This window comes from Nostoc sp. (assembly GCF_036916975.1).
In the GTDB taxonomy this organism is placed as follows: domain Bacteria; phylum Cyanobacteriota; class Cyanobacteriia; order Cyanobacteriales; family Nostocaceae; genus Nostoc.
On the sequence record NZ_JBALFF010000007.1, the window covers coordinates 1 to 48,840 of the forward strand.

At 41.4% G+C, this 48,840-nt stretch carries 45 protein-coding genes, 1 tRNA gene and 2 pseudogenes; 17 read left to right on the plus strand and 31 right to left on the minus strand.

All coding sequences use genetic code 11. The annotated features are described in order from the left end of the window. Nucleotides 1–272: 272 nt before the first annotated feature. A complete protein-coding gene (locus V7K73_RS01065) occupies nucleotides 273–593 on the plus strand; it encodes a protealysin inhibitor emfourin (RefSeq protein WP_334876330.1) in 321 nt (106 codons plus the stop codon). A 48-nt stretch (nucleotides 594–641) separates the two neighbouring features. Here the strand turns inward: V7K73_RS01065 and V7K73_RS01070 are convergent, their stop codons facing one another. Continuing rightward, entirely contained in the window at nucleotides 642–2,015 is a 1,374-nt protein-coding gene (locus tag V7K73_RS01070; RefSeq protein WP_334876332.1) for an amidohydrolase family protein, read from the minus strand. A 177-nt stretch (nucleotides 2,016–2,192) separates the two neighbouring features. After that, nucleotides 2,193–3,107: a DUF4437 domain-containing protein gene (locus V7K73_RS01075; RefSeq protein WP_334876334.1), complete on the minus strand. Its 915-nt coding sequence runs from the start codon at nucleotides 3,105–3,107 to the stop codon at nucleotides 2,193–2,195. A 60-nt stretch (nucleotides 3,108–3,167) separates the two neighbouring features. On the opposite strand from V7K73_RS01075, the pseudogene V7K73_RS01080 reads away from it, so the two are divergent. Both V7K73_RS01080 and V7K73_RS01085 read left to right on the plus strand, forming a co-directional pair. Further along, nucleotides 3,168–3,335, plus strand: a pseudogene (locus tag V7K73_RS01080) (alcohol dehydrogenase); the annotation flags it as partial. Between the two features lie 38 nt (nucleotides 3,336–3,373). After that, the gene (locus V7K73_RS01085) at nucleotides 3,374–3,772 is read left to right on the plus strand and encodes a nuclear transport factor 2 family protein (RefSeq protein WP_334876335.1); all 399 of its coding nucleotides are present in this window, start codon (nucleotides 3,374–3,376) and stop codon (nucleotides 3,770–3,772) included. Nucleotides 3,773–3,836: 64 nt separating this feature from the next. Here the strand turns inward: V7K73_RS01085 and V7K73_RS01090 are convergent, their stop codons facing one another. The 7 genes from V7K73_RS01090 to V7K73_RS01120 all read right to left on the minus strand — a co-directional run bounded on the left by V7K73_RS01090 (nucleotide 3,837) and on the right by V7K73_RS01120 (nucleotide 9,839). Then, entirely contained in the window at nucleotides 3,837–4,313 is a 477-nt protein-coding gene (locus V7K73_RS01090; protein WP_334876337.1) for a hypothetical protein, read from the minus strand. 450 nt (nucleotides 4,314–4,763) lie between these two features. Further along, a complete protein-coding gene (locus V7K73_RS29745) occupies nucleotides 4,764–5,399 on the minus strand; it encodes a substrate-binding domain-containing protein (RefSeq protein WP_442936720.1) in 636 nt (211 codons plus the stop codon). After that, on the minus strand, nucleotides 5,360–5,587 hold the full coding sequence (locus V7K73_RS01100) for a hypothetical protein (RefSeq protein WP_334876341.1): 228 nt from the start codon (nucleotides 5,585–5,587) through the stop codon (nucleotides 5,360–5,362). The genes V7K73_RS29745 and V7K73_RS01100 overlap by 40 nt, the downstream gene beginning before the upstream one ends. 564 nt (nucleotides 5,588–6,151) lie before the next feature. Beyond that, complete coding sequence (hpsU, locus tag V7K73_RS01105; RefSeq protein WP_334876343.1) at nucleotides 6,152–6,745, minus strand: hormogonium polysaccharide biosynthesis acetyltransferase HpsU; 594 nt, start codon at nucleotides 6,743–6,745, stop codon at nucleotides 6,152–6,154. Nucleotides 6,746–6,882: 137 nt separating this feature from the next. Continuing rightward, the gene (locus tag V7K73_RS01110) at nucleotides 6,883–7,839 is read right to left on the minus strand and encodes a glycosyltransferase family 2 protein (RefSeq protein ID WP_334876345.1); all 957 of its coding nucleotides are present in this window, start codon (nucleotides 7,837–7,839) and stop codon (nucleotides 6,883–6,885) included. 103 nt (nucleotides 7,840–7,942) lie between these two features. Next, the gene (locus V7K73_RS01115) at nucleotides 7,943–8,875 is read right to left on the minus strand and encodes a glycosyltransferase (protein WP_334876347.1); all 933 of its coding nucleotides are present in this window, start codon (nucleotides 8,873–8,875) and stop codon (nucleotides 7,943–7,945) included. 169 nt (nucleotides 8,876–9,044) lie between these two features. Then, on the minus strand, nucleotides 9,045–9,839 hold the full coding sequence (locus tag V7K73_RS01120; RefSeq protein ID WP_334876349.1) for a hypothetical protein: 795 nt from the start codon (nucleotides 9,837–9,839) through the stop codon (nucleotides 9,045–9,047). A gap of 182 nt (nucleotides 9,840–10,021) precedes the next feature. Here V7K73_RS01120 and V7K73_RS29750 point away from each other — a divergent pair. The 4 genes and pseudogenes from V7K73_RS29750 to V7K73_RS01135 all read left to right on the plus strand — a co-directional run. Next, nucleotides 10,022–10,152: pseudogene (locus V7K73_RS29750) on the plus strand (IS5/IS1182 family transposase); the annotation flags it as partial. A gap of 175 nt (nucleotides 10,153–10,327) precedes the next feature. Beyond that, nucleotides 10,328–10,762: a CVNH domain-containing protein gene (locus V7K73_RS01125; protein ID WP_334876351.1), complete on the plus strand. Its 435-nt coding sequence runs from the start codon at nucleotides 10,328–10,330 to the stop codon at nucleotides 10,760–10,762. Between the two features lie 232 nt (nucleotides 10,763–10,994). Continuing rightward, on the plus strand, nucleotides 10,995–11,567 hold the full coding sequence (gene cobU, locus V7K73_RS01130) for a bifunctional adenosylcobinamide kinase/adenosylcobinamide-phosphate guanylyltransferase (protein ID WP_334876353.1): 573 nt from the start codon (nucleotides 10,995–10,997) through the stop codon (nucleotides 11,565–11,567). A 52-nt stretch (nucleotides 11,568–11,619) separates the two neighbouring features. Further along, on the plus strand, nucleotides 11,620–12,024 hold the full coding sequence (locus tag V7K73_RS01135) for a hypothetical protein (protein ID WP_334876355.1): 405 nt from the start codon (nucleotides 11,620–11,622) through the stop codon (nucleotides 12,022–12,024). 465 nt (nucleotides 12,025–12,489) lie between these two features. Here the strand turns inward: V7K73_RS01135 and V7K73_RS01140 are convergent, their stop codons facing one another. From V7K73_RS01140 to V7K73_RS01200, 13 genes are all read right to left on the minus strand, one after another. Next, on the minus strand, nucleotides 12,490–14,151 hold the full coding sequence (locus V7K73_RS01140; RefSeq protein WP_334876357.1) for a glycosyltransferase family 39 protein: 1,662 nt from the start codon (nucleotides 14,149–14,151) through the stop codon (nucleotides 12,490–12,492). A gap of 740 nt (nucleotides 14,152–14,891) precedes the next feature. Continuing rightward, complete coding sequence (locus V7K73_RS01145) at nucleotides 14,892–15,674, minus strand: GNAT family N-acetyltransferase (RefSeq protein WP_334876359.1); 783 nt, start codon at nucleotides 15,672–15,674, stop codon at nucleotides 14,892–14,894. Between the two features lie 370 nt (nucleotides 15,675–16,044). After that, nucleotides 16,045–16,965, minus strand: coding sequence for an NAD(+) kinase (locus V7K73_RS01150; protein ID WP_334876361.1), 921 nt, complete (start codon nucleotides 16,963–16,965; stop codon nucleotides 16,045–16,047). 6 nt (nucleotides 16,966–16,971) lie between these two features. Then, entirely contained in the window at nucleotides 16,972–17,277 is a 306-nt protein-coding gene (gene nuoK / locus V7K73_RS01155) for an NADH-quinone oxidoreductase subunit NuoK (RefSeq protein WP_006199065.1), read from the minus strand. A gap of 60 nt (nucleotides 17,278–17,337) precedes the next feature. Next, nucleotides 17,338–17,952 (minus strand): NADH-quinone oxidoreductase subunit J, encoded by a 615-nt coding sequence (locus V7K73_RS01160; protein WP_334876363.1) that lies wholly within the window; start codon nucleotides 17,950–17,952, stop codon nucleotides 17,338–17,340. Nucleotides 17,953–18,070: 118 nt separating this feature from the next. Then, nucleotides 18,071–18,655 (minus strand): NAD(P)H-quinone oxidoreductase subunit I, encoded by a 585-nt coding sequence (gene ndhI, locus V7K73_RS01165; RefSeq protein ID WP_100898808.1) that lies wholly within the window; start codon nucleotides 18,653–18,655, stop codon nucleotides 18,071–18,073. 104 nt (nucleotides 18,656–18,759) lie between these two features. Then, complete coding sequence (gene nuoH, locus V7K73_RS01170) at nucleotides 18,760–19,878, minus strand: NADH-quinone oxidoreductase subunit NuoH (protein WP_334876366.1); 1,119 nt, start codon at nucleotides 19,876–19,878, stop codon at nucleotides 18,760–18,762. A gap of 305 nt (nucleotides 19,879–20,183) precedes the next feature. Next, nucleotides 20,184–21,320, minus strand: a complete 1,137-nt coding sequence (locus V7K73_RS01175) for a citrate synthase (protein ID WP_334876367.1) — start codon at nucleotides 21,318–21,320, stop codon at nucleotides 20,184–20,186. Between the two features lie 107 nt (nucleotides 21,321–21,427). Then, nucleotides 21,428–21,922 (minus strand): phosphohistidine phosphatase SixA, encoded by a 495-nt coding sequence (sixA, locus tag V7K73_RS01180; RefSeq protein ID WP_334876369.1) that lies wholly within the window; start codon nucleotides 21,920–21,922, stop codon nucleotides 21,428–21,430. 248 nt (nucleotides 21,923–22,170) lie between these two features. After that, nucleotides 22,171–22,788, minus strand: a complete 618-nt coding sequence (locus tag V7K73_RS01185) for a DUF29 family protein (protein WP_334876371.1) — start codon at nucleotides 22,786–22,788, stop codon at nucleotides 22,171–22,173. Between the two features lie 170 nt (nucleotides 22,789–22,958). Continuing rightward, entirely contained in the window at nucleotides 22,959–24,242 is a 1,284-nt protein-coding gene (locus tag V7K73_RS01190; RefSeq protein WP_334876373.1) for a DHH family phosphoesterase, read from the minus strand. A 545-nt stretch (nucleotides 24,243–24,787) separates the two neighbouring features. Then, a complete protein-coding gene (locus V7K73_RS01195) occupies nucleotides 24,788–24,982 on the minus strand; it encodes a hypothetical protein (RefSeq protein ID WP_334876375.1) in 195 nt (64 codons plus the stop codon). Nucleotides 24,983–25,061: 79 nt separating this feature from the next. Then, complete coding sequence (locus V7K73_RS01200) at nucleotides 25,062–25,559, minus strand: HNH endonuclease (RefSeq protein ID WP_334876376.1); 498 nt, start codon at nucleotides 25,557–25,559, stop codon at nucleotides 25,062–25,064. 398 nt (nucleotides 25,560–25,957) lie between these two features. Between V7K73_RS01200 and alr the strand changes: the two genes are divergently transcribed. From alr to V7K73_RS01245, 8 genes are all read left to right on the plus strand, one after another. Next, nucleotides 25,958–27,145, plus strand: a complete 1,188-nt coding sequence (gene alr / locus V7K73_RS01205; protein ID WP_334876378.1) for an alanine racemase — start codon at nucleotides 25,958–25,960, stop codon at nucleotides 27,143–27,145. A 105-nt stretch (nucleotides 27,146–27,250) separates the two neighbouring features. Further along, a tRNA-Leu gene (locus tag V7K73_RS01210) sits at nucleotides 27,251–27,332 on the plus strand. Between the two features lie 993 nt (nucleotides 27,333–28,325). Further along, nucleotides 28,326–29,393 carry a response regulator gene (locus V7K73_RS01215; RefSeq protein WP_334876380.1) on the plus strand — a complete coding sequence of 356 codons (1,068 nt, stop codon included), beginning with the start codon at nucleotides 28,326–28,328 and terminating at the stop codon, nucleotides 29,391–29,393. A 132-nt stretch (nucleotides 29,394–29,525) separates the two neighbouring features. Next, nucleotides 29,526–29,903, plus strand: a complete 378-nt coding sequence (locus V7K73_RS01220; RefSeq protein WP_190890190.1) for a response regulator transcription factor — start codon at nucleotides 29,526–29,528, stop codon at nucleotides 29,901–29,903. A gap of 4 nt (nucleotides 29,904–29,907) precedes the next feature. Next, nucleotides 29,908–30,405, plus strand: a complete 498-nt coding sequence (locus tag V7K73_RS01225) for a chemotaxis protein CheW (protein WP_334876383.1) — start codon at nucleotides 29,908–29,910, stop codon at nucleotides 30,403–30,405. 60 nt (nucleotides 30,406–30,465) lie between these two features. Beyond that, nucleotides 30,466–33,291 (plus strand): methyl-accepting chemotaxis protein, encoded by a 2,826-nt coding sequence (locus V7K73_RS01230; protein ID WP_334876385.1) that lies wholly within the window; start codon nucleotides 30,466–30,468, stop codon nucleotides 33,289–33,291. 185 nt (nucleotides 33,292–33,476) lie between these two features. Next, entirely contained in the window at nucleotides 33,477–36,488 is a 3,012-nt protein-coding gene (locus V7K73_RS01235) for a hybrid sensor histidine kinase/response regulator (protein ID WP_334876387.1), read from the plus strand. A gap of 904 nt (nucleotides 36,489–37,392) precedes the next feature. Continuing rightward, entirely contained in the window at nucleotides 37,393–38,592 is a 1,200-nt protein-coding gene (locus V7K73_RS01245) for a hypothetical protein (RefSeq protein ID WP_334876389.1), read from the plus strand. A gap of 120 nt (nucleotides 38,593–38,712) precedes the next feature. Here the strand turns inward: V7K73_RS01245 and V7K73_RS01250 are convergent, their stop codons facing one another. From V7K73_RS01250 to V7K73_RS01260, 3 genes are all read right to left on the minus strand, one after another. After that, nucleotides 38,713–38,997, minus strand: coding sequence for a DUF427 domain-containing protein (locus tag V7K73_RS01250; protein ID WP_334876391.1), 285 nt, complete (start codon nucleotides 38,995–38,997; stop codon nucleotides 38,713–38,715). Nucleotides 38,998–39,529: 532 nt separating this feature from the next. Next, nucleotides 39,530–41,725, minus strand: coding sequence for a lytic transglycosylase domain-containing protein (locus V7K73_RS01255; protein ID WP_334876393.1), 2,196 nt, complete (start codon nucleotides 41,723–41,725; stop codon nucleotides 39,530–39,532). Between the two features lie 213 nt (nucleotides 41,726–41,938). Further along, nucleotides 41,939–42,103, minus strand: a complete 165-nt coding sequence (locus tag V7K73_RS01260) for a hypothetical protein (RefSeq protein ID WP_334876395.1) — start codon at nucleotides 42,101–42,103, stop codon at nucleotides 41,939–41,941. A 451-nt stretch (nucleotides 42,104–42,554) separates the two neighbouring features. Here V7K73_RS01260 and V7K73_RS01265 point away from each other — a divergent pair, with 451 nt between their 5' ends. Further along, entirely contained in the window at nucleotides 42,555–43,175 is a 621-nt protein-coding gene (locus V7K73_RS01265; RefSeq protein ID WP_334876397.1) for a Uma2 family endonuclease, read from the plus strand. On the opposite strand, the gene V7K73_RS01270 is transcribed toward V7K73_RS01265, so the two are convergent. The 6 genes from V7K73_RS01270 to V7K73_RS01295 form a co-directional block, all read right to left on the minus strand. After that, nucleotides 43,138–44,439 carry an FAD-dependent hydroxylase gene (locus tag V7K73_RS01270; RefSeq protein ID WP_334876399.1) on the minus strand — a complete coding sequence of 434 codons (1,302 nt, stop codon included), beginning with the start codon at nucleotides 44,437–44,439 and terminating at the stop codon, nucleotides 43,138–43,140. The two genes, V7K73_RS01265 and V7K73_RS01270, sit on opposite strands and share 38 nt — an antisense overlap. A 186-nt stretch (nucleotides 44,440–44,625) precedes the next feature. After that, nucleotides 44,626–44,799 carry a hypothetical protein gene (locus V7K73_RS01275; protein ID WP_334876400.1) on the minus strand — a complete coding sequence of 58 codons (174 nt, stop codon included), beginning with the start codon at nucleotides 44,797–44,799 and terminating at the stop codon, nucleotides 44,626–44,628. Nucleotides 44,800–45,009: 210 nt separating this feature from the next. After that, nucleotides 45,010–45,768 (minus strand): YebC/PmpR family DNA-binding transcriptional regulator, encoded by a 759-nt coding sequence (locus V7K73_RS01280; RefSeq protein ID WP_334876402.1) that lies wholly within the window; start codon nucleotides 45,766–45,768, stop codon nucleotides 45,010–45,012. 327 nt (nucleotides 45,769–46,095) lie between these two features. Further along, nucleotides 46,096–47,664 (minus strand): metallophosphoesterase family protein, encoded by a 1,569-nt coding sequence (locus V7K73_RS01285; RefSeq protein WP_334876404.1) that lies wholly within the window; start codon nucleotides 47,662–47,664, stop codon nucleotides 46,096–46,098. Between the two features lie 113 nt (nucleotides 47,665–47,777). After that, entirely contained in the window at nucleotides 47,778–48,203 is a 426-nt protein-coding gene (locus tag V7K73_RS01290) for a type II toxin-antitoxin system VapC family toxin (RefSeq protein ID WP_334876406.1), read from the minus strand. A gap of 7 nt (nucleotides 48,204–48,210) precedes the next feature. Next, nucleotides 48,211–48,426, minus strand: coding sequence for a hypothetical protein (locus tag V7K73_RS01295; RefSeq protein ID WP_334876407.1), 216 nt, complete (start codon nucleotides 48,424–48,426; stop codon nucleotides 48,211–48,213). 192 nt (nucleotides 48,427–48,618) lie between these two features. Between V7K73_RS01295 and V7K73_RS01300 the strand changes: the two genes are divergently transcribed. After that, the coding region (locus V7K73_RS01300) for a hypothetical protein (RefSeq protein ID WP_334876409.1) at nucleotides 48,619–48,840 on the plus strand (222 nt) is incomplete at its 3' end.

A 48,840-nucleotide genomic window follows, 5' to 3' on the forward strand; every position in this document is an offset into this window, starting at 1 on the left:
AGGAGTTAGGAGTTTGGAGTTTGGAATTTGGAGTTAGGAGTTAGGAGTTAGGAGTTAGGAGTTAGGAGTTAGGAGTTAGGAGTTTGGAGTTTGGAGTTTGGAGTTTGGAATTTGGAGTTAGGAGTTAGGAGTTAGGAGTTTGGAGTTTGGAGTTTGGAGTTTGGAGTTTGGAGTTTGGAGTTTGGAGTTTGGAGTTAAACTGGGATGTGAGAATTATCATCTCTGAGTCTTTGTATTTCTCCTAACTAAATAGGGCAACGGAGAGCAAAAAAATGCAGATATCCTTTGAACGCACGGGCGGCTTTGCTGGGATTACCAAGAAAACAACCATTGATACAGACACTCTCTCGCCAAACGAAGCCAGCACACTTGCCCAACTGGTAGAAGTTGCTGATTTATTTAGGCTACCTGAACACATTACTTCACCAAATCAAGAGAGCGATCGCTTTCAGTATAAGTTAATAGTAGAAGATAACGGTAAGCAGCATACGGTGACTGTTAGTGAAGCATCATTGCCAGAAACCTTAAAACCCCTGGTTGAATGGTTACAAACCCTTGGCACAAAAAAGGTGAAGAATAAAAAAAAGAAATAATCTTATCTCTACTTTAAATCGGTCAATATTTTATTTAGAGGGAGTAATTCAATAACGTGAGCGTTTCAAATAACGTCCAGTGGGTGAAGCTAAAACCTGTCCGTTATTAAAAATCAAATTTCCACGTAAAAAGGTACTTTTTACCCTTCCAGTTAACTCCACTCCTTCAAAAGGTGTATAACCTTGCTGTGACTCCGACTCAGCCGCACTAACCACAAAAGTTTCATTTGGATTTACCAGCACCAAGTCAGCATCATAGCCAATAGCAATATCGCCTTTTTCTAACAAACCAAAGCGCCGCGATGGGTTCCAACACAACAAATTAGCGATATGGTTGTAAGACATCCCCCGCTTGCTACCTTCACTAAATAGACCAGAAAGTAAATATTCTGTACCGCCAAAACCAGACTTTGCTAACCAAATATTATCCGAGTCTTTAGCACTTCTTTTTTGTTCAGCAGAACAGCAAGCGTGGTCGCTAACTATCCAATCTACTTGATTATTGAGTACTGCTTGCCACAAGTATTCCACATCAGCACGGGGACGAATAGGAGGGTTGACTTTTGCCCAAATTGTACTAGGAGTATCGACATCTAATAACAAATGTCCGATAGTAACTTCTCGCCGAAAATTGATATGAGGAAAAGCAGTTTGCATAGTCAAAGCTGCTTCCATTGCTTTACGCGAACTCAGGTGCAACAAATTAATATTTGCACAGTTAGTCTCATGCGCCAAATAAGCAGCAATGCAAATTGCTAAACCTTCAGAATGAGGAGGACGTGCTGCACTATAGGCGTGTAATCCGCTAAGACTAGAATCGTTTTCAACTATTTTGGTATAAGCGTTGAGAATTTCTGCAACTTCGCAGTGCAAACTCAAGCTGATAGTATCTCGCGCTTCTGGATGTTTTTCCATCAAGCGAGTTAGACCACGCATAATAAATTCAAAATGGGCAAAGTCATACCGTTCTTCTTTATTAATCATCAAGAAGAGGTTTTGCTGGTCTGACAAACCATGCAACCCATATCCGCCAGAAAACATGAAGATTTTAAACGAAGAGACACCGTATTCTTCAAACAATAAAGGTATTTCGTCGATATGCTGGCAATCCTCAAGCCGTTTCACGAAGGCTCTGTTCCCTTTAAGCCCTTCCCAAAAAGTCTCGGCACTCATTGCCATGATCAAGTAGTCGATACCAGCTGTGATCACGCGATCGACCGCGAAGAGAATTTCGTCGTCGATCTGCTCCAGAATCCGCACCATCTTTTCGTCACTACTCAAGTCTTGATCGCGAATATGAATCCGGGATATGTGGGATGTAACACCCCGTACCGCCATCGCGTGAAAATCTGGTTCGACGATCGTGTTTGTGCTGGGCGCAAGCACGCCAAATTTTTTGCGCCACCCTAACGCATCTGTCATTGTGGAGTACCCGTGGATATCGCTTATGTCAAGGTATACCGACTATACATGAACTTGTCCCCAGATCATGAAAAATTCTGATGGAATCGTAGTAAATTCTTTGTTGTCTAAAGGTTGTTTTGCTTGTGGGATGAGTATATTGCGATCGCCTAATTACCCTGCTTGCTGGTTGTATTTTCAAGAGTGGGATTTGTTGCGATCGAGTGCAGCCTCAAGACGTGCCTGGTCTTGTTGAGTAATATCTGGGTTATGCAGTATCCAATAACAGTCTAGGCGGTCATTAGTGCGAAACAAAAGTAATGCTCCACTTTCTGTCCAGAATGGGCCGTGTGGAATGTGTGCAGGTCGCCAGTAATAGCCATCTTTGCACATTGCTGTATAGCGTCTATTAAAAGGATCATCGCTCATAGACCAGTGTCCAAGCACATCTCCACAGATGACATAAGCCTCCTCAGTAGTAGGATGACCAGCATAGAAATTACCTTCAGTCCACATAGGTACTAAGCCTAAAATCCATGTGGCGCGTCCGGTTTTTTTATTGGTATACAGGCTTTTACGTGCTGAACCAGGAGGTAAAAAGGTTGTGCTTTCCCATTTCATAGCGTGGAGTTCTTGCAAAGGAACATACTCAGTCATCCGTTCATGGGTCTGCATATTCAGATGATATACAGAAGTTTCGGGGATTTGCTCAAGGCTTGCATAGTCTTCTGTGATGTAAGTGGGGGTAGCATTTGGCATCCACAAGATAATCGTGTCTTCTTCCGTTTTCCAAGGGCCAGTAGGTATGCCAGCTGGGATGAAAGAGTAACTGAGATTGCGTAGTCTAAACCCACCCTGGCAAAGTGTGCCAGTTAATACAAAAATTTCTACATCAGTAGTGAAATGACCGATCGCTGCATTCCAACCCTTTTTCAGGACGATTCGCTGTGTAGACTCACCTTTACTTTCGTTGACAGATAGAACCTGGGCAGTACCGTGTTGACTAATAAAAAAGTTTTCTACATTCAAAGGCACTTGTGGAAAATTAAGAACTGAGTTCAGTGATTCTTCAGTTTCTACATGTTTGCGCCCTGTATAGATGTTATTGTTCATTTTAATACTTATGCCTATGTGCGTAACTCCTATTAAGATTATTATCGAGTAAATATGAGATTTTATGAATATATAGCAGCAGGCGATCGCCTTTTAAACCTGTTCTACACAGATAAACTTAAAGTTGCCGTTGACCCAACACAGTTTCAAGGCATAGAATCTATACCCGACGCTGTAGAATATCTCCTCAGTGGCCAGAATTGTGGCAAAGTGGTGGTGAGGTTTTAAGTAACACGGTATTAATTTATGTCCGGTAGGGGGTGAAAATGACGCAAGATTCAGAAAATACTTTAAAAGTTGCTCAACAGGCATTTAATAATCTGACGCATGGGATGGCAATAGGAGAGTGGGAACCGTTCTTAGATATGCTCACAGAAGATTTTACCTTTTGGTTTCCAATGGGAAAATTCCACGGTTTGAATGTGGGAAAAGAACGAGCTAGAGAATTTTTCGAGTACGTTTCTGAATCCTTCAGTCCTGGTTTGAACCTAACTAGTCTAGACCGTGTTACGAGCAATGAAACGACGGCTGTTTTTGAGTTTCGGGATGAGGGGCTTTTGTTCGGACAGCCTTACAAAAATCGGGTAGCAGTTTCTTTTGATGTGCGTGGAGACAAAATTTGTAGCTATAGGGAATACTTTGGCAGTGATGGTAAATCATATTAAATAATTCGTAATTCGTAATTCGTAATTCGTAATTCGTAATTCCGAATTATTTAATACACTCTTCTTAGTTACTCTCAGGGTTGAGTTCGCTGATTTCTCTGCACTTAGCCTCTGCGGCTTGATATGCTGCTAAGTAGTCTTGACCACCTAACATAACATCACCGTAATATTCATAAGGTGGATCGCCATAGATTGGTAATGGATCATCTTCTGGATAATCTTCTTTCGATTCTTCAATGATGGCTTTCAGTTTTTTAACGGTCAGCCTTTGTGCTGCAAAATACCAGAGTTCTTGGGGATTTTTGTTTAGGTGCGGTAATGTGGGATCGATAATGCGGACATCGGAAGCGTCGCCTATCTCAATCCAACCGTGTTCAACCGGTCTGTATGGTTTCCCCGCAAAAGTTAAAAATCCCTGAATATATTTTGCTCCCTCAGTGGATAATGCTGCTTTGTAAGCATTATCAAACGGAGTGCTAGCTCTGCTGTTTATCTGTTCAGCAATTTTGATTGACAGCGTTTCATCCAATAGTTTGTTCATCAATAGCAAGGATTAGAGCAGCCGTAAAAATATACTATCATTGCTGCTTACCGTCTTGCTTGAGGAAACTTTGATTTTATGTTTATCTATAAAATTACGGGTTTTTCGGGGAATCAAGTTTTATCGGAGTCATCTTTAGACGACAGGGACTTCCCCAACAAACCTGGCCAGAAAGCATATTAGTAAAAACAGTACTGCGATCGCCAAAATGACGCTTTAGAGTTCCGCCATTTTTATTAAAAGGGATCTAGGTTTTCAGGCTTGAGTGCATAAGTCCTATTTACAGCGCTTTTCAAGTAATTGAACTACACCACTTCCTACTCCCCGTCTCATCTGTAGTCTAAATACCTGAAAAAATCCTGTAAATTCAGCAACGCCGCCGATAGCTGTTAAAGTCTGCAAACAGAATTAACAGCTATTGTCCGACAGGCTGCTAGGTCAATTTCTAACCTAATTGCAAGGAGAAGGGCCTAAAACAGTATTTACGCAAGTATTCACAACACCTTTAGACACAGTTTTAATGGAAGCGGGAAGAGGAGCATATCCAAGAGATCCAATGAAAGTATCCGCAAGTGGTAATCCCAAAACCAAGGTACTGAAGGTTTTAATACCATTTATTATCGTAGCATCTGAGTATATGTCATAAAACAGGAAATAAGTTGCTGTGGAAATGGGATAAGCATTTGGACGGGTTGGATCGCTCAAATTATCGATTCTAATCAGCCTGTTAGCGGGACTAGTACCATATTTTACGAGAGTCCCACCTAAAACAGCGTCTGTAATTGAAGCTGATGTGGGAGCAGTGTAATTACCTGCCTTATTACGTAAAAGTGCCGCAGGTAGCTTGTTAGCTAAACGGGTAGAACTATCTACATAACCAATTGCACCAGGAGTAGTGGCGATCGCCTTGGCTACACCACTACCACCAGTAGCGCCAATGAAAGTGCTTGGCCAGGTAACAGTTGTACCGGCTCCTTTATTCCATACATTAGCTGCTGGAATACCTGGAGTTACAGCAGGCTTACATGCAGTATTGAGATGACTGCTTACAACAAAAGTGCTACCACTTGAGTCACTACGACCAATGTGAAGCCGGGAGCAACTGTTTTTAGACTTGTAAACAAAGCATTTACACTACTTGCACCTACACCATTAACTACTGTTTGAGCTAAAGATTTCTGAGTAGCCGATTGACCTACTATTAAACCCATTGTAATGGCAAGTACAGAAATTGAACTTGTCAAATTATTCAAGCGAACGGGATATAAACCCATGTCTTGCTCCTTAAAATTAATCTTCGGTTCAACACCATATCAAATCCAAATCAAGTGTCAAACTGGTGATTATAAATAACCTTCTTTAAGCTCAAGAAACTGGCATGAATAAAGGTTATTGATAAATCAAAAGTTTGCACAAAACGCTGAAGAATGTAGAGTTATAGCAAATTTAAGGCAAAACTTTAAACATCTAAAAAGGCGTCAAGAGCGGTAAAGAGTCATGATAATTCTCTGCTTATTAAAACTTCTAAAGCTCTTAAAACATTCCCTATATATAAACTGCCCTAAAAATGCCACTATTAGCATCAGTTGCTATAACAGGAAACTACAGTATTCTTGGTAAGAAATTTAAAACTGCAATTCTACCTACGCTCTACAGTTCATCATAAAATTCAACAACTGTGAGTTATATTATTATTAAATTTTGGTTATGAATTAATTAAATTTATCTAGAGTTATTTCAACCCATAAATAAGCATTTATTGTGTCTTAAAAAATTAATTATTATTTAGTTTAGTAAAGTTTTCAGCCAAGCGCGGAACTTTATGTACGATCGCTCATTTACGCACTCAAATCAGGGTTTGTGGGGGAATCAAATTTTATCCTAACCGTCTTGGGACGACAGGGGCTTCCCCAACAAACTTGCCCAGAAGGCATATTAGTAAAAACACTACTACGAGCGCCAATCACAGCATTAGCGCCGATTTGCACTCCTGGGCCAATGAAACAATCTGCTGCTACCCATGCACCATTGTCAACGGTGATACTCGCTGTTTTCAACCCAAAGGCAGGGTCTTGGATATCATGACTACCAGTACATAGGTAGCTTTTTTGCGAAATTACGCAGTGTTCACCGATGTGGATCTGATCGAGGCTATATAAAACTACGTTATCTCCAATCCAACTGTAGTTGCCAATGGTAACTTTCCAAGGGTAGGTAAAGCGGGCGGTGGGTCGAATTAATACGCCTTCGCCGATACGAGCGCCAAATAGTCGTAGCAAAGCACAACGCAGAATATTTAACGGTTGAGGAGTCAGGGGAAAGGCGATCGCTTGTACAAGCCACCATAATAAAATATACCAAGCTGGACGCCCCCGATCAAACCAAGATTGGTCGTATTTGCGTAAATCTACGAAAGGTTGCTCATTACTCATTTAGTTAGGAGTTAGGAGTTTGGAGTTAGGAGTTTGGAGTTTGGAGTTAGGAGTTAAGAGTTAGGAGTTTGGAGTTTGGAGTTTGGAGTTAGGAGTTTGGAGTTTGGAGTTTGGAGTTTGGAGTTTGGAGTTTGGAGTTAGGAGTCAATGGTCAATAGCTCTCCCTCTGCTCCCCTAGTTCCCTGCTCAAGAGTTCCTTCTTTCGGGGTAGTTGCAGTATTTAAGTGACCACCACAGTTGCGTAATTCGTAGAGTTTAACGCCAATTTGATATTCATATTGACTCAGCAAGCGTGCATAGATATATCCGGCTTTGCCATCCAAAAAACCGCGTTGAATAATATAAAATAAAACAAACCGTAAAATCGGTTTAAATGGCAGGCGTACCCACACTTTTTTCAAAAAGCGCTTGCGTTGGACTGCATCACCAAATAAATTCGCCCCGATAGTGCCGCTATCATCTTTACCTGTGAGAATATTAAAATAAACGCTGGCTTCCCAGTTGGAATAACGGTTGTGTCGTTCTAACCAGTGATAAAGGTCGCGGAAGTCCTCGTGGAGCATATCATTTTTGAGATACCCAACTTTGCCCTCCAAAATCACATGTTCGTGAACTTCGTTATCACCAGTATTGGGAATATCTTCTGTATTTAGATTTTCGTAACGACCTTTTTTATGTTGAAATAAACGTAGATTCCAATCAGGATATTTGCCACCATAACGAATCCATTTTCCTAAGAAAAATACGCGGCGATTGAGATAATAACCTGTATATTCATTGTTTTGAATTGCTTGCTGAATTTCTTCCCAAAGTTCGGGGGGAATGCGCTCATCGCAATCTACAATTAATACCCATTCGTTACGAAAAGGGAGATTATCTAAAGACCAATTTTTCTTTTTGGGCCAGCGACCATTGAAGTTGAATTGTACAACATTTACACCGTGACTGTTAGCAATTTCAATGCTATTATCAGTACTTTGAGAATCTACTACAAATATTTCATCTGCTCTGCTGAGGCTAGCAAGGCAAGCAGGCAAGTTTGCTTGTTCGTTTTTTGCCGGAATTAATACAGAAACTGGGATTTTAGATGACATATATTTAGGAGTTAGGAGTTAGGAGTTAAGAGTTAGAATGGACTTGAATATGATTGCGGATTGTAGATTTAAGAGAAAAGCATTGGGAATTTTCCATGCTTCTTTATTTATTATTTGATCTGAATAAAAGACCTTGAATAGCAGCATTTAAGTAACCAATCTGACCGTAAGCATATACAAGTTTGTCAAACCGTTCTGCTGGATCAGAAAAATATTGGAATGCCTTATATAAGCCGCGCAGAAACCGTTCGCTACCTCGCTGTAATTGAGCGATTCCAGCTTTACCAGCGAGTTGTTCTCGATAGCATTCACTGATACCTTGCCACCAGCCCCGGTTTAAAAACCAAGAGCGTTGGAGGCGTTCTGGAGCAATATTGTGAGCAACCAACGCTTTGGGAAGATAAGCGACTTGCCAATTACGCTGTAGGGCAAATTCGGTCATTTGCAGTTCTTCGTTTGATAGTAGGTTTTTTCCCACTCGACCGAGATGAGGATCAAAACCGCCTATTTCTTCTAGGAAACTGCGGCGGATGGAGTAATTTAAGCCTCTGGGTGTTAACCCAGGTTGCTCGATATAGATGATATTGTCACCCAAATCGTATGCACCCAGATTTGCAGCTAGCCCTGGAGATAGCCACCGTGGTTGTTGAATTCCTGGAGGCCAGATGAGAGTGACTTTGCCACCTGCGATCGCAAGTTTAGAATTATTGTAATAGGCAAAATATAAAACTTGTAGCCAGCCAGGGCTAGCAACGGCATCGTCATCTAAATAAGCAAGAATATCACCACTAGCTACTTTTGCACCCGTGTTGCGGGCGACAGATAAACCAATGGTGGGTTCAAATACATACTTCAGGCGCGGATTGTGGACTCTTTGTTCTACAACCTCACGGGTGCGATCGCTAGATCCATTATCAACTACTACAATTTCAAAGTCAGCAGCAAAATCCTGCCCTAAAAGACTATCAATTGCAGGTCCTAAATAGGTATCTCGATTGTGGGTACAGATAATGGCAGAGATTTGGGTGTCTGGCATAGATTTTATTTTGGATTTTAGATTTGGGACTTTCCTGCGCGAACGGCTACGCTCAGTCGAACGATTTTAGATTAAAATCTTAAATCCAACGCACACCTGCTGAGAGTTAATCTAAACTAAAAATTACCGACCCACCAACCGAGTTTCTTCGGAAATAATTTTTAAAACTTTACGTTTGTTGAATATGACCGTGTAAAACTACAAGTGTTTGAGCCAGTTGACTCAGGCGGGTTTCCAAAGATTGCTTGCGTCCTAAGAGTTGACGTAACTTTTGGTAACGTGCGATCGCCATGCTAACATTCGGAATCTGATCTGCTGGACATGGGCGCGACCAGACTTTACCAGTATCGTCTATACCACACAGCCGATAGCCAGTAATAGATGATTGATAAGATACTTTCCCACCAGTGGCACAAATTTCTTCTACGTAGTTCATCAGGCGGTCAACTTCTGCATGGCGCAGTGTTGCAGTTCCTCCTGCTTCTGGTTCCTTGGGATTGGATTCTAACCAGCCATTGACAATTGGCCCTTCTAAGTAAATATCCTGAATTTGCTTTAAAATATTTTGCAGTTCTATTTGCCAACCTGCGACGGTTTCCTGAATTTCTTGCAATAGATTCATCGCCAATCCTGGATTTGCTCCGTGGCGATGGCTACTAAAGGTCGGAGTTTTCAACTTGGGTAGGCTGGGTGTTTTGCTACCATCCTCTTCTGCTTGAAAGGTCTGCACAGAGTCATGGTGAGGAAAGAAATTTTGTTCAGTTGGATAATCACTCTCAGTATCAACTGTTTGTTCTTCCTGAGAGGATGGAGTTTGTGTACTTTCTGTGGGTTCGTTGGCTCCGACACTGATTCTAAAAGAAAAAGGCCGTTTTGTCGTCGAATCACCAGCTTCGGCGGCAGAGGCAGTGCCGCGCCCTAAATCATGTAGAGTTGCTTCTATGCGTTTTAAGCCTGCGTTCATAAAGACATCCTAAAGTTTGCTGTCCCCGATGGTGTTGAATAATTAAGAATGGGGTTGTTGGGATTTTCGGCTTTTGCCTGTTGTGACATCAATGATGCTGGTGCTAATTTTATCCCTTAAAAGTTATTTAAAACTAAAAATTTTGCTGATAAAGTAAAAAACTGCGGTTGGTCACTGCGGCCTGGGTGGTTGAGCGCACTTACGAGAAAGCTGATGGGGTGTCGGCGCTTGCTCAACAGACGTTGAGTTATTGCCAGAAACATCGGAGACATTTATCTATCTTGCTATGATCCGGATCATGGTGAGGCGACTGGCATAAAATTTCACCTTTCAAAACTTTTCAAACATCCTGATTAAACAAAAATTAAGTTTAAGTCCCACTAATTCGCTTGAATAAATTTATTCCCATCAAACCAATATAAAAAAAGAGGGCTTATGTCCTCCAAAGAAAGTTTTGCTGTCATAGCCACAAGTAAGGAGTTTCTCAGATGTTTAAATTCAGCAAGTACATTTGTATTGTTTCACTAATCGCTACACCAATCCTTTTCAAACAAAATATAGCGTTAGCAGGTGGTGGATTTACAGGATCATGTCATAACATTCAGTTGAATTTTTTTACTGGCAATGGGGGTTTTTCTCCTTTAACAGCAGACTGCTATACCACCACAGGACAGATTCACAACGGTTCGACAAATTTCGTAGATTTAAATGCTCATATAACCAATAACCATGGAACTTTAGCATGGCAACAAAACGGTGGTTTTGCAAATTCTGTTAGAAATTGTGGTATAAATGTTACAAATGTTACGGTTTTGCATTGCGAGGCAGGAGATGGCGCAGGTTCTTGGCCATATTCTTCTATAACATTGGATGACGAAATAGCAAATTACGACGGTAATTTAACAGTAATTGACGGCTTCTAAGAGGATGTTTAAAAAGGTATTTTGCTCTCATATTTAGCACACTGAACCATCTCAGTACATGGCTAAAACCTTAATTTTCCCTTGCACTTAACCCAGTGCAGAACAGCAAATTATACCTTATATAACTTTTAAAACATCCTCTTAAACCACAAGCTCACTTGCAATAATAGTCGCAGGAGGGAAAAGGCAATATTCCTCCTGCCTCTCTTGTTAAAATATTCATAAAACAACTTTGGGTAAAATCATTTTAGTAACAGGTCCAGCACGATCTGGTAAAAGTGAATGGGCGGAAACTCTGGCCATGCAGTCAAAAAAAGCAGTTGTTTACGTAGCAACAGCCACCGATAACCCAGATGACCAAGAATGGCATCAACGCATTTTAGAACATCAACAACGTCGTCCCCAAGACTGGGTAACTTTATCTGTACCTGTGGAACTGTCGGCTACCCTCGCCGATGCTAAACCCTATACCTGTCTTTTAGTTGATTCTTTAGGAACTTGGGTTGCTAATCTCTTAGAAGAGGACGAATCTACCTGGGAAAATATCGTTGCAGAGTTATTAGAGACGGTGGATCTGGTGGCTGCTGATATGCTGTTTGTAGCAGAAGAGGTGGGTTGGGGTGTGATACCAGCTTATCCCGTTGGGAGGGCATTCCGCGATCGCCTGGGTTCATTAGTGCGTCGGCTAGGTGTACTCAGCAATACTGTTTATTTAGTTACTGGTGGTCATGTTCTCAATCTCAGCATCCTTGGTTACCCATTGCCAAATAGAGGGGCTGGAACATTCAGGAGTCAAGATTCTTAACTATTGATTCAAATTAATCCAAAATCTAAAATCTAAAATCTAAAATTGTAATATGGCAACCAAACAAGAAGTTAGAGGGTACCTTGCCTACTGGTTTCAGTTGGGTAAGAAAGTGATTACGAGCAACGGTAAGGCAAGCTTTTTGCCCCAATCGGTGATAAAAGGCGATCGCTATAGTGAAGAATTTGAAGAGTGCTGGCAAAAAATTCTCTCACCGGAATCGGGTGATTGTTACCTAGAGGGTACACACGAAACCATTGCTGAACTTTTGACACCAGCCTGGGAGATGCTACCTTGCAGCCGTTGCAGTATGCCAGTAGCAGCGCGAAACGTGGGGATGCCGGCGTTGTTATGCCCCTGCAATGATTTACCTAACTGGCCTAATACTGAATTACCAGCACCGCGAGAGCCAATTAAGACTTTAGATCAACTCAAAAGAATTTGCGATCGCTTGTAGATAATCTTGCATTATTCGCTTTGCAAACGCGTCTACGTTCCTCAAACCAACCTACATTGGAGTTATTTTTTAGGCTTAAGGGACTTCCAAGAAATAAATTATCCAATCTTGTGGGGTGGGTTAAGCAAAGCAATTTTTCACAAAGCCAAGCGTATTAGTCCATAACCTTTTCTCAGTCGTCTTTAGACGACTTTCGCTATTAGACTCAGAATTAATTCTGAGGCGGGCTAGATGAAAATGAAATAGCCCTGCTATAACAGGACTTACGCAAAATACCTCTCAAACTCTTATTTCTCCGTGTTCTCTGCGTCCTCTGTGGTTCGATTTTCCGTTATCTGTGCGGTAAGTCCTATATAAACCAATACGCTTGGGTTAAGCCCCAAATTCAACGCAAGAGAGGTTGCAATTGCTAGTCTCTACAAACCTAAAATCAATACCAAAAATCCTTAACCCAAGCTTATTACGCTATAAACTGCTAGATAACTTATTATTAGGTGGGATATTACGTCGGTGCAACTTAGGAGATTTAGCCAATTTCCAGACCGAATAATATTGATCGCTGTAAACAATATCTGTCTTTACTTTATACTTTTTTTCGATTGTTTCGCGCCAAGTGTCTGAAGGATTGAGTAAAAATACATCAGCAAACCCATCAGGGATATTGGGAATTTTTTGGTTATTCACCAACAAAAATCGCACTTTTGGTTTCAAAACATAGCTTAGAGAAAAAACATTCCCATAATTATTGCCCAAAGCATCACTAACCAAAAGTGGACTACTCGTCTGATTGATGATTTGGGCAACTTGGGGATTGCCATAACTCATACCCTTATTCCACCAAGTTTCTGCCTGGGAACTCACCTTAGAAGAAATCAGTCCACAAATAATCACTAATGCTATAATTATCTGCCAAATGCTCCGGCGCGATCCGCTCCCATTATATATTTGCGTAGCTAGTAGGTAAGCAACAGTTATTTGGATTCCTAAATAAGATGGTATGAAATATGGTTCGGTAGATAATTGTATGCTACTAGCACTTGATAGTATTATAGGTAGGGCTGGGACTACAATCAATGCAATCAGAAAAAACCAGACTTTATAGTTAGTTGTTAGACAAAGAAAACAAATTGAATATCCTACGACAATTAAAAATATGGGTGTAATTAAAGAGTTGAGAGGATTATCTTGGCTAAGGTTTATATCAAAAAAAATCCGGCTTAAGTGCATCAGCAAAAACGGAAATATAGGCATCGGAAATGCCTGGACTTTAGTTTTATCTGCTGAAATCAAAAATTGAAAAAAGTCACCTATCACAATTGTTATCCAAGGCATGAAAGCTAAAAAACCTACCAGTGATACTAATAGATAAGTTCTGACAGTTTCATTCAACTTAAATTTGGCAGCGCTCGTTACATAAATTCCGTGAGCAAGTGCTACAAATGCACTCCAAAGACATGTATAAAGGCTGATAGTTAAAGTTATTGCATAAATGCTCCAAATAGCAAATAAATCTGGTCGTTGTCGTTCTTCTACTGGCTCATCTTTATCTTGTGATTCTAGCCGTATTGCTCGTAATAGAGACGCACTAGATAGTAATATGGTGACTAACCAGAGAATATATTCTTGTGCTTCTTGGGCATAAACTAGTTGAATTGGAGAAATTGCCATAAGTGCGATCGCTACACCAGGAACTGATAATGGTACATTAAATAATTCTCGGCATAGCCAATAAACACAAGGAAAAACTAGCAAACTGATGCAAGCAGATAAACTTCTAATTGCCGTCACCGAATTACCAAAGACTTGCATCCACAATCTGGCTATTATGTAATAAAGCGGTGGATGGTAAGGATCTTCTTTTGCCAAATTCATGATTGTGTCATTTAAGCTTTTTTGTTGATTTGCACCTTTAAACTGGGCAAAGCTTTCGTAAGCAATGACACGATTATTAAAAATTTGTTGTTTTACTTCAGTTGTTCTGTAACCAGAAATCCGCAATGAAGTATAAGTTTCATCATGCGAGTAAATTTTACTATCAAGGTTAAAAAAGCGAAACAATACACCCATCGATAATAAGAAAATAATTAAAAATCGCAACCAACTCGGAGCAAATTTGAGATGGCGCATAAGCAATTTTCCCAATAATTTGTCTAAAATAATTCAGTTAGTCAGGCGCACTGGATGAAGTGCCACAGCTACGCCTGTTGTAAACATAGCTAAGTAGGTAGACAAGATAAAACCAAACTATGTAACGAAAAGTAAAATCTCTGTATTTGGTTCGTAGTTGCGCTTTAGCGCTAAAGTGCAACTACGAACCAGTGATGATTATTTGCACCCGCTTACTTAGTTATTATAAGTAGGTAGGCGTAATTAAACATAAGGCATCATGTAAAAATAAGTTGTACAAAATTTATTTGGAATAGCTTACTAAATCTAGCTTTCACACAAAAATTGTTCAGGTTATTTTTACACAAATCATAAGATAAGACCTCACCCTCAATCCCTCTCCGATACTTTGGAGAGGGAAGCCGGAGGCAGGGTGAGGTTTTATATTTAATTTGACCCACTTATTTATCTGAACCTGCTCATCTTTCTGGTCAACATACTTTGAGCGATCGTGTGATTTGAAATATTCACAATAAATATCTCTCTTCTATTAACTCTGAAAACAATAGCACAAGGTTGTATCCAATACGGCAAAACTGACTTTCGTTTTACAGCCGAGATGCAGATGAGAAATAAAATATCATAAATATTCCTATTTTTACAGCCCGTGTGGTGCGCTATAAATAGCGCAATAGACTAGTTTTATCGCTGTAGTTGCGACTGAGTGTCGTTAAGACAAAAGAAAATTTTTACAACATTTCCTAACGCCATCTACCAAAGTCGTTGGTATTAGATATAGTTAAAAAATCAATAGTCTTAAAGTGTCGGTCAATAGCTGGAATACTGCATATTTTAGCTCCAATATTTAAATATGCTTGCACAATTTTAGGTATTTCAACCTTGGATGAATCTAGGCATCTATGAGGCGTTTTTAGACAAAATTGTGAATTTGGATAAACCAAAATACTTGGATGCATCAAGCCATTCTGCTGAAAATAATCATAAGTACAAGTAGCTTTTGAAGGGCATTGTGTTAGTAATGATGCACAGCCAAAGAAATATTGATTTTTACTCCAGATGAGATAATTTGCTAGTCCTTTCCATAATAGTAAAAGTGCTTGAATATTGCGGTATTCTTTAGCTATACATGCACGTCCAACTTCAACTGATGCCTGAAGCACAGAATTGGGAATTGCATTAAGATTAAATATATCGGCAGCATCAAAGCCTAATTTTTGAGAAGCCATTGCATAGGTTTGCATCCGATAAGTTCCAATAGTTTTACCCGTTTTTTTGGAGAGCATGATTAAATGATGGCAAACCGGATCAAACTTATCTATATCCATCTGGGTAAAGTTAGAAGCAGAAAATCCCAAGCCTAGTTCAAGATTAAAAACTTCAAAGCGCAACCGAAAAATTGATTCTAATTCTTCTTCAGTTGACGCTAGCCGTAGGGTATATTTTTCAGTTTGAAGGACGGGAAAATCTTCAATATGGGGAGGAGGATTCAGTGGGTAATTGATGTTGCGTCCAGAAACTTCCATCTATCTTCCTACTTAGATTTGCGAAAACATACTACTACGATTTTGCACTATACAAATAGCTCATATTATGCATTATTAAAGTGAAATGGTATTAGTCTCTTAGATTAGAGGTAGAGTGCTTTTATTATGGAGATTAATTCCTAAAAAATCTGGTAATAAGATACAAAATTTTCCTTTGGTATAGGCTATAAATCAATACGGTTCAGTAATGTATCGAACTTACGTTAAATTAAAATGAAACAGGATCAGTAAAAGTCAAAATCAAGGCAGAAAGCCCCCGGATGAATCCAGGGGCTTGGTTAATTCTGGTTGCGATGTCTACGACGGGCTATTCGGCGTCGCAATCTGCGGTAAATGCACTCTAAAATACTTAATTACGGTGATTATTGCTGTAGTGAACCCTTGTACCAGCCCAAAGCAACTTCTCCCGCAGCGTTTGATAGTAGGAATTGTTCTCGCGCAAAATAATAAATTTAGCCCGACAATCTGCCATCCGCACATCAACGCGGTTTCCCGGCCAAATTGAAGTCCCCAAAACCCCATCTGTCCACAACTTGGTACTCAAATCGTAATCCCCCAAAGGCCAAATACTCACCACAGAACCAGGCGGTAAAACCAGGGGGCGACTAGAAAGGCTCATTGCACAAATAGGAGTGATGGTAATCGCCTCCATACCATCATGCATAATTGGCCCATTAGCAGAAACAGTATAACCAGTGGAACCTGTGGGGGTGGAAATAATCAACCCGTCCCCGACATACTGATCGACTACCTCACCGTCAATTTCCATTTCCAGAATTGAGGTAATCATTCGATCAGCAGAGGCGGGTTTGACACAAAACTCATTCAAAGCCAGGTAACGTTCACTCACTGGTTCTAAATTAGATCCATGACCCTCATACACCGCAGCTTGTAACATCATCCGTCGTTGGATAGCATAGCGATCCTCAAACAGCCGATCCCAAACTTTCTCAGTATCCTGAAACTCTTCCACCGACTCAGTTAAAAACCCCAGATGGCCTCCCACATTCACTCCCAGAATTGGGATGCCAGCTGGGGCTAAATGTCTGGCACCAGTTAAAACAGTACCATCGCCACCGAGTACCAAGGCGAGATCGATTGGTTGAGCCGCCGAAGCCAAAAAGACAGGATAGGGGTTGTCTTTCGGCCCGCTTGGCCCCATCAACACTTGGCACTGGCGACTTTCTAGTTGTTTAGCACAGATTTCTGCCCATTCTTTACTCCGGGCATCCCGCGCTTTATAAGCAATGATTACCTGCTTGAGTTGCACGCACAATTACCACTTCAGGAGATTAAACTGCTCCATATCGACGGTATCACGGTTGCGATAAATGGCCAGCACGATCGCTAAACCCACCGCCGCCTCGGCTGCGGCCACGGTAATCACAAATACTGTGAAAACCTGACCCTTAATTAATGTTGAGTCGAGGAAGTTAGAAAATGCCATTAAATTCAGATTAACAGCATTGAGCAGTAACTCAATTGACATTAGCACCCGTACAGCGTTGCGGCTGGTAATTAAACCGTAGATGCCGATGCAAAATAAAGCTGCTGCTAGTAATAAAAAGTACTGGAGTTGCATGAATCTGAGTATCCCTCCTGAAAAAATCTGGCTATTTATCTGCGAATGAAGTCACAAATATTACTCTTTTGTTTCGCTGGTTGTTGATACTAATTCTCTGGGGCGTTCTTGCAAAGTAAAAACAGTTTGCCCCAGTTTGGATGGTGTCAATAGGTCTGGCAAATACTCGCGGCGGGCCAAAATAATTGCTCCTACCATTGCTATCAGCAGCAAAATCGAAGCCAGTTCAAAAGGCAGTAAAAAGTCAGTGAAGAAATGTTCTCCAATTAAAACTATAGAACTTTCACCACCCGCCACAGGAGCAGCTGAGTAAGCCCAAGGAGTAGCCAGCACCATCGTACTTAAAAGACCGAACAATCCTACACTGACTATACCTGTTAGTACTTTCCGCACCCAAGAGTTGGGAAATGCGACAAAATCCTCGCGCTTGTTCACCAACATAATGGCAAACAAAATCAACACGTTAACCGCCCCAACGTAAATCAGTATTTGTGCAGCTGCAACAAAATCAGCATTTAGCAACAGGTAGATTCCCGCTATGCTGATGAACACACCCCCCAGCAAAAAGGCAGAATAGACGATGTTGGAGAACAGCACTACACCAATGGCCGCCCCAATCATCATCACGCCTAGTATGCCAAGCGATACAAACTGTACTCCTTCTGCTAGATTCACTGTTTTTTGTCCTTAGTCATTGGTCATTGGTCATTGGTCATTGGTCATTGGTCATTGGTCATTGGTCATTGGTCAAATAACAAAGGACAAATGACTAATGACAATGGACAAATGACATTTATTTTTCTGTTTGTTCAACGAGGTCTTCTGGACGCGCACCAGGACGCGGTGCATCTGCGGGCAGTCCATGCGGTTCGAGAACGCCTTTGGGTAGGTAAACTAGTTCGCGTAGTGGTGTAACCATTGGGTCATCTGTTACCTTGTAGGGCAGACGACCTAGTGCTACGCTGTCATAGTTCAATTCATGGCGATCGTAAGTGGAAAGCTCATACTCTTCTGTCATAGATAGACAGTTAGTGGGGCAAAATTCCACACAATTACCGCAAAAGATACAAACTCCAAAGTCAATGCTGTAGTGGTTGAGTTTTTTCTTTTTGCTGGCTTTGTCGTATTCCCAATCTACTACAGGCAGGTTAATTGGACAAACGCGAACACAGACTTCGCAAGCGATACACTTATCAAATTCAAAGTGAATTCTACCGCGAAACCGTTCGCCAGGAATCAGTTTTTCGTAAGGGTACTGTACGGTAATCGGACGCCGCCGCATGTGGTCGAAGGTGACAGAAAGCCCCTGACCAATGTAACGCGCAGCTTGTACTGTTTCTTTGGCGTAATCACCAACTTGTTTCAGGAACTTTAGCATTGTGTGTGTCTCTTTTAAGGGGATAAAAGTTAAGAGTGAGAAGTTAGGAGTGAGGAGTTAATTAAAAACTCATAACTCATAACTCATAACTCCTAACTCTTTCATTACCCGCCGAAGGCGAAGGGAAAGGCTAGTTTGAGGGCGGCGGTTAATAGGAGATTAACCAAGCCAACTGGCAACAAAAACTTCCATCCTAAATCTAACAGTTGGTCAATCCGTACCCGTGGCACTGTCCAGCGCAACAGGATGGCGACAAATACTAGTAAATAGGCTTTGAACACGGTCATCGTAATCCCCAAAGCAGCAGTTACTATCTGGAACACAGGATTTAGTTCACTGACTCCCAGCCAACCAGCGATGAGGTTGAGGGGAATGGGAAAATCCCAACCGCCCAGGTAGAGAATTGCTACTAGTAAGGAAGAAAGGATCAAGTTAACGTAAGAACCCAGGTAGAAAAGACCGAATTTCATACCTGAGTATTCAGTCTGATAGCCTGCGACGATTTCTTCTTCCGCTTCGGGTAAGTCAAAGGGTAATCGTTCGCATTCAGCTAGGGCGGCTATCCAAAAGATTAAAAAACCGATTGGTTGTCGCCAAATGTTCCAGCCCAGAATGCCGTAGCCAGACTGTTGATTGACAATATCAACGGTGTCGAGGCTATTAGACATCATAGCGATCGCTAACACCGCCAGCGACAAAGGAATTTCATAACTAATAGATTGCGCTGCTGCCCGCAACCCCCCTAAGAGGGAGTATTTATTATTAGATGCGTAGCCAGCCATTAACAAACCAATGGGTTGAATGCTTGACAAGGCAATCCACAAGAATACGCCCATGCCGACATTGCTAATTACGATGTTCTGCCCAAAGGGGACAATCAGGAATGACAGAAACACCGGAATCACAACAATAATTGGGCCAAGGGTAAACAGCCAAGGGTCAGATTTGGCTGGTACTATATCTTCTTTAAATACCAACTTCAAACCATCCGCTACAGGTACCAGTAACCCAAAAGGCCCCTGGAATTCTGGCCCAATTCGCTGCTGTGCGGCGGCGGAAATTTTTCGTTCTAGCCAAGTAGCAACTAATACCCCCACTGTTGCCCCAATCAGCATCAGTATCATTGGCAGTGGCATCCAAATCGCTTTGGCTGTTCCTGCTGGTAAACCTAAATCCCGGAGGGATTCAATAAAAGTTCCTTGGAGGTCAATTCCTGAGTTCATGTTTCCACTCTTTAAGACATCGAGTCATAGTGAATTACAACTATTAGTTGAATTAATACCTGTAAATTCACGCATTTTTAATTTTTGCCCAGATGACGCTTGATTGAAGATTTGTTGCTAATTCCCATGCCTAGTATATCCTTGGATGGTTTTAGCCCTCTGAAGCGAGATGAGAACTTCTACTTATGGTTGGCATTGAGATTGCTATTGAGGGGATGAGGGGGATGAGGGAGATGAGGGGGATGAGGGAAGCACCGGAAGATAAGGGAGAAGAGTTTTCCCCCTGCCCCCTGCCCCCTGCCCATTTACCGATGCTCAATGGGGGTATAAGTAACTTCGTGCCTACCGTTGTAAACCTGGGTAGGTCGGAAAATCCGGTTTTCTGCTAGCTGTTCTTTCCAGTGGGCTAACCAACCGGCAACGCGGGCGATCGCAAATATTGGCGTAAACAAGTCTGTGGGAATCCCCATCTTTCTATACACCAAACCGGAGTAAAAGTCAATATTGGGATAAATCCCTTTGGTACCGAGTTTTTCCTCTACCACGCGTTCCATCTCTAGGGCAATGTCATAGAACTTGTCATGGCCAAACTTTTCAAACAGCTGTTCTGCTAGACCTTGTAAAATTATGGCTCGTGGGTCTTTCACTTTGTAGACACGATGTCCAAAGCCCATAATCTTAGATTTAGTTTCCAGACAATGCTCTATGTAGGGACGGACATTTTCCACAGAGCCAATTTTTTCCAACATCTGAATTACTTCTTCATTGGCTCCACCATGCAGAGGCCCTCCCAAAGTTCCCACAGCACTAGCAACCACCGCGTAAGGATCAGTCAAGGTGGAAGCTGTCACCCTAGCACTGAAAGTGGAAGCATTCATTGTATGCTCGACTTGAAGTATCAAGCAGATATCAAAAACTCGCGCCATCAGAGGATCGGGTTCTTTCTCATCGAGCATGTATAGAAAGTTGGCAGAGTAGTCTAAGTCATCACGGGGACGTATCGGGTCATTGCCTTTTCGCATCAGTTGGAATGCTGCTACCATCGTGGGAATCGTAGCTATCAGGCGCACCACTGAATCCCGAATGTAGGCAGGATTATGTAAATCCCGGAGCGAATAAAACAAGCCTAAAGCAGCAGCTGAGGCTTGCAGCGCATCCATTGGGTGACCGCTTTCTGGAAAGCATTTCATCATGTCCCGAATGCGGTATTTTATCCGCCGGTGGTAACGAACTTCATGCTCAAATGCTTTCAATTCTTCGTTGCTTGGCAGTTCGCCCCAGATTAAGAGATAAGCAGTTTCTATGAATGTACTTTTTTCTGCTAATTCTTCAATCCGAATGCCACGATATTCTAATATTCCCTTTTGCCCATCAACATAGCTGATACTTGATTGAGCGGCGGGAATGCCTTCTAAACCAGGCTTGTATTCGCACACCATCATGGCACCACCATTCGCTTTGTGAAATATCTGATCAAGCTAACTTACCAGAAATTATTGTCGCTATAACAGTAGCCCTTCTAACAACAATTGGGAATGTTGAAAAACTGTTATAGCAGGTACTTGGGTGGTGTCAACCAAAACATCTGACTCCGACCCAGAGGAGAACCTGTTTCTGGTAGTTTTATCCCAATCATACCTGCTTTTTTCAAGACTAAGCTTCCTTTGACTTCCCCCCATAGAAGAATTTCTGCCCAATTGGTCAAATCAGGTTCGTGTCCAACCACCGCCAGTTGGGTATTTTGGGAATAATTTCTTGGCTCTAACCAGTCTTTTAACCAACTAGAAATTTGACCATCGTGGGCGAGGTAGCTAGATTCCTCTAATTTGGAGCTTAGTTTTTCTGCTATCAGAATATCAGCTGTTTGCCGGGCCCGCACTAAGGGGCTGGTGAGAATCAAATCAAAGTTTAATCCCAATTTAACAAGTTTCTGGGCAACTTTCTCAGTTTTTTGCCGTCCTTCTTTGGTAAGGCTGCGCTCCTCATCCTTGATGCCTAATCCCTTGTCTTCGGCGATGCCATGACGAATTAAATATAGTTCCATACTTTGAGTTCTGTTAGCATAGCGGGGCGTAGCCCGTGCTTAGTTAGGATTTACGTTTGGTGTGAATTAACTTATCCTAATCTTAATCAATATTACGTATTCGTTGATTTGCCATCTGTTCGGTGCAACGCGTGGAACGTGTTATGGATATGGCAATAGGTTTAAACCTTGAATAAATCTGTAATCCCGTTGGTTGATTCAGAAATCAGGAATCCTCATCTGCAAGTTTTAAGACAAATCGCTGTGTTTCAGAATCTATCTATACGAAAACCAAGAGAGTTTAACTGGTTAAGCAAAGGGGAGAGCATATTCAGATATCCTGCTTGTTTTGCTTTGAGAAAAATACCCAGAGTACCTGTGAATGCAACATTTAATTCCTTCGCATAAGCCCTAGCTAGTCCATCGTCTAAAACTTCCTCAACAGAAAACGGACAAGCGATCGCAAACTTCTCTTCTGATAAACCCCTTTCCACCATCGCCTCTCGCCGCGCTCTTTGATAAGTACTATTAATCCACTCGGCATCATTTAAAAAACGCCGTAAGCTAGGACTTTCTTGCAGCAATTCGTCTATATTCAGTCGCTCACGGGTAATGGTCACTTGCCAACTGTGACTGCGATGTTCTGGTTGATACTTGCACTTGAGCAAATGCGATAAGACTGACCGTAACGCACTTTGCAACGCTCGCTGTAGACCCTTACCCAAGTCCACTACTTCCTCAATTAAGTGTTCTAAATCCAGCGTGTCCCAGTGGTGCGTAGGCGAAGCCCGTCGTAGACATCGCAAAATCTCTGCTGTCTGCTCTACCCAAGCATAAAAATCTTGCTCATACAGAGTTTGTAAGATTTGGAGTTTTATCGACTTCATGGCGCTCCTTTTGGCAACAAAATAGGTAGGCGCAAGTTAACTTTGATTTAGTTCAGCCTTCGTCATAAAACCCAAATTCCCGACTTTGATAAAAGTCGGGAAGGGATGCTATTTGACCAAACACTTTGACTGCTGCATGAGTTAGGAGTTCTCTCCATCTCCTTTTCCCTCTACTCTGACTGAATCGGGTTGTCTCTGGGATTAACTAACCTCAGCAGTTTTTGCTTAATTTGAGCCTCGAATACTTCCCATTTCATTTTCGCATAGGCGGAATTTTCGTTACTGCCAGATAAGAAGCCCATTGGGATTTCAAAGCCGCCTGCGCTTGTCCTTCCACCACCAAAAAAGCGCCCTGCACTATCTTGTCCAAAGGCTTCTTTGATGAATTCATCGGGGTCAAGGGTAAGTTTGCTGGTTCTCAGGGAACCGATGACTATTTCTAGTTCTTCGTCTTCATCGTGAACAATGCCATAAACTACGGCGGTGTGGACGTTTTCTTCAGTAACGAGAAAATCAGCCGCTTGGGGGATGGCGTCACGGTCTTCGTAGCGTAAGTAACCAACACCAGCGATGGAAAAGTTATTTTGGACGATGCGATTTTTTAGCGATCGCTCGATCACATCCATTACCCGTTTGGAACGGTTCGCCTGTAAAATGGCGTTTAGCAGTTGTGCGTCATAAAATCGGCTTAAATACGCAGCTGCCATAAAGTCTTCTTCTTGGGCTTGCATTAACCGATTTGTATCCGATCGCAAGCCGTGCATCAAGGCAGTAGCGCATTTTACGTGTTGATTTATGCTGCTATCTAATGCCAATAATCCCGTTTGGAGGTATTGGGTAAAAATTGTTGCCGTCGCTCTTACATACGGACGGATATCCTCAAACTCTGATTGCAGATCGCCTTGGATACTGTGATGGTCGATCAAGACTACTAGGGGAATTCTAGCCTGCTGCACTGCTGACAGTAGCTGTGAAGTGGTTCCCTGGTTATCAATTAATACAAAACCTTGATAACATGACAAATCCTTGCTTTTCAAGGTTTGCGGCGTCCATCGTTGGATAGGTAAATTAGTCAACCTTACTAAAGCAATATTTTCTTGATGGCTTAATGCACCAGCATAAATGATTTCACATTTGATATCATATTGCTGGGCAATTAACTGATAAGCCCAGGCACAGGAAAGGGCATCAGGATCGGGAAAATCTTGTAGAATTACGAGTTGGCGATCGTGTCGGTGTGCCAGAAGGCTTCTTTGCAGTTCTTCTGACTTTTGTTGTGCCAGGGAATTACCACGCTGATTAAGATATATAGCTCCTTCACCTACCGATGGCGGTAATGACGAACTTTTAAATGAAACTTCCACTGGCGTTTTCTCTATTTCAGGTTCCTCTGGGTTTGGCTCTGCGGTCAATGACAAACTCTCAAACTGAGTAACGGGAGAATTCAAGTACATAGGGAACTTTTTTTTAAGTGTGAGGCTCCTTTAATTCAGAAATACTATAATCAGAAATTCACTGAATTTAGCCACATTATTTTGATCTTCGCAAAAATATCAGCACATTGCACTATACATCTGAGTATATTTTTGTCAGTCACAGCAGGACTCAGCAGCACTCAACAATGGTCAACAATTAACTAAATTCCACTAAACCGCGTATAAGTGCTGGAAGCAAGAAAGTGTAGTATGCAGGGCTGTATCTGACAGCATAAATCTGTTTGATGAGCTTTTTTTGTCTGTCCTAAATTCAATTAGGGGGATTTTAATCTGACTTAGGGTACACTTTCTATCTTATACTTTAGGGTTAGTCCTTGATATTTGAAATATTCTTATGCTTAATAATCTCATTATTGGGACTATTGAGCAATTAACAATTATTTTTTTTGAACAATGCGGGTTTTTTGTCCCCTTTGAAAATTATCATAATTTAGAGTGAAGCCTAGTACCGCAAGGCACAAGTCACGCATTCACGCATTCAAAAGTATTATGGAATAAGCTCTTTAGGGCTTTTCAATGGTCTGCTTATTTACACCGTGCTGTACTAGTGCAATTCGGCAAATCGCTTTTAGCGTCTCCCAAGCAAAGAAGCCAGGGAGCAAAGGGCAAGCCCCATACACAAATGTAGAGGCTTGAGCTTTGAGGCATTGCGCCTGTTTCCGAGAGGCGATCGCATTTGTTCTAACCAATATAGCCACCAATTTTTCAACAATTGATAACTTTAGTTATTGGCACTGTTTTAAAGCAAAAATGTATTTTTTTCCTTTGCTCCTTTGCTCAAAGACCTATAACATACTTTTGCCACTCTGTATGCAGTCCACTCTTAAGATGTTTGCTGACCTCAAAATATAGGCTGCTATAAGGTTGGCGAGGAGGATGACGTAAAGGCATGTGAGCTTCATGGGGAGTGCGACTGCCTTTTTTTACATTGCAACGCACACAAGCGGTCACAATGTTCTCCCAGCTATCGCCTCCGCCGCGCGATCGCGGTATTACATGGTCTAAGGTCAACTCATCCCCTGTATAATTACAGTATTGACACGCATGACCGTCACGATGCAAGATATTTCGGCGAGTCAGAGGAATTTCTTTATAAGGAACACGCACGTAATGACGCAACCGGATCACGGTCGGCAACGGAAAATCCGAGTATAGGAATTTACCGTTGTGTTCCACGCGTTCTGCTTTGCCTTTGATTAACAGAACGACAGCGCGACGCCAACTCGTTATATTGAGAGGTTCGTAAGAGGCGTTTAAGACTAAAACCTTCCCCATTTATCTTGCGCTCAGGGTATTAGCTTTACATAAATGTTAACACAAATACACCCGGCTAAGAGATGAGAATAAATTATACTTTCAAGAGAATTCGGCAATTAAGTTATGATTTAGAACTTTAAAAGTGAGAAGTGCCTCTGGTGCTGCCAACTCATAATTCTTAACTTTTAGTTTACTACCGTAATATCTTGTATCAATTCTAAGATGAAGGTTACACTTTCTATTTAACAAACTTTGGGGGTTTAAGTCCCCAGCAAGACAGGCAGCGCGTTTTGTGACGGGGATTTAGATTTAGGCATTCAATTCGTAATTGCGAATTGATTTAATCTGATCTGGCTTTAGTAAGCGTGGATAGATAACTTGGAATTTTAGCCGTGGTGGGATAGGAGTCAGTACAAATGTTAAGTCGCAAACAAACCCCTGGTGTAGTTTCTAATCAGCAGTGCGACACCTATGAGTGGTTTTCGCAACGAGCTTGGGTAGAAATTGACTTAGGGGCGTTGTCGGACAATGTACAACAATTGGTGGAGTTTTTATCGCCGCATACTGAGTTGATGGCAGTAGTAAAAGCTGATGCCTATGGACATGGAGCGGTAACAGTCGCCGAAACTGCAATCGAATCGGGAGCTAGTTGGCTGGGAGTCGCTACAGTTCCAGAAGCGATTCAATTGCGAGAAGGGGGGATTGAAGCGCCCATTTTGATTTTAGGAGCAACTCATACACCAGAGCAGATTCATGCGATCGCACATTGGAAACTTCAGCCCACACTCTGTAGCCCTAAACAAGCTTTAGTATTTTCCGACACTCTAGAATCGATGAATTATGGTTCTCCAATCCCCGTACACATCAAATTAGACACGGGAATGTCTAGGCTGGGTACTAATTGGCAGCAAGCTGGTGAATTTGTGCAATTAGTGCAGCGCTTACCACATCTATCTATTGCCAGTATTTATTCTCATTTGGCAACCGCAGATGATCCTGATACTACGGCAATGGAAGAACAGCATAGACGATTTGAAGAAGCGATCGCTCAAATAAAAGCAATGGGAATTGAGCCACCCTGCTTACATTTGGCAAACTCAGCTGCTGCACTGACAAATCCGGCATTGCACTACGACATTGTGCGAGTAGGTTTAGCAGTTTACGGACTCTACCCAGCAACCCATTTACAAAATGCGATCGATCTCAAGCCGGTTTTGCAACTTAAAGCAAGAGTCACCCAAGTTAAAACAATTGCCGCAGGAACAGCTGTTAGTTACGGGCATAAATTTATTGCCCCGCGTGAACTTTGCCTCGCCGTCGTCGGAATTGGCTATGCTGACGGTGTGCCTCGTAATCTTTCCAACAAAATGCAAGTGTTAATTCGCGGTCAGCGAGTTTCGCAAATCGGGACAATTACAATGGATCAATTGATGCTGGATGTAAGTGCTATACCCAATATCCAAGAAGGGGAAGTAGTCACCTTACTAGGGGAACAGGGAAAAGAAAAAATTTCAGCAGACGATTGGGCAGAACAACTAAACACTATTTCCTGGGAAATTCTCTGTGGGTTTAAGCATCGTCTGCCTCGTGTTGCAGTTATGTAATTGGGCATTGGACATTGAAAAGAGGCAGAGGGGAAAACTTTTCTTTCTTGCTCCCCATTCCCTGTTCCCAAAAAATAATTTCTTATGGTATGATAGTAAACTGATGCGGATGTGGCGGAATTGGCAGACGCGCTAGATTTAGGTTCTAGTTCCGAAAGGAGTGAAGGTTCAAGTCCTTTCATCCGCACTTTTTATAAATTGAATTGCCTTATCTAGGCTGGTAGTGATACTTGAGTTAAAAGTTCAGGTATCCCTACCAGCCTATTTAAATATTGCCTAAATAGGACTTACGCATAAGAGATCCTGCCAATATCTTGATAAATCTTGGCTTCGTTTCTATCCCGCCTTGGAATTTATTCCAAGGCTTATAGCTAAAGTCGTCTCAAGAGGACTAAATATAAGATTTTAAGCGATGTAAATAGCTATACTCAATAACAGTGAAAATTTTAGTCCACTTGAGTGGACTTTAGCTATTAGCCCAGAACTTCAGTTCTGGGCGGGATGGCGATAAAAATATCTTCAGCCAGCATCCGTTTCAAATATAAAAAACGTGGATTTAATAACCTACTACTTTCTTTCGTAGGTAGAGTGCGTTACGTTCTTAACGCACCGCACCATTCCGAGTAGTTTCGGTGCGTTACGCTGTCGCTACAAAAGATAAGTTTTGTATTCTGTTTTATCTAGGTTTTTAAGTATAAATATTAAAAAATAAATTTATTATTATCAATAAATCAGTATTATTACTGTGGTCAAGTTGAAATTACTCCAAGCAAAGTGGCTTCATATAGCCTTTACTTGCTTAAAAACTAGATTTAACTTCAGTGTAAATACATAAATCCAAATATATCACTATCTACAAAATCAGTATTATTCCTGTGGTCAGATTGGGGTTACTCAATGGAAAGTGGCTTCATCTAGTCTTGACATTTTTATGTCTTATTCTCCAAAAATGCCTGTAAATCTCAGTAACAGAAAGTAAATTAATCATAATTTACCGATTTACTGAGATTTGATCGTTTAAAAATAACGCTGTTTTCGTTGAGTTTCACCACAAAGTCGAGAATTAAGCTGATGTACTTAAAAATACAAAACCTTGATGTTTTTTACTCAATGTCAATTGTGGAATAACTCTATACGAATTTAGTTTACACGTATCGAATTTAGCTGAAGTAAAAGCAAAATGAGTACAACTCCTATAGGTAGCTACAAGTTGTTCCAGAAACTACATCCGCTATCTCTGTTGGCACAATTAACCAGTCGGCGTGCTACAGGGTGCTTAAATATATTTACTGGAATAGTTTCTTGGTCAATTTATCTAGAGGACGGCAAACTTACTTATGCCTCCTATTCAGATAAACTGTTTGAGCGGCTTGACAGTCACTTGCGACGCTTGAGCCAGCAAATTCCTGCTCTCAACAGCGCCACTCGTGTGCAGATGCGGCTGATGTTTGAGACGAAGAATGAACAGCAATCAATACCCAATGCAGATTACCAAGCTATTTGTTGGTTGGTAAATCAGGATTATATTACTTCTGTGCAAGCAGCAAGCTTGATAGACGAATTAGCAAAAGAAGTACTGGAATCATTTCTGTGTTTAAAAGAAGGTAGCTATGAATTCAGCCCAGAAAGCTCTTTAGATGAACTACCAAAGTTCTGTCGCCTAGATTTGCGGTTACTTGTTGAACACTGTCAAAAGCAGTTACGAAATCGGCAAAATATCCAGTCATCAATTCCGGCTGGTGGGGGTTCCCAAGTTTTGTCTAGAGTACAACCGTCTCAAACTCAGCCACAACTGCAAATAAAACTTGGGCAGAAGTTATCGATTCCAATCAATTTTGATATTGCTGAAAATAATAAAACTACTCAGCTACCTGTTGGCAAAAAACTATATACAATTGCCTGCATTGATGACAGCCAAACAGTTTTGAATTCCATCAAACAGTTTTTGGATGAAAACACATTTTCAGTTGTGATGGTCAACGATCCTGTGAAGGCTTTAATGCAAATTATTCGGAGTAAACCCGATCTGATTTTGCTAGATGTTGAAATGCCAAGTCTAGATGGCTATGAGCTATGTTCTTTATTACGAAAACATTCAAGTTTTAAACATACACCTATTATTATGGTGACTGGTAGAACAGGATTTATCGACAGGGCTAAGGCGAAGCTGGTTAGGTCATCAGGATATTTGACTAAGCCTTTTACACAATCAGAATTGCTAAAAATGGTTTTTAAACATCTTGGTTAATTTAGGAGTTATGAATTAGGAAGCTATTAAGAAGCTATGCTAATTAAATTTTTAATTCTGACTCCTGACTCCTGAATTCTATCTAATAAAAAATGCTAACATCTTTAATTTATTTTTTTAGGAGATTTAATAGTGAGTCTGACTTTACTTGGCACAATTCTGATTGTAGAAGATTCTCCCAGTGAATTGGAATTGATGAGCCATTATCTGAAAGAAAGTGGTTACAACGTAATTAAAGCAAGTGGTGCAAAAGAAGGTTTAGAAAAAGCTGTGTTAGAAAAACCAGATGCGATCGTTACTGATGTAGTAATGCCAGAAATGAGCGGATTTGAATTGTGTCGTTATCTCAGAAGAAATCCGATTACTGCAAAAGTGCCAATTGTAGTTTGTAGTTCCAAAAATCAAGAAATTGACCGTTTATGGGCGATGAGACAAGGTGCAGATGCCTACATAACTAAGCCTTACACCCGCGAACATCTGCTACGTACTATTAAATCAGTGGTAATTTGAATCAATGACTAGTATAAACATTACACTTCCTTCAAAAGAAACCCAAAATAATTTAGCAGACGGTTATCTGAAGTTTCAGCTAAATCAACAGACTGCTGCTGTTTTATCAATGAAACATACGCAAGAAGCAATTCTTGTACCGATTGAATCTGTAACCTCAATACCTAATATGCCCTCCTGTATATTAGGATTAATGAATTGGCGGAGTCGAATAATTTGGGTTGTTGATTTGCCAAGAATGCTCAATTTAGAATCCTTAGATTATCGACTGCGACAATATAGTGCGATCGTTATCCAAGCGGAATCATTGGTGTTAAGTTTAGTTGTGCAAGAAATAAAAGGTACGATTAAGTTTATCTCTGATGATATTCATTCTCCTATAGGACAAGTGGCATCTAGTTTAGTTCCTTATTTATCTGGGTGCGTTGTGCAACAAGAAGAAATCTTACTAGTATTAGATGCTCAGGCAATTGTGCAGTCTTCTATTCTCCGCAGTGATTAGGGTGTATTACTAAAAAAGATTTTTAGTGTTCTTATTCACATAGTTAGGAGAATTACTTTTATGTTTAATAAAACCAATGCGAATCAAGGTAGTGGCGCTCAAAATAGAGGATCACTGATTTCATCCCAAAAAATAAGTGGTAGTGCCATAAAGCTACCAGCTAAGACTACTAGTGAAACGGCTAATAATTCTTTGCAAAATCAGGCTATTACCTCTTTTACAAAACTCGGATTGGCTAAAAAAGCGACTATTTTAGCGATCGCAATCGGTATAATACCAGTATTGGGCATCGGCGCGCTCGCTTTTAGCTTTGCCAACAAATCGATTACTAAGCAAATTACCCAATCTCAACAAGCTGAAGCCATTGGCTTAAGTGATAAAGTTAACCGTTTTATGTTGGGGCGATACGGGGATATTCAGATCATATCAAGTTTACTTTTTTTGACAAGTCCCCAAGCTAGTGTAAGTATTACTACTCAAGATAAACAAGCAGTCCTAGATCGAGTTGTCGAAGCCTACAAAGTTTACGACAGCGTTGCTGTTTTTAATCGCCAAGGTAACTTGATTGTCCAATCCACAGGCGAACCCCTAGAGAACCAAAAAGACCGCACTTACTTTCAAGAGGCTTTACAAAAAGATACTCCTGTCATCAGTAAACCTGAAGCAGCAAAGAATACTGGTGTAGTAAGTATTTATATAGCTGCACCTGTGAAAGAGACAAGTACAGGCCAAACCATTGGTGTGGTAAGGGCGCGGATGCCCGTAAAATCTTTAGAGGAAGTCATCAAAAACTACGGAGCAAATGGACAACAATACCATTTGCTCGATGCTTCAGGAAAAGTTTTCTTGAGTCCAGAAAAGGAATTATTAGGGAAAGAGGCAAAGGGAGAGTATTCTAGTTTACCTAAACTGGTAGCAGCCAATAAGGTAGATAGTTTTATAGAAGTTCCTAAAACTGACAAAAAAGAAGAACTAGTCAGCTACGTACCAGCCAGTAAGTTAGATGGCTTATCAGATTTAAACTGGCAAGTACTTTTATCTACAGACACAGCAATTGTATTTGAGCCGCAAAGACAATTGTTGTGGATTATAACTATTGGCACAGCAGTTACAGCATTAATTGTAGGTGCGATCGCATCTCGGTTAGCTAAACTTACTACACAGCCAATTTTAAATGCGACTACGGCCTTAGCAAAGCTTGGTCAAGGTAAATTTAATACCCGTCTGGAAATCGAAAGAGAAGACGAATTAGGGCTATTGAGTGCAAATATCAACCAGATGGCCGAACAATTGCAGGTCTTAGTTAAGGAACAAGAACTGGACGTTGAAGGGGCAAAATTACTAACAGATATTACCCTACGAATTCGGAGAAGCCTCAAAACTGAAGATATTTATCACGTAGCAGTAAAAGAAGTTCAGCGATCGCTAAAAACAGACAGGGTAATCATTTATAGTCTAAATCAAAATACTGGCAATGGCGTTGTCGTTGCTGAATCGGTAACTGATAATTGGCCGGAAATGCTCGGAGTGAAAATTGACAATCCCTATTTTCGGGAACGTTATCTAGAAACCGATCAGTATGGACAGGTGCAAGCAATTGCAAACATTCATCAAGACCAAAGCTTGAAAAATGCCACCAGTTACATGCAACTTTTAGAAAAATTTGCTGTCAAAGGTAATTTAATCGTACCAATTCTTGCCCAAGGCCAGCTTTTATCATTATTAATTGCTCATCAGTGCGAAACTCCTCGTGTTTGGCAACAGCCGGAAATTGACTTGTTTCAACAGATAGCAACTCAAATCGGCTATGCCTTAGAACAAGCCAAGTTATTAGAAGAGATACAATCTAGGAATGTTATAGTAATCGGTTCTGACGAAGAACGGCATCAAAAAGAAACACTGCAACAGCAACTTTTAGAACTACTCAACAACGTAGAAGGTGCAGCCAGAGGCGACTTGACAGTACGTGCAGACGTAACGGCTGGGGAAATAGGCACTGTTGCCGACTTTTTCAACTCCATTGTAGAAAGCCTCCGGGATATTGTTACCCAAGTTCAAGAAGCTGCCACCCACGTTAATACTGCCATTGGCTCTAACGAAGGAGCCATCCGCCACCTAGCAGAAGAAGCACTCACCCAAGCTGCCGAAATCAACCACACCCTCGATGCTGTTGACCAAATGACCCACTCTATGCAAGCGGTAGCCGAAAGCGCCGAAAAAGCTGCTTTCGTTGCCAATCATGCGGCTCACACTGCTACTAAGAGTGGACACGCGATGGATTTAACAGTACAAAACATCCTGTCTTTGCGGAAAACTGTGGGTGAAACTGCTAAGAAAGTGAAACGTTTGGGAGAATCTTCGCAACAAATTTCTCGCGTGGTTTCCTTAATTAACCAAATCGCTATTCAAACTAACTTACTAGCCATTAACGCAGGTATTGAAGCAGCGCGTGCGGGTGAAGAAGGTCAAGGTTTTGCCGTAGTGGCTGAAGAAGTCGGCGAACTAGCAGTTAGAAGTGCCGCAGCAACCCAAGAAATTGAACAAATTGTTGAAAATATTCAACGAGAAACCAGTGAAGTGGTACAAGCGATGGAAATAGGCACTACTCAAGTGGTAGAAGGAACTCGAATTGTGGAGGAGGCTAAACAAAGTCTGAGTGAAATTTTGGATGTATCGCGTGAAATTGACTCCTTAGTGCAGTCGATTTCCACTGCAACTGCATCTCAGGTTGAAACATCGCAAAGTGTTAGCCAATTGATGAAAAATATCGCTGCTGTATCACAACGCACTAGCGATTCTTCTCGCCAAGTTTCCGAATCTCTGCAACAAACTGTGGAGATTTCCCATCAGTTACAAGAGACTGTCGAGGCTTTCAAAGTTAGTTAATGTCATTTGTCATTTGTCATTTGTCCTCTGTTCGTTGCTATTTGTTAGTGACCAATGACTTTTATTATTTGTCCGTTGTCATTTCTCCTTTGTCCTTTTACTAATGACCAATGACTAATGACTAATAACCAATGACCAATGACCAATGACTAATGACCAAAGACCAATGACTAAGGACAAAAATCATGTTACAAGACAAAGAATTAGAAATCCAGATGCAGTTTCTGGAAGAAGCAACTGATTACTTGAATACTTTAGAAGGGGTATTACTGGAAATCGATACTAGTAACCGCATCGATTTGGATAAAATTAATGCTGCACTCCGAGCCGCTCATTCTATCAAAGGTGGCGCGGGGATGATGGGATTTAAATCGCTAAGTCATTTAGCTCATCGTCTAGAAGATTCTTTTAAAGTTTTAAAAACTAAAAAAAATTCTCTGGAAATTGATACTCAGTTGCAAAGTTTATTGCTATCTGGAGTTGACTGGTTGCGTCAGATTGTAGAATTGCTTGCAGAAGGAAACGTTGTCGAAGATCAATGGTTAGCAACCTTTTGTTACCCAATTTTTGATGAGTTGCACGATCGCTTGGGCGACCCCACCCCTGAGGATGCCTCAACCATGCTATCTCCAGAAGATGGCCAAGATGTTATCCCTTTGCTATTTGGCACAGAAGTAGAAGAGTGTTTACAGCGTCTAGAATCTATATTGGCAGATAGCGAACAGCCCGGATTGCATGAAGAAGTTGTGATTATGGCGGCTGAATTGGGCGGTTTGGGTGAAATGCTCCAGTTGGCTGATTTTACCAAGCTTTGTGAGTCAGTAACGCAGCAATTGGAAAGTGTTAGTAGTTCGCGGATTCCTGAAATTGCCCGGTTAGCATTGCTTGCATGGCGGCGATCGCAAGCTTTGGTGCTGACAAATCAACTAGATAACTTGCCTACAGAACTTGACTTAAATAGTAGTTATACGCAATCTCAGCCACTATTACCAGCAGAAATAATACAACATATTGCCACAAACACAGAAGTAGTCTCAACATCTGTTTGGCAACCAGAAAACATTAGAGAAAATTGGACTAATGATGAAGCGTTGGCGCAGCCTGGCGCAGGTATAGCTGCTAATTTTACATTTGTAGATCCAGAATTTGCCGATGATATTAATGCTGTCAATGTCACTGAGCATAATACAATATTTTCTCGAGAAAATAATTCTCCAGATGCTAAATTTGGCGAAGGTAAAGGGGAGCATGGCGTTGCTAAAGAGCGGGATCATGAAAATAGCGTCCGAGTTCCCAGCAAACAACTAGAGCAAATTAATGATTTATTTGGGGAACTGATTGTCCAGCGAAATGGGTTAAACTCGCAATTAGAAAGATTACGCAAACTCGTTCGCAACTTAAACCAGCGAGTCCAAACTCTCGACCGAGAAAACCAGGAATTACGTATAGTCTATGACAAAATTTCTACTCAACCTGGGGTGCAAGTTGAAAATAGCCAAGAAACACAAGGTATAGAGAGAGAATTTGATACTTTAGAAATGGATCGCTATAACGATTTAAACTTGCGATCGCAGGAAGTTATGGAAACCATTGTTCAAGTACAGGAAGTTACAACTGATGTGCAACTCAGTGTAGATGATACAGACCAAATTGCTCGGAAACTAAACAAAACATCCAAACAGTTACAAACAAAGCTAAATCACATCCGAATGCGGCGTCTGTCCGATTTAATTGAACGTTTTCCTAGAGCCTTGCGCGATTTAAATGTAGAATATGGGAAAAATGTCCAGTTAAAAATTGAAGGTGGAAATACTTTAATCGAACGCAGCATTTTAGAAGCATTAAACGAACCTTTAATGCATCTGGTAAGAAACGCTTTCGATCATGGTATTGAAGACTCTAACACCCGCCGCCTTCTGGGGAAACCAGAACAAGGATTGATTGAAATTACAGCTACTCACCGCAGCAATCGCACCCTGATTACTATCCGAGACGATGGTTGGGGCATTTCTCTGGAGAAAATTCGCATCCGCGCCTTAGCTATGGGATTGGATGCTTCTCTACTCGCTAATGCTAGTGATGAAGAACTATTATCACTAATTTTTGAACCAGGTTTTACCACCTCCGAACAAGTCACAGCGTTATCTGGTCGCGGTGTCGGTATGGATGTGGTTCGGAACAACCTTAAACTGATTCGAGGAGATGTGAAAGTTGATACGGAACCAGGAGTTGGTACTACCTTCACCTTATCAGTACCATTTACCCTTTCCGTGGCGCGAGTTCTGCTGGTAGAAATTAACAAAATGCTATTAGCATTTCCCACAGATGTCATTTCAGAAATATCCTTACTCCAAGACGAGCGAGTTTTCCAAATGGCAGGTAGCGAAGTTCTAAATTGGCAAGGAAACATGTTACCACTGATTCGCTTGACTCAATATTTAGAGTTTAATTGCCTGCGCTACGATCGCTCCGAATTAGAAGCTCCAGCAGCAATTAATGCTAACAGCGTCTTAGTAGTTAAAGGTAATAATCAGCCAGTAGCAATCCAAATAGACCGTTGCTGGGGTGAACAGGAAGTTGCTATTCGCCAAGTTGAGGGAAATATACCTTTACCTGAAGGCTTTAGCAACTGCACAATTCTCGGTGATGGTCGAGTAGTGCCACTAGTTAATATTAATGAGTTGCTGTATTGGATTGCTACAAATCGCCAGACTCCTAAAGGTACTCAATTACCATCAGCAAGGTTAAAAACACCGTTCCTAATATTTGATGAAGACAAAATATCAGCAGCTTCTGTTAAACATAAAGGCACAATTTTGATTGTAGATGATTCGATTAATGTTCGTCGCTTTTTAGCGCTGACCCTGGAAAAAGGAGGGTATCAAGTAGAGCAAGCTAAAGACGGTCAAGATGCCTTAGAAAAACTTTATAGTGGATTGAAAGTTGAGGCAGTAATTTGTGATATTGAAATGCCTCGCCTTGATGGTTATGGCTTTTTAGGTAAGATAAATTCAGATGTTGATACAAAAAATATTCCTGTTGCGATGCTGACTTCTCGTAGTAGCAATAAACATCGGCAATTGGCAATGCAATTAGGGGCGCGGGCTTACTTTTCTAAACCTTATAACGAGCAAGAATTACTCCAAACGCTGGAGGAAATAATTCGTAGTGTAGCAGAAAAGGGCGCGTCTAATTAATAATTCATAATTCATAATTCATAATTCATAATTAGGTTTGAGATATTTTCTTACGTTGCGTAACGCCAAAGGGTAACGCACCGCTTCTAGTTGCCTTGGCGATTAGAAATCGCGGCTACACAAACAAAATCCACCTCCGTGGATTAAAATACAAGAATAATTTGAGTACTTTTGCAGCAGCGATGTTAGAAATAAAGTCGCGGTAGTAACCACAGCTTGTCCATTCGTTACAAAAATAGAAGCCGTTGTTACAAATGCTTGAACCTTAGTAACAATTGTTTGTTTATTTCTAGCAAATGATTATACCTTTGTTGCAAATGCTTAAGCAAAGCTTATCAATACAGAAGTTATCGTCACAAATGGCTCTCTAATTATAAAGTTATATGAGTGGCAGTAAACCGTACACCAAGCGATAAATCCCAGGACAGAAAATGCCAGGGCTATTTCATTCTAAAATGTGACGTTTTCAAAGTCCCTCTCCCAGACTTGGGAGAGGGATTTAGGGTGAGGGCAAAAACTACGGTTCTCAACTTAAATCGCGTTTAAATTCTTATTTTTCTGAAAAAGATTCTTAAAAACTGCCGTAAAAATAGAATGAAATAGCCCTGAGAAAATGCTAAGATTCCAATCAAATATGGCATTTGCACAGCTATGACACACACGCTGCACAAATCAATTTCCTTAGCAGAGTTCCTCAAATTGCCAGAAACCGAGCCTGCTAGTGAATTTATAGATGGTCGCCTGTAACTGAATTTTTGCAACTTAATTTAACAGTTGCACAGGTTTTTGCATGGCTAAAACCAACTAAAATTAATTCATAAAGATGATTAATATTCAGTTAAAAGATGTAGAAATAATATCCCAGAGTTTTGGAATTTTTCTAAATTAATACAAGGAGTTTTAGATGACAAAAAACAATATAAAAAAGGCTGTCGTTCAAGCTATTTCCACAGGCGTTGCTTTGAGTTGGGTAATAATGCAAGTGGAATCAGCACAAGCTGCTACCTTAACGGTTAACAATCTTAATGACAGTGGCGTTGGCTCGTTGCGAGACACTATTAACATAGCAACTAGCAATGACGTGGTAGAGTTCTTATTGGGAAGTCATCCCAGTACAATTAACTTGACAAGTGGCGCACTTGCGATACCTGCGACGGGCTACGCCTACGCTAAGAATCTGACTATTAATGGCCCAGGTGCTAATTTACTTACCATCAGCAGCAATAATCACTTCCCAGTGTTTGACATTAGCGCCGCCAATGTTACATTTTCTGGGCTAGCGATCGCTGGTAATTTCAATGCTTACAATTCTAGTAACCTAGCCTTTGTCAATAGTACTGTTAGCGGCGACAATTTTAAGATAGATAGTAACTTAAGACTTATCAATAGCACTATCAGCAGCAACAATATTAAGATTAATGCTAATGATGTGACGCTCACTGATCGTAGTCAACTAGTTAGCAGCAATAATACTGAGATTAATGCTAGTCTAGTAAGTATTGAAGGCGATAGTAACATCGGGACTTCCAATTACACCATCAACAGCAGCCCTGTAAATATCTCTACTGGTACGCTGGATATTAACGGTGGTAGCAATAATTCAGGATCAGCAGGCAATCTAATAGTTACAGCTAGTGACGCTATAACTATTAAAAGTGATGTTTTACCGACAAAAGTAGCCGAACCAAGCGCGAGTTCTGCTGGTAGCAATCATTCAGGAGCAGGAGGCGAAATAAGTATTACAGCCACTACTCTTATATTGAACCCCGGTGCTTTTATATCGAAACCAATACCCGAACCAGGCGCAATCGCATCTGATAGCAATCATTCAGGAAGAGGAGGTAACATAACTCTTATAACCCCTGACCTTGTTATATTGAAACCAGTCCGCAAACCAAGCGCGAGTTCTGCTGGTAGCAATCATTCAGGACTAGGAGGTAATATAACTCTTACAATCCCTAATGGTTTTATTATATCCAAACCAGTACCCGAACCTAGCGCGTTAGCGAAGCTCGCCGTAGGCATCGCTGGTAGTATCCTTGCTTGTAGTCTGGCTTGGCTGGCGAAGAGAAATTTTGCAGCATTTCACAAGGCGAAGGCATAAATCAGCAAATACTTTAAAACTGTGGAGGCTGACACAAGCCAACCCCCACAAAATTTAGTCTGATGATTGGTGGAAATTCTGAATCAATTTTCTAGAAATAAAATATTTCTGGAACCTTTATTAAGCCTCAACTTTTACACCTTTCCAAAAAGCCACATAACCCTCAATATTTTTAGCCTTCTCCTTGGCGCTGGGATAGTACCAAGCAGCATCTTTATTAATTTGTCCATCAACGTCGATACTGTAGTAGCTAGCGACACCTTTCCAAGGACAAGTACTGTGGGTATTACTGTCTGTGAAGTATTGCTTGTTAATGGTGTCAGCAGGGAAATAATGGTTGTTTTCCACAACTACGGTGCGATCGCTCTCGGCTAAAACTGCGCCATTCCAAATTGCTTTCGGCATAAGTGTGTTTGCAAATAAACTATACACTTAACATTTTGACACTATCAGCTTACCTTAAGCTGATAACAGTGAAATAGGCGATCGCCTGACCCTTTGGGAGCATCACAATTTTGGCTTTCCCTCACCCCCAGCCCCTCTCCCGATTCCGGGAGAGGGGAGACATAATTCTAGTTCCCCTTCTCCCATCCCTCACGCCCAGCCCCTCTCCCGATTCCGGGAGAGGGGAGACATAATTCTAGTTCCCTCTTCTCCCTTCATATGGGAGAGGAGAGACATAATTCTAGTTCCCCTTCTCCCTTCATATGGGAGAAGGGGTTAGGGGATGAGGGCTATCAACCTGACGGGATGCTCCCGACCCTCTCAACAGAAACAACAGCGTAGCCATCGCCTCAGTTAACTATCGGTAAAATTTTGCATTTGAGCCACAGATGAGGCAATACGGTTCGGATAAGATGATTTGTCTATCGATAAAGCTTGTAGAGACGAAGAAAAGCAACGTCTCTACACACCATAACAATCTGATTGGGCAAAATCACTGCGTCGGCAATTTTGGGTGTGTAGTTGAGTACTTTGCTACGACTCCAGAAATTTCCGGGTTGTAAAGTCTCAAATAATTCCAGTAGTTGCCAAATACTTGCCGCACATAATTTTTGGTTTCATCAAAGGGAATTTGTTCAACAAACTCATCTGGATCTTTTGTAGTTTGAGTTTGCAACCATTTGGAGACATTACCCGGGCCAGCATTGTAACTGGCGATCGCTAACAGCGAGTTATTGTTATATTGATCGTGGGTATGACCCAAATACCATGTACCCAACATGATGTTATCGTTGCGATTTTCTAGATTTATGGTTTTGAAATCCACCTTGATTTGTGGTGCGATCCATTTAGCTGTACTCGGCAACACCTGCATTAAACCAGTAGCATCAGCGACGGATTTGATTTTTGGTTCAAACCGTGACTCTTGACGCATCAGAGCAGTTACTAGCAGAGGATTAAGTTTACGTTCAATAGACCATTTTTGAATTTCTCGCAGATAGGGAAATGGATAACGGGCTTGCCAATAGCTGATTTGTTTACTCAGAGCCTGATATTGGGCAACTTCTGCTGGTATTTCCCGGTCTTCCAATTTAGAAATTTTATCAATTCCTATCATATTTTCTCCCTTTGCCAGTCGCATTAACCCTTCAGTAAATTGCTCTGCTACAGTTGGCTGAATTTTATTTTGAAATTCTGTCTGCCATTGTAACCAGGCATCGCGGTCAAGACCTAGCAGATACAATTCTTTGAAAGTCTCAGAACCAGCAGGCGGTACTGGACGCTCTTGTGTGATTATTTCCGGGTTCATCACGCGCACGTTGTCAAAGTTGCCAACATTCAACCCCAGCATCGTTGCGGCTCTCCATGCATAGTATGAGTATGGAAACTGGCTAATCACATACTTATAAGCAGTTTGAGATTCCTGCTGTTTGCCTAGTGAAGCTGCCCATTTCCCTACCCAAAAACCTGCTCTCGGAGCCAAAATACTGTTAGGGTTGTTGTTGACAATTGGTTCTGCCCATTGCCAAGCACCGACGTAATCTTTGGCATTGGCTTTACCTTGGGCAATTTTCCAACGATACTCTGCCGCTTCGTCAGAATTGCCGTATTTGGCTAGGAGTAATTGCCACGTCTGGCTAACTGACTTTTGATCGTTGAGGGATTGTAGAATTTTAGCTTTTTGTACCAGTGCAGTACCAGCTTGTTTGGGAAATTTACTAATTACCTGCTCAAGATAAGGTAAGCCCTCTTTAGCTGTTTTTGCGGTTTCTGCTAATCGTAGTAGTGCAGTTCCAGCTTCTTCGGTATTAGGAAATTGCTGTACTAGTTGTTTATAGGTGGCGACCGCAATTCCATTATCTTTGCCCCCTACCTGTAACCCCCGTGCGGTACGGTAGAGGTTACGCGATGTTTTGGGTGCATTGGCATAAGCATTCGCGGCTTTGAGAAATTGACTATTTTCCCAATAGCTTGTACCAATGAGTTCCCAGTCTTCGGGTTTTAGGGTAGGCTGTTTTACTAGCTGATCCAAAACGCCGACTATGCCAGGTTGGTCATAGGCATATTTAGCCAAAATTAATTGTAATTGTGGCTGATTGGGATTTTCTTGTAAGCGTTTACGAATAATTTCCCAAGTTAGAGGGTTGGAAGGAAATTGAGCGATCGCTATTTCTTGTTGCTTCGGTTGGGCAATCAGATATAGGGCTTTGACTGTGGCCGCTTCTTTGGGATACAGTTTCAGCACACTTTGCCTCAGATCCGAGGCTTTGCCGTCTTTGCCCAGCATATCTTGTGCCTGCGCCTGTTTCAGTAAAATATAGGGCGCGAGGAGCGGATAGTCTTTATCTAGCCCATCTAGTAAAACCAGCGCTTTTTGCGCTTGGGTTCTTTCAACGTAATCACTCGCCAAAAGATAACGAGCGCGATTTCGGTCTCTCGATGGTGACTGTCCGGCAATTTCTGCTAGTTTTGCCGCCCGTTCTGGCAGAGATTGTGATACCAGTGGAAAGACGGCTGATTGAGCAATGCTACCCTCTGATGTTTGCTCTGTTTGATTCTGACTCAGTTTGAGCCATTTACCCAGAGACTTGCCAATTTGAGGTGCTGATACCATTGCCCCAGCTAAAAAGGCAAACAGTGCCGCACCCGCAATTATCGAAATTTGCTTTTTCTGTAGTTTCTTCAGCATGAATACCCGCTGAAAAGTCCCGATGAATTTCTTGAAACTTTAACACTCTTAACCATCAGTGTTACCAATTTTTTATTTTAGATTTTTAATTTTATGTAGAAAAATACTAATTTTCAATCCTATGGTTGCTAGTAATGAGTAGCTAACACATATTAGATACTATTACATCTATCTTGGGTATATAATGAATAGTTTTTTAGACGAGCAGAGAAGTCATTCAGGAATCTCCTTCGCTTGAGTACTATCTGGCTGGGGAAGTTTTGGATTTACCGGCGCGATCGCACTCAATTTTTGAGCCAAATGAGCAATTAGTTTTAATTGTTCCTCTGCTGAAAGATTTTCTGCTTGTTGAATTAGTTGAGCTAACTTGGGAGACATTGTTTTTTCCTCTGTCTTTCAATTTCACTATTCGTTCTCAATACCCTGAGAGCTTCTAGCAAATCAAAGATTATATTGAATAAAATTTGACCGAATAACTAGCGTAGGCGTAGCCCGCACAACGGCCGCGCTCAGTGACCACCGTAGGCATCGCTTCCAAAATACTACTATGCGATCGCTCCGAAATAACAAATGCGTAGGCATCACCGAAATAGCAAATGCGGCGATCCCAATATAAGTACGTCGGCGAGAAAAAACCAAACTATGTAACGAAAACTAAAATCTCTGTATTTGGCTCGTAGTTGCGCCCTCTTGCGCTTTAGCGCAACTACGAGCCAATGATGATTGTTTAGGCCGACTTACTTAAGCGCGTTTTTAACCGTGGTGAAAAAGCTGTCCGCAGTCGCCTAAATTAGAGATAATATTTCCAAACCAATAACTCTCAAAAGTCATGACTCAAGCTATACCCAAGCTAGTAACCTTTGAGGAATTTGTCGATTGGCTACCCGAAAATCGACGAATACGCTACGAACTACATAAAGGAGAAATTGTTGAAATGGCGCAACCAGTAGGGGAACATGAGGAAGTAAAGGGTTTTTTAGCAAGAAAAGTAACAGTTGAATTTGACCGATTAGACCTCCCCTACTTCATGCCTAACCAAGTTATAGTTAGACCTCCTGAAAAAGATTCTGGTTACATCCCAGATGTGTTGGTGCTAAACCGTGCAAATCTGGAAAACGAAAAATTATGGAAAAAAGAATCTACTGTTAGTTTGGGCGCATCGATACCTTTGGCAATTGAGGTTGTATCAACCAACTGGCGGGACGATTACTATTTAAAATATGCTGAGTATGAAGAGATGGGTATCCCAGAATACTGGATTGTTGATTATGCTGCCTTGGGTGGACGTAATTTTATCGGTAATCCCAAACAACCGACAATCTCCGTCTGTAACTTAGTTGATGGGGAATATCAAATAAGTAAGTTTCGAGATAATGATCGCCTTGTTTCCCAAACTTTTCCCGAATTGAATCTTACCCCAAACCAGATTTTTCAAGCTGCTGTGGTATAGCCTTTAAGCCTGATAGTTTTGCTAATTCTGGAGTCCGCCCCTTCAAACCGATCATCAACTTCAGCATAAACACTTTTAATATAGGGACTCGCTGCAAAAACCATAAACCCAGGCGACGCACCACTACCACAGGTAAAAAGTTATTAGAAAACATCCGATCTAATAAATCGGTGAAACCTAAAATCGTCAGGTTTTCCAGCTTGCGCCAACGTTCATAACCTTTGAGAATCTGAATGTCGCCAATATCTTTACCCGCTTGGTGCGCTGTTTGGATTACTTGCGCCAAAGCTGCTGCATCCCGAATCCCCAGATTTAAACCTTGTCCGCCCACAGGATGGCAATTGTGCGCCGCATCACCAATTAATGCTAGTCGGGGGAGAACATAGCGATCGCTTTGCATAAGTTGCACCTGGAATACAAAGCGATCGCCTAGTAATTCCAATTTCCCCATCTGATCGCCATAGCGACGGGTAAGTTCTCTTAAAAATTGCTCATCATCTAAGGCACATAAAGCTTTTGCTTCTTCGTGGGGGGCTGTCCAGACAATGCGGCAACGGTTCCCCGGTAAAGGTAAAATTGCAAAGGGGCCGCTAGACCAAAATCTTTCGTAAGCGGTGTTATTGTGCGGTTTCTCTGGTTTGACAAATGCTACGATGCAAGACTGCCAATATTTCCAGCCAGAGGTTTTGATACCAGCAGCTTGACGAATTGGCGATCGCGCCCCATCTGCTGCTATCACTAATTTGCTGCAAACTGAGTATAACTGATCGGCAACTTTAATATCTATCGCTACTATATCTTTCTGGTATTGTGTATTTACTACTTCAGCCGGACACAAATAAGTCACATTTGCACAATCTTGGACAAACTCTTGCAAAGGCTGCAATAGCGCTTGGTGTTCCGCCACATAACCCAATGCTGTATTTTTATCATCTGTGATAAATTCCACCACATTCGGATAATCGGCATCAGAAAGACGAATTCGGTAATATTTGGCTATTTGAGGCAACATTTTGTCCCAAACTCCAATTCCTTGGTAAATTAGCGACGAAAGCTGATGAACTGCATAGGCTTGTCCTTTAGCTACAGCTGCTGATGCCACTTTCGCTTCAATTAGCAAGACACTCAAGCCAGAATCTTTTAAAGCAGAGGCTAGAGTTAACCCAATAATCCCACCGCCGACAATTACCAAATCATATTCATATCCCCGCAAGTCTGGCGGCGTTGGTTGAGGGGAAATTTGCTCAAGCTGCGTTAAGGTCATTGTTAAGTTAGGTTACAGCGTCTTAACTTTATTTTGACGCGATCGCGCCCTCATGAGCAAGTTAATAAAAAAACCCTGCTGATTGGTAGGGATTCCAGCAGGGTAAAATAATACAATTATACTTTCAAAGAAACCAACACTAAACTTTATTAGAAAGCTAGTAGAAACTTTTACAACTAATAATAATTATTTATTAGTTTTAGGAACTACATTTGTATGATGATGCCTGTGATGTCTATAGTGATGTTTAGCACCTTTTACGCTAGTTTTATGGACAGCTGCTTGAGCTTGAGATGCAAAAACGGTTACAGGTGCAGCAAAGACTAGAGCCAAAAGTAAAGCGTTAGCGAACTTATTCACTTGAAAATCCTCATCAGGTAATCAACAATCCAACTATCCAACAGGCGTATGTCATCAGTTTGTAATTGATATGAATCTTTCATGTCTATTTTTATATCCGCAAAATATAAGACTTACGTGGAATACTTGCTGCATTTCCAATTACAATGTAATATTTTGGACATTATCCAAAGAAGTGTTATTTGGCTATGATGTCTGTGAAAATTTTAATTAAGAAATGCTCAGAGCCATTAATTCTTCTGCTACATCAAAGTTAGCTGTGACATTTTGCACGTCATCCAAGCCTTCTAGAGTATCAATTAACTTGAAAAGCGATCGCGCCTGATCTGGATCGGTAACTTCTACACTATTACTGGGAATCCAGCGCAATTCCGCATCAGTTACCTTAAAGCCTCGATCCTTGAGTGTGTGGCTAAGGGTTTCTAAATTGCCAATGTCAGTAAATACTTCAGCCATCTCATCTTCAGTCATCTCATAAGACTCGGCACCGCCTTCTAGGGATGCTTCTAAAAGCTGTTCTTCGTCAACCACACCCAAAACTACACAAACGCCTTTTTGGTCAAACATCCAGCTAACGCAACCTACTTCCCCAAGATTGCCACCATTTTTACTAAAGGCTACACGCAAGTCAGCAGCAGTACGATTGCGATTATCTGTGAGGGCTTCGATTAAAATCGCTACACCACAAGGCCCATAACCTTCGTAGCGAATCGCTTCAAAAGTAGCATTATCCCCGCCCAAAGTACCTGCACCTTTAGCGATCGCTCGTTCAATATTATCATTGGGAATACTGGCAGCCTTTGCCTTGTCAATTGCCGTGCGAAGTTGAAAATTCAGCGCCGCATCTGGTACGCCACTTCTAGCAGCAACGATAATCGCCCGCGATAACTGAGTAAAGGTTTTTCCCCTTTTTGCATCTACTACCGCTTTTTGGCGCTTAATATTTGCCCATTTACTGTGTCCTGCCATAATCTGAAATTATCAAAACTCTATTCCAGATTAAAATATAAACGCTTGCAATAACCATAACTTTAGATAATTGTGCAAAGCTAGATCGGGCGTGTCTCTAAAACTTGGTAAAGGTATTTTTACAAGCTCAATATGGGCGATCGCGTCCGATATTTCATGGTTACAATCGGATTTCTAACATGAATCTGTATTGTCTACACTGTACACACAAGCGATCCGATTACCCAAAATCCTTGAAAAACCTCACCCTGTCCTGGCGGACATCCCTCTCCGATGCTTTGGAGAGGGACAGATTTTGCGTAGCATAATCAGGGTGAGGTTTTTTGTTTAAATCCCAAAAGGTTCAAGTTCGCGGTTATTCCACCGATCATCAACTCGTTCAGTAATCAGAGGTCTGATGATAAACTTGGGTGGGCTACCATCCAAAACATCAATCCGCACACATGAGTAAGGTAGGCGGTTCTGGAAATTGTAATCATGACGGCCCACAAAAAGCGTTGAATCGGCAACTTTTCGAGTCGGTTTACCTGCAATTTCCGTAAAAGTCTCCATCAATTCAGTCCCCTCTCGCCGTTGATAGCGGGGACGATGACCACTACCACCAGAGATAATGCAGTTAATGTGAGAGTCAGCAAATCCGGTATCAGTTGTGCAAAGATGCTCCAAACAGTGAGCATGACCATTTAAAATCAAATCGACTATGGGACGTTCTTTAATTAAAGAACCAAGAGTTTCTGCGACTTGTTCAAATACCCAGCGCAAGCGATGGCGAACCGCCAGGGTTTGGGCTTGATTCCATTTAGTAGCTTCTGTGACATAGGGTGGATGGTGGAAAAAAATTACACGTCCGCGCACTTCAGAGGTATTCCAAGATTCGATTAGCCTGCTACGCAACCATTCAAGTTGTTCAAAGTCGATCGCAGGCATTTTATCAGATGCCAATTGTTTTTCAATATCGATTTTGATCTCGTCTATTTGATCTAATTTGGCGCTAAGTTCATCAAGTTGTTCAGCTTCAGTGGGTTTATCGGGGTTGAGACTATCGCATATTCCCAATATCTGCAATTCTTCTCGATCAATTTCCTGACGACGCTTTTCCAATTCCCGGCGGTAAATTTCTCCTTCTTTAGTTACAGGTAAGGGTGATGGTGTATTAAAGGTATTGGAATCTAAAGCGAAAAAATCAATCCCGCCGTAACGAAAGGTATAATAACGATTGGGTAAGCGGGTAAATTGTCCAGGTTCGTAACGCAAACAGCGCCCTGTATCGGTTTTAGCAGTATAGTGTCGATCTAAATGCCGTTCTAATTCTGCGGAAGACATCGCCCCTGTATAGTCCATAAATGCTCGTGCATAAGCATTACCTTGATACGATCCATGCCAGCCAATCTCAATATCTTTGTAGCGGAACAGGCGACGTAATGAAGATGTTGTTCCAGTCAATAAACGGTACATCAACGGAACATCGTAGTAATCATGATTACCTGGTACTGGCAAGAATGGCAGATTAAACACCATGCGATCGTAAGGAATGTCTTTTGGGTTATCGCCACCAACAATAAATTCCCGGTAAGGCTCAATAAAGTTTGTTGAATAATACTCTTGGGAACCCACCACATATATTACATCGCCTGTGTGCAATACAAAACTGCAATCATCGCGGTGAGTCAGCATTAGTTCGGCAACTTTTCGTTGGGGGTGGTATGGAGAATGGGATTTGGTGCCGGAATCACCGATAACCATAAAAGAAAATTCTGGACTATCTTCTGTGCGATCGTCAATAACTATGCTGGTTTGGTCAATTCCCCGTTGCACAAAACTTGGATGCATCCACCGCACCCGTTCCTTCATCTTTTGAATTTTTACAGGAATCGGTGGATCGGAAATCAATTTCATGGCTGATAACTCTTGAATGCCTAATGCATAAGCCAATTGTAACGAAATATTTACTTGTCATTTGTCATTTGTCATTTGTAGAATAACCGATACCAATGCCCAATTCCCAATATTTAAGGCAAATTTTCTCGCAGTAATGCTCGAAAACCTGCTTGTTGAAAATGCTCATCGGCAGTCAGGGCTTCAGTGATTCCGCTATATTGCATTACTATAAAAGATACGCAATCCCCAAATCCCCATTCTTGCTCTGTTTGTTCCCGATATAACTCGAAAGCACGTTCGTAGAGTTCTTGGGAAAGGGGGACAATTTCTACTTTTGAGTCTGCTACTAGAGAATTTAATAATATGATTGCCGCCTGACGATAAGGTTGTTGGGATAAGGCATTGCCAATTTCCAACATCACCGCCTGTGTTGTCACCAAACGAGTTTCTGCTGCTTGTAACATTTTAGCCAGATGTAAGGCTCGGTCATGCAAGCGATCGCTCGGTGCAGATAAGGCAATGGCAAATGATGTATCAAGAAAGACTTCAGAATGCATAGAAAGTTTACTTACCGGATAAATACTTATCTATATTGGTACACCAGTCAGGTGGGCCATCTAAGTTGAGCGATCGCGCCGTTTGCAGAAATGATCCGGTTTCATGTTCACCTGGCGCTAATATTTCAATACTAATTCGCACGCGGGTATTGATTGGCAGTGCGATCGGTTCAGCCGGATAGAACACTTTGCCATTAAAGACAGCTGTGATTTTTTCTACCATTGTTTGCAAAAAGTGCTTTTAGTATATCCTAAGCTGGTTGTAGCAATACGAGTAGAGTAGACGAGGTAATAACTAGTGAAGATACTTATACCTGTCTTACGAATTATATCGATTTTTCAAAATTGCCTAAGCCACCAATTGAAATAATGCTAGGTAATTTCGATAAACCTCTCCCTTTTTGACTCGGTTACCGTGTACACACAAGTCATCCAATTACCCAAAACAACAGAAAAACCTCACCCTTTCCTATGGGACATCCCTCTCCTTAATAAGGAGAGGGACATTGAATTACCCAAAACAACAGAAAAACCTCACCCTGTCCTATGGGACATCCCTCTCCTTAATAAGGAGAGGGACATTGAATTACCCAAAACAACAGAAAAACCTCACCCTGTCCTATGGGACATCCCTCTC

Bases quoted from the DNA above. Each gene is read 5' to 3' on its own strand.
- V7K73_RS01260 (WP_334876395.1), bottom strand. From the start codon at position 42,103: ATGTCTCCCAAGTTAGCTCAACTAATTCAACAAGCAGAAAATCTTTCA.
- V7K73_RS01280 (WP_334876402.1), bottom strand. From the start codon at position 45,768: ATGGCAGGACACAGTAAATGGGCAAATATTAAGCGCCAAAAAGCGGTA.
- V7K73_RS01065 (WP_334876330.1), top strand. From the start codon at position 273: ATGCAGATATCCTTTGAACGCACGGGCGGCTTTGCTGGGATTACCAAG.
- ndhI (WP_100898808.1), bottom strand. From the start codon at position 18,655: ATGCTAAAGTTCCTGAAACAAGTTGGTGATTACGCCAAAGAAACAGTA.
- V7K73_RS01295 (WP_334876407.1), bottom strand. From the start codon at position 48,426: ATGGTAGAAAAAATCACAGCTGTCTTTAATGGCAAAGTGTTCTATCCG.
- V7K73_RS01175 (WP_334876367.1), bottom strand. From the start codon at position 21,320: ATGATGGTGTGCGAATACAAGCCTGGTTTAGAAGGCATTCCCGCCGCT.
- V7K73_RS01085 (WP_334876335.1), top strand. From the start codon at position 3,374: ATGACGCAAGATTCAGAAAATACTTTAAAAGTTGCTCAACAGGCATTT.
- nuoH (WP_334876366.1), bottom strand. From the start codon at position 19,878: ATGAACTCAGGAATTGACCTCCAAGGAACTTTTATTGAATCCCTCCGG.
- V7K73_RS01200 (WP_334876376.1), bottom strand. From the start codon at position 25,559: ATGGGGAAGGTTTTAGTCTTAAACGCCTCTTACGAACCTCTCAATATA.
- V7K73_RS01235 (WP_334876387.1), top strand. From the start codon at position 33,477: ATGTTACAAGACAAAGAATTAGAAATCCAGATGCAGTTTCTGGAAGAA.
- V7K73_RS01285 (WP_334876404.1), bottom strand. From the start codon at position 47,664: ATGAAATTGATTTCCGATCCACCGATTCCTGTAAAAATTCAAAAGATG.
- V7K73_RS01140 (WP_334876357.1), bottom strand. From the start codon at position 14,151: ATGCGCCATCTCAAATTTGCTCCGAGTTGGTTGCGATTTTTAATTATT.
- hpsU (WP_334876343.1), bottom strand. From the start codon at position 6,745: ATGAGTAATGAGCAACCTTTCGTAGATTTACGCAAATACGACCAATCT.
- V7K73_RS01100 (WP_334876341.1), bottom strand. From the start codon at position 5,587: ATGGGTTTATATCCCGTTCGCTTGAATAATTTGACAAGTTCAATTTCT.
- V7K73_RS01250 (WP_334876391.1), bottom strand. From the start codon at position 38,997: ATGCCGAAAGCAATTTGGAATGGCGCAGTTTTAGCCGAGAGCGATCGC.
- V7K73_RS01290 (WP_334876406.1), bottom strand. From the start codon at position 48,203: ATGCATTCTGAAGTCTTTCTTGATACATCATTTGCCATTGCCTTATCT.
- V7K73_RS01225 (WP_334876383.1), top strand. From the start codon at position 29,908: ATGACTAGTATAAACATTACACTTCCTTCAAAAGAAACCCAAAATAAT.
- V7K73_RS01230 (WP_334876385.1), top strand. From the start codon at position 30,466: ATGTTTAATAAAACCAATGCGAATCAAGGTAGTGGCGCTCAAAATAGA.
- V7K73_RS01215 (WP_334876380.1), top strand. From the start codon at position 28,326: ATGAGTACAACTCCTATAGGTAGCTACAAGTTGTTCCAGAAACTACAT.
- V7K73_RS01145 (WP_334876359.1), bottom strand. From the start codon at position 15,674: ATGGAAGTTTCTGGACGCAACATCAATTACCCACTGAATCCTCCTCCC.
- alr (WP_334876378.1), top strand. From the start codon at position 25,958: ATGTTAAGTCGCAAACAAACCCCTGGTGTAGTTTCTAATCAGCAGTGC.
- V7K73_RS01115 (WP_334876347.1), bottom strand. From the start codon at position 8,875: ATGCCAGACACCCAAATCTCTGCCATTATCTGTACCCACAATCGAGAT.
- nuoK (WP_006199065.1), bottom strand. From the start codon at position 17,277: ATGCAACTCCAGTACTTTTTATTACTAGCAGCAGCTTTATTTTGCATC.
- V7K73_RS01265 (WP_334876397.1), top strand. From the start codon at position 42,555: ATGACTCAAGCTATACCCAAGCTAGTAACCTTTGAGGAATTTGTCGAT.
- sixA (WP_334876369.1), bottom strand. From the start codon at position 21,922: ATGGAACTATATTTAATTCGTCATGGCATCGCCGAAGACAAGGGATTA.
- V7K73_RS01255 (WP_334876393.1), bottom strand. From the start codon at position 41,725: ATGCTGAAGAAACTACAGAAAAAGCAAATTTCGATAATTGCGGGTGCG.
- V7K73_RS01270 (WP_334876399.1), bottom strand. From the start codon at position 44,439: ATGACCTTAACGCAGCTTGAGCAAATTTCCCCTCAACCAACGCCGCCA.
- V7K73_RS01075 (WP_334876334.1), bottom strand. From the start codon at position 3,107: ATGAACAATAACATCTATACAGGGCGCAAACATGTAGAAACTGAAGAA.
- V7K73_RS01190 (WP_334876373.1), bottom strand. From the start codon at position 24,242: ATGTACTTGAATTCTCCCGTTACTCAGTTTGAGAGTTTGTCATTGACC.
- V7K73_RS01070 (WP_334876332.1), bottom strand. From the start codon at position 2,015: ATGACAGATGCGTTAGGGTGGCGCAAAAAATTTGGCGTGCTTGCGCCC.
- V7K73_RS01125 (WP_334876351.1), top strand. From the start codon at position 10,328: ATGTTTAAATTCAGCAAGTACATTTGTATTGTTTCACTAATCGCTACA.
- V7K73_RS01120 (WP_334876349.1), bottom strand. From the start codon at position 9,839: ATGAACGCAGGCTTAAAACGCATAGAAGCAACTCTACATGATTTAGGG.
- V7K73_RS01110 (WP_334876345.1), bottom strand. From the start codon at position 7,839: ATGTCATCTAAAATCCCAGTTTCTGTATTAATTCCGGCAAAAAACGAA.
- V7K73_RS01245 (WP_334876389.1), top strand. From the start codon at position 37,393: ATGACAAAAAACAATATAAAAAAGGCTGTCGTTCAAGCTATTTCCACA.
- V7K73_RS01135 (WP_334876355.1), top strand. From the start codon at position 11,620: ATGGCAACCAAACAAGAAGTTAGAGGGTACCTTGCCTACTGGTTTCAG.
- V7K73_RS01090 (WP_334876337.1), bottom strand. From the start codon at position 4,313: ATGAACAAACTATTGGATGAAACGCTGTCAATCAAAATTGCTGAACAG.
- V7K73_RS01185 (WP_334876371.1), bottom strand. From the start codon at position 22,788: ATGAAGTCGATAAAACTCCAAATCTTACAAACTCTGTATGAGCAAGAT.